Source organism: Caballeronia sp. dw_276, assembly GCF_018449635.1.
In the GTDB taxonomy this organism is placed as follows: Bacteria; Pseudomonadota; Gammaproteobacteria; order Burkholderiales; family Burkholderiaceae; genus Caballeronia.
In genome coordinates this window covers 1-57,671 of sequence record NZ_JAAVUV010000017.1, presented here as the reverse complement: position 1 = coordinate 57,671, position 57,671 = coordinate 1, and the positions used below count along the sequence as shown (strand labels likewise).

The following is a 57,671-nucleotide window of genomic DNA, read 5'->3' as shown; positions in this document are numbered from 1 at the left end:
GGAAGATTGCGATCGCGAATGCTGACGTAGAGCTGAGCCAGTTGATGCGCAATGCCGATGGCGATCAGCACCGCGCCCACTTCGGCCAGCAGCAGCCACGGATGCCATTGCGGATTGTCATAGTGATTGAGGCGTCGCGTCATGCCCATGAAACCGAGCACGTAAAGCGGCAGGAACGCCACGTAGAAACCGACGAGCCAGAACCAGAACGCGCGCTTGCCGAGCTTCTCGTTGAGCTTGAAACCGAAGGCCTTCGGGAACCAGTAATTGAAACCCGCGAGATACCCGAACAACACCCCGCCGATGATCACGTTATGAAAATGCGCAATTAAAAAGAGGCTGTTGTGCAGCACGAAGTCAGCGCCCGGAATCGCCATCATCACGCCGGTCATGCCGCCTATGGTGAACGTGATCATGAAGCCGATGGTCCACAACACCGCCGGTTTGTATTCCAGCCGGCCCTTGTAGATGGTGAAGAGCCAGTTGAATACCTTCACGCCCGTCGGGATCGCGATGATCATGGTCATGATGCCGAAAAACGAATTGACGTTGGCGCCTGAACCCATCGTGAAGAAGTGGTGCAGCCAGACCACGAACGAAAGAAACATGATCGAGCAGGTCGCATAGACCATTGTCTTGTAGCCGAACAATGCTTTCTTCGCGTGCGTCGCGATGACTTCGGAGAAGATGCCGAACGCGGGCAGGATCAGGATGTATACCTCCGGATGTCCCCACGCCCAGATCAGGTTCAGGTACAGCATGGGATTGCCGCCGGCCGTGTTGGTGAAGAAGTGCATGCCGAGATAACGGTCGAGGCCCAGCAGCGCGAGCGTCACGGTCAAAATCGGGAACGACGCCATGATCAGCACGTTCGTGCAGAGCGCGGTCCAGGTGAAGACCGGAATCTTCATCCAGCTCATGCCCGGCGCGCGCATCTTCACAATGGTCACGAAGAAGTTGACGCCGGTAAGCAGGGTGCCGACGCCCGAAAGCTGCAGGCTCCACAGGTAATAATCGACACCAACCCCCGGGCTGAACTGCAATTCAGACAACGGCGGATAAGCGAGCCAGCCGGTCTGCGCGAATTCGCCGATCACGAGCGACATATTGATGAGCACCACGCTCACTGCGGTCATCCAGAAACTCAGTGAATTGATGAAAGGAAAAGCGACGTCGCGCGCGCCGATCTGCAGCGGCACCACGATATTCATCAGGCCGACCATGAAAGTCATCGCCATGAAGAAAATCATGATCACGCCGTGCGCGGTGAAAATCTGGTCGTAATGATGAGGCGGCAAATAACCGGGCGAGTGATAAGCGAGCGCGAGTTGGGTACGCATCATGATGGCGTCGGCGAAACCGCGCAAAAGCATGATGAACGCAATGACGATATACATCACGCCGATTTTCTTGTGATCGACGCTCGTCAGCCACTCGTTCCACAGATAACCCCATTTTTTGTAATAGGTCACGGGGACCAGCACGGCCAGCGCCGCGATAACCATCATGGCGCCTGCGCCCATGATGATGGGCTGGTCGAACGGAATCGCCGCCCATGTGAGTTTGCCGAACAGGATTCCCACGTCTTACCCCTTCGTGTCGCAACGCGGGTCGCTCATGCTGCGAACGTTCCCGTTGTTGTACTTTGCGATGATGTTGTTGAACAAGGCCGGACCGACATGCGAGTAGTAGGCGACCGGATTCTTTTCGCTTGGCGCGGCGAGGGCGCCATAAACGTCGGCATCGAGTTGCGCCGGTGCTGCCTTTACTTTCCGCACCCATGCTTCGAAATCGGCATTTGATGTCGCAATAGCGCGGAATTTCATATCTGAAAATCCCTTCCCGCTGAAGTTCGCAGATTCCCCTGCATAATCGCCAGCCTCATTCGCCAATAGATGTAATTGAGTCTGCATTCCGGCCATGGCATAAATCTGACCGCCTAATTGCGGAATGAAAAATGAATTCATCACCGAATCAGACGTGATCCGAAAATTAACCGGCGTTCCGGCTGGAAATTCGAGTTGATTGACTGAGGCAATGCCCAGATCTGGATAAATGAATAACCATTTCCAATCGAGCGCGACAACTTCTACGTTGATCGGCTTGATTTCCGATTGGAGAGGCTTATACGGGTCGAGCGCGTGCGTACTATTCCAGGTCAATATCGCGAGGTACGCAATGATCAGGCTCGGCACGGTCCAGACCACTATTTCGATCTTGGTGGAGTGCGCCCATTTCGGCAGATAGGCCGCCGCTTTGTTCGAAGCCCGATACCGCCACGCAAACCATGCCGTCAACGCTATTACCGGCACTACGACAACGAGCATTGCGATGGTCGAGTCCACGATCAGCGACTTCTCGGCCACGCCAACGCTCCCTTTCGGGTTCAGGACATCAAGATTGCAGCCTGAAACCAAAGACGAAGCGAACACCGGAAAATAATTACAATACCTTTTTAATCGCTTTACATTCATCTGTATAAATCCTGAAGGTCGGTTCTCCAGTCTCCGCCGTTATTTTTTTGGTTGCGGGCCGAAGGGTAACGTTTCAGAACGAATGTGATTAGTGGCGATTTACGCAAAAATTAATTGACTTTGGGACGCCGCGGCGTGGTGTCGCAGCATTGCTGACAGCGGAATTTTTATGAATTATTCCCTGATTTTTATTTACTAATTATTACCCGAGCGAAAATACGCATGTTGCGATGCGACATAGTGTCGCAATAAATAAAAAGACCGCCCGGACGGTTATCGAGTTGGTTTCAATTTCATTACTGATTCACTAGTGTAGCTATTTAGGGTTTTTACCTAGTACATCAAAGATTTAGTTGTAGAGCTTCAGGGGAAACGGGTGTCCGAGACTGCAGGATCAAGAGCAAATCAGAAGGTCTTTTGAAAGACTTTGCACTGATGCGCGCGATTTTTATGGTCTCTATGATTGCGCCGCCGATTGCAGCCCGTGCATGCCACGTGCGCAGCGGTTCTGCAATGTGTCCAGTTACCGCAGTTTCCCAAGGTCGATCAAGAAGATGCACTTCATACCGCTGCTCAGTCTCGCAATTTGGATTCCCATGGCCTTTGGCGTGGCGATCCTGGCGATCGGCTCAGACGCCAATCCCATGCCGGCCCGCTGGCTTGCACTTGCCGGCGCGGCGCTGAGCTTTGCCATTACCTTGCCGTTGATCGCCGCGTTCGATGCCCATTCATCGTCCATGCAATTCGTCGAGCGAATCAATTGGCTGCCTGATTTCGATATCTCCTACCACCTGGGCGTGGACGGAATCTCCATGTGGTTGACGGTGCTCACTGCATTCACGACGCTGATCGTGGTACTGGCATCGTGGTCCGCCATCAAGACGCGATGCAGCCAGTACCTCGCGTCGTTCATGTTCTTGTCTGGCCTGATGGTCGGTGTGTTCACGTCGCTCGATGGCATGCTGTTCTTCATCTTCTTCGAAGCCACGCTGATCCCCATGTACCTGTTGATTGGTTCGTGGGGCGGCAAAGATCGCGTGATGGCGGCGTTCCGCTTTTTCTTCTTTTCGCTCGGCGGCTCGCTCATGTTGCTAGTGGCGATGCTGTACCTGTTCCATCGTTCCCATACGTTCGACCTAGCTGCATGGCAGGCCTTGCACCTCGGCTTTACGGCGCAGGTGCTGCTGTTCATTGCGTTCTTTGCCGCGTTCGCCGTCAAGGTACCGATGTGGCCCATCCATACCTGGCTCCCACAAGTGCATCTGGAAGCGCCCACGGGTGCGTCCGTGGTGCTCGGCATGCTCAAGCTCGGCGCTTACGGGTTCATTCGATTTTCGTTGCCCGTTACGCCCGACGCCGCGCATTTCTTCGCGCCGACGATCATCGTGTTGTCGTTGATTGCCGTGATCTATGCAAGCCTCGTCGCGCTGGCGCAGACCGACATGAGCCGTTTGCTTGCCTATTCCGCGATCGCGCATATGGGCCTCGTCACGCTCGGCATTTTCCTGTTCAACCAGATTGGCATTGACGGCGCGATCGTGCAGATGATCTCGTACGGTTTCGTTTCGGGCGCGATGTTCCTGGGTATCGGCATGTTGTGGGAGCGCATGCATACGCGTTCCATTCATGCTTACGGGGGCATCGCGAATGTGATGCCGCGCTTCGCTGTATTCATGATGCTGTTTTCGATGGCGAATGTCGGTTTGCCAGGCACGTCCGGGTTTGTCGGCGAGTTCATGGTGATCATGGGCGCGATCAAGTTCAACTTCTGGATCGGGGCGCTGGCCTGCACTACGCTCGTGCTGAGCGCTTCCTACACGCTGTGGATGTACAAGCGGACAATTTACGGCCCGCTCGGGAATGATCGCGTTGCGAAGTTGCCGGATCTTGGTACGCGGGAGTTCGTCACGCTGGGCGCATTGGCGATACTTGTGCTTGCAGTTGGCGTATTTCCAAAACCGCTCACAGATGTGATCGAGCCGGCGGCAAATAACCTGCTGAAACAGGCGTCGGAGTCGAAGCAGCCGGTGGATGAGCAGGTACTGCCGGAGGCGCGGGTGGTCGCGGATAAGGGGCGGCAGCCAGGGTGAGAGAGGTTTGTGCGGTTCCAGTGGCCACGTTGCCGCGAGCGCACCAAGTCAACTCACCGCCTCGGCGATTCGCTTCCTCATTAGTTCATCCGGATAACTGCCGAAGCCGGCGCGTACGTTGTCGCGCATGTATTCGGGCCGGCCGGTCCCGGGAATGACGCATGTCACCGCCGGATTCGCAAGCACGAACTTGAGCAGCAGTTGCGCCCACGTCGTGCATTCAATCTCCTTGCTCCATTCAGGCACGGGCTTGTCCTTCAGCCGCCCAAGCAAGCCGCCGCCGCCAAACGGCTGGTTCACGATCACGCCAATACCCCGGTCCTTCGCCAACGGCAGCAGGGTCTCTTCGGCGGCGCGGTCGTCGGCGGCGTAGTTGATCTGCACGAAATCGATTTTCTCCGAACGCATCACGGCTTCCACTTCGCCAAATGCACTCGACGTGTAATGCGTCACGCCGATATACCGGACCCGTCCGCGCGCCTTCCAGTCGCGCAAGGTGGCAAGTTGCGTCTGCCAGTCCAGCAGATTGTGGATCTGCATCAGGTCGATGCGCGGCTGCTGCCAGAGACGCAGCGAATTTTCCATCTGCACAATGCCGGCATTGCGTCCATCGGTCCAGACCTTGGTTGCGACAAACGCGCGCTTGTGTGCGCCCATGCGCGTCAGCACCGAACCGGCGACCGCTTCCGAGGATCCATACATGGGCGATGAATCGATGACCGAGCCGCCGTTATCGAAGAGAATCTGCAGCACGTCGGCAAGACGTGCCTGCGCGGCGGGGTCGTTGCCAACGTCGAAGGTTCGCCATGTGCCGCAGCCGACGACAGGCAGCATTTCTCCCGTCGATGGAATCGCGCGCGTGTTCATAGAGCCTGTCTGCGCGAAGGCCGGGCGGGTAAAGAAGGGCAGCAATGTGCCGCTCGCGGCGAGCAACAATAGCTGTCGGCGAAGAGCATCGACTTGCATGCGCTCAAGGCTCCTGCGCCAGCACTTGCAGACGGGGCAGAAGCGTGGTGAGCAAGAGTTCTTCCAATGGCATGGGGCGGGCGAAGTAATAACCCTGCGCCTGCGCCGCGCCCATTTCGCACAACACGGCAAGCGTCGCGGCATCTTCCACGCCTTCGGCCACCACCGTCAGGTCGAGCGATTCCGCCATCCGCACGATAGCTCGCACGATCGCGCGGCTGCGCGGGCTCGTGGTCAGCTCGAAGATGAACGAGCGGTCGATCTTCAAGCCGCTAAACCGGTATTGATGCACATAACTCAGCGATGAAAATCCCGCGCCGAAGTCATCGAGCACGACCGACATGCCGTGATCGGCAAGACGCTGCATGGTTCGTCTTGCAAGATCGGGTTCGGCGACGAGCGCGCCTTCCGTGAGTTCCAGGCAGATGCGCGAGGGCGAGACGGCGTATCGCGAGAGCAGAGCGAGGACATCATCGGCGAATTCAGCGCGCGTCATGCTGTAGCTCGAACAGTTCACGTGGACTGGCGGCCAGTCTGCATGTTCGGGCTGCGCGAGGATGACCGCCACGCGCGTAAGCATGTAGAGGTCGAGCCGCCCGATCAGACGCAGTCCTTCGACTGCCGGCAGGAACTCGCCGGGCGGGATCACGCTGCCGTCGGGCTGGCGCCATCGGATCAATGCTTCGAGCGCGACCAGTTGCCCCGAGTTCGCGCAGACGATGGGCTGGAAATACGGCACGAGTTCGTCGTCGCGTTTGAGTGCATTGCGCAGCGCGCCTTCGCGTTCAACCTGATCCGATACCTCGCGCCGAAGCTCATGGTTGAACACCACGAAGCTGTCACGTCCGCCATTTTTCACGCGATACATGGCCGTATCGGCGTCGCGAAGAAGGTCGGCGGGCTCCTTATGAAACTGCTGGTCCGGACTCACAATGCCAATGCTGCACGATGAAAACACCACATGTTCATCGATATGGAACGGCAGGTCGAATGCGGCCAGGATCCTCTCGGCGATATCCACGGCGGTTTCAAGGGACGCACCCGGCGAGAGCACCGCGAACTCGTCGCCGCCCAGACGTGCAAGCAGGTCGGTGTCCCGCAGGCATCCGCGCAAACGACTCGCGGCCTGTACCAGCAGCATGTCGCCGAAATGATGGCCAAGGCTGTCGTTCACGACCTTGAACCGGTCCAGGTCGATGAACATCACCGCCAGTTGTTCGCCGTCGCAATGATGATCACGCCACGCTTGCTGCAGCCGATGCAACATGTGGCTGCGATTCGGGAGGCCGGTCAGCGCGTCGTGCGAATTTTCGTGTTGCAGGCGGGCGTTTGCGTCGTCGAGTTCGCGCGTGCGGTTCTGCACGCGTTCCTCGAGTTCGAGGTTCGCCGCGTGCAGCGCCTCGGCGGCGCTGCGCCGTGACAGCGCGGTATCGATATGACGCGATACGAAGGTCAGCAATTCCTGGTCGCGCTTCGAGTAACGCACGCGCGACGAATAGCTTTGCACGGCGAGCACGCCGCGCACTTCGTCGCCGTCGAACAGCGGAATCCCGAGCCAGGATCGCAACTTGATGCTCTCGCCTGCGCCTTCTATTTCGCCCGTTTCCACCAGCCGCGTTGCTTCAGCGAGATCGATCAGGCACGGACGGCGTTCACGAATCACATACTCGGTGAGGCCGCGCCGGCCGCGTCGTGGAACCGGGCACGTGTTCACCAGTTCGTCGACGTAATAGGGGAACGACACGTTCTCCGAAGCAATATCGACCAGCGCAACGTAGAAGTTTCGCGCGTACAGCAACTCGCCGACAATGCCGTGCAAGCTGCGGAAAAATTCCAGCATGTCGCCATGCCGGCTCGACAGTTCGGCGATCTGGAACAGCGCACCCTGCAAATGCTCGGCACGTTTTCGTTCCGCGATTTCAAGCCGCAGCGCGCGATTGACTTCCGATAACTCGGCAGTCCGGCGCGACACCGTTTCCTCGAGATCCGCCCGATGCAAGATGCGGTCGAGCGCCATCGCCACGTGCCGCGCGACCACCAGAAAGAGCGCGCGATCCTCCACGCTGTAGACCCGCGCAACGTCGTAGACCTGCATGGCGATCATGCCGAACACTTCGTCGGACGCGTTCTTGAGCGGCGCGCCCATCCAGAATTCGGGGCGGTCGCCCACGCAAAAGAAACGGCCTTCGGTTTCGGCGGCGGCGATTCCGGCGGCATCGATCAAAAGCGGCTGGCCGGTGGTCAGCACCTGGCCAGTAAGCGACAGACACGATAAATCCAGCGTGTCGTAAGCGGCCGGATCGAGCGCGCAGGTATCGATGACATCGACGTAATACGGATAGGTGATTTCGTTGTTCGAAGGATCGTAGAGCGCGAGATAGAAATTCTCTGCGTCGATGAGCGTGGCAAGTTGCCGATGCACGCCGAGCAGGAATTCGGAACGATCACGCACGGAACTCGCAAGATAAGCGATCTCGTAGAGCACGCGTTGCGTGGTCTGGGCGCGCGCGAGGGCATCTGTTTGCAGCGCTTCGCCGAGGCTTCGCGCGAAGTCGGCGAGCGAGCGGTTCGCAGCTTCGGCCGCCGGCGCGAGCAGCCAGCCGAGGATATTTTCGCCGCTGCCGGTCGGCCAGAGGCACAGCCGATGCGTCGTGCAGTAGGCGTGGAAATCGTCGACGGAGAGAACGGCGGGCCAGGCATCGTCAAGCGAACCCTGCGCCGCGAGATGCATGCCGGCGCCGGGCTGATACCACGCCCAACAGGTGGTATCGGCGAGGGTGGCGGCATTGCGCAACAGCGAATCGATGCACGTGTCCGCATTCGCATGCCTCGGCGCATCGGGCGCCGGGCGTGCGAAAGCCACGACGGATTCATCGTGGCTTTGATCCGCCACGAGCGTGGCCGGCTTTTCGGAATGGACGTTCATCGGCGCTCCGAGCCGACGGCGAATGCGGCTCTTGACTCACTTTTGTTCGATGTCGGCGTTCACAACAGGCGCGGCGGGTGTCTATCTCACGACCCTCTTGTTGGCCAGCCCTGATTGTAATAACGGCAAATGCGGCTTCCGGCTTGAGGGACTCCGTAAGGAATCGCCACCGATTATTTATTTGGCCAGCGTCAGAAGCCGCATTATGCGACGTGCAAAAGGAGTTGGATACGGCCCCGAGTTATTCGGCGTATGCGCCGGCCGTGCGTGGGCCGGGCAACAACGAGCGTCGCTCGACTGCAACGGAAACGCCGAGCAGCACAATGCCGCCACAGGCGAGGATGGCGCCCGTCCAGCCCGTTGCTTCGAGCCCGAAGCCGAGCGCGACCACCACGCCGCCAGCCCACGCACCCAGGGCGTTCGCAATATTGAAGGCCGAATGGTTGAGCGCGGCGGCCACGGTCTGGGCGTCGCCGGCCACGTCCATCAGGCGCGTCTGCACGGCAGGGACAACCGCGATGCCGAGTCCCATCGCGAAGAGATTGAGCGTCGCTGTCCATTCATTAGCCGATGAATACGCGAACGCCGCCAGCGCCGCCGCGTTCCAGATCAGCATGCCGAAGATGGTCCAGAGGCGGGATTTGTCGGCGAGAACACCGCCGATCAAGCTGCCCGCCGTCATGCCGACGCCCAGCGCGCCGAGCAGCAACGGCACTCGCCACGGCGCGACGTGGGTCACGTTCAGCAGCGTGGGTGTGATGTAGGTGTAGACCGCAAACAAGCCGCCAAAACCCACCGCAATCACCGAAAGCGTCAGCCAGACCTGCGCGCGGCGGAACACGCCGAGTTCACGCCGGGGCGTGGCGCCGCCCGCGTGAATAGGCGGCAGGAAGACGCGCACGCCGATCATGGTGAGGATGCCGAGCGTGCCGACGAGCAGGAAATCCGCGCGCCAGCCGAGCCATTGGCCGAGCCACGTTGCGAGCGGCACGCCAAAGATATTCGCGATGGTCAATCCCAGCATCACGCGTCCGACGGCCCGCGCACGCCGGTCGGGCGGTACCAGCGATGCCGCCGTCAACGCGGCCACACCAAAATACGCGCCGTGCGGCACACCTGAAATAAAGCGCGCGATCAGCAGCAGCGTGTAATTGGGTGCGAGCGCGCTCAGCAGGTTGCCGAACGCGAACATCAGCATCAGGCCGATCAGCATGGCGCGGCGCGGGATCTTGGCGAAGAAGATGGTGATCAGCGGCGCACCGATCACAACACCGAGCGCGTACGCGCTGATGATGTGGCCCATGGTGGGCAGCGACGTGTCCAGACCGTGCGCGATGATCGGCAGGATGGTCATGGAAGCAAATTCGCCTGTGCCGATCGCCAGTCCGCCTACGGCAAGCGCGACCTCTGCCGGACCAGCGCCATAGGGGGCGACGACGCGCCCGAGCGGATCATTGGGGATATCGATAATGGACATGGGGCGGGAAATGTGGACTGTGGCGTGCGCAATGCAGCATTATCCCGAAATTCCACGTTTTTGACATGGCGTAAGGCCTGAAATCTGAGGGCGGCCCGTTTGCTGCGCCGCCGCGTTGCGTCACGACCGCGTCCCCATATCCGAATCGCCGCCCAGCGCCGAAAATCGTTCGCGATACGCTTGCGGCGAGACGCCCGTCGAGCGCAAAAAGCTGCGCCGCATGGTTTCCTCCGATCCAAACCCGCAGCGCGCCGCGACGCGCTTGATCGGGAACGCGGTGTCGCCGAGAAGGCGCCTTGCCGCCTCCACCCGCAACCTGTCGATGGCGCGTGCGGGCGTGACGCCGGTCTGCGCGCGATAGTGCCGCACGAAACTGCGCTCGCTCATGCCGGCGCGTTCGGCGAGCATCGCGATGGATAAATCCGCTGCCATGTTCTCCGCGATCCACGCGTGCAATTCCGCAAACCGGTCGCCTGCTTTTTGCAGCGATAACGTCGCGCTGAATTGCGCTTGGCCGCCTGGCCGTTTCAGGAAAACCACGAGTTCGCGCGCGACATCGAGTGCGAGCTCGCGGCCCAGATCGTCCTCCACGAGCGCGAGCGCGAGGTCGATACCCGCCGTTACGCCCGCCGACGTCCACACCGCGCCATCGCGGATAAAGATCGGCGCGGGGTCCACCCGCACGTCCGGAAAGCGCTTGCCCAGCAGGTCGCAATGCGCCCAGTGCGTGACGGCGCGGCGTTTGTCGAGAAGGCCGGCGGCGGCTAGCAGAAAGGCGCCGGTACATACCGATGCCACCCGCCGCGCCCGCGGCGCGCGTTCCCGGACCCATGCGACCTGCGCCGCATCCTTCGATACCGCGTGCACACCCCGGCCTCCCGCGATGATCAGCGTATCGGTGGTTTCGCTCGCGGACGGCAAGGGATGCGCGAACAACCCGAGTCCGGCGGTGCTGTGGACTTCGCCGGAAGTCGCCGCAACGACGCGCGGCACGTAAGGCGCGTCGAGCCCCGCCGCAATCGACAATTCGTTAGCCGATGCAAACACCTGCAGCGGACCGGAAACATCGAGCAGTTGGACATCGGGAAACGCGAAAATATCGATACGGCGTGGCGTGCGGTTCATCTCAACTCGAAATAAGTTTGGCGTGAAACGAGGGTCAATTGACAATCTCGCCAAAGATTAACGAGGTATCTTCAAGCCGTCCAGTTCGGTTGTTCACTCTTCGTGAGGCGATTCACCATGACCCTGCATATCGGCTTTCTTGTTTTCTCCGGCGTCCAGCAACTGGATCTAACCGGTCCCCATGATGTCTTCGCGTCCGTCCCCGGCGCAAAAGTTCATCTTGTGAACAAGACGCTTGAACCCGTGAAGTCGAGCAGCGGGCTGTCGCTGATACCCTCCATCATCTATGGCGAGTGCCCACAGCTCGATGTGTTGTGCATTCCCGGCGGCGTGGGCGTCGGTGAATTGATGGAAGACGTTCTCGCGCTCGATTTCATCCGGAAGCAGGCGGCGAACGCGCGTTTCGTGACGTCGGTTTGCACGGGCGCGCTGGTGCTGGGGGCAGCAGGATTGCTGCGCGGCCGGCGGGCGACAACGCATTGGGCGGCTCATCATTGGCTGGATCAGTTCGGCGCGATTCCCGTCAAGGCGCGCGTGGTGCAGGACGGCAACCTCATGACCGGAGGGGGCGTGACGGCGGGCATCGATTTTGCGCTGACGCTGTTGACTGATTTGATTGGCGAAACCGAAGGGCAAGCCATCCAGCTTCAACTGGAATACGCACCCGCGCCGCCCTTCAATTCAGGCACGCCGGATACCGCGCCCAAGGCCGTAGTCGACCTCGTGTGGAATCGTGGCGAAGCAGGGCGCGCAGTTCGCACTGAGATCGTCAGACGCGCGGCTGCGCGACTGAATCCATAACGGTCAGTTGGGCCAGTAGGCCGGGCATGCGCGATGCGTTGCGATATTCATCGTGATAACTAAAGCCCGGAGGCCGCCATGTCGAAACTTCATCTTGTACGTACTGGTTTTGTAGCGATGACGATGGCAATTTCGTTTGCCGCGTCCGCTCAGGCTCAAACCGCGCAGCCGAATAATTCGCCGCCGACGCGGGCATCGGAGAAGGCGGATCTGAAGAATCTCGAAGCCCATGGTTATCAGCCGACGGCCAATGATCCCACTTACCCGAACGACATTCAGCGCGCCGAAAAGGCCACGTATGGCTCTGGCGCAACGGGCGCGACAACTCCGAAGAAGACGATGACGCCGTCAACGCCGCAATAGGGCGCAGAAGGTTTCTACAGAGGAAATAGACGTCGGGGAACGGAAGTTGCAACGGCAGCGGTTCGCCGGGCGGCATTGTGCTGCCCGCATTACCGTGGTCCAGCTGAATGCGAAGAAAAGCCCTTCTGTCCGCCATGTTGTGTGTCTGCATCACCGCCGGGGGCTGTTCCGCCATCGGTCCAAAACGGCTCAAGGCCGACCAGGTCGATTACGCGAGAGCGCTCGGTGAAGCCAAAAAGCGCGAAATACTCGCAGCGCTCGTCGGCATCCGCTTCGCCGATTCGCCTGCGTTCCTCAGCGTCAGCCAGATCATCGCGGCTTATACCTTCGATGCCACCGCCGGTTCCACCTTCAGCGCCGGCGACACCACGCAGAACTTCGCCGCCGCAACCGGCAGCGTGTCCTATTCGAACCATCCCACGTTCACCTTTACGCCAACGACGGGCCAGGCCTTTGCGACCGCCTACATCCGTCCGCTCGCGCCCGGGCTGGTGCTGCCGCTTGCCGAAAGCGCGATTCCAATCGACCTGTTGTTGCGCATCACCGCGCAATCGGTCGGCGGCTTACAAAATGCGAACGCAATGGGCGGACCGAATGCGAACGGCAGCGTGGGTTTCTTCGAATTGATCCAGGCGTTCCGCCGGCTTCAGCTTGCGGGCCAGCTGAACGTGGAAACACGCGATGAAGACCATGTGAGCCGGGTGTACATCACGCTCGGCGCGACCACCAGCGGGGAGAATGCAGAGACGTCGAAGGATCTGATGCTCGTGCGGCGTCTGTTGAAGCTGTCGCCGAAGACGAAAACCTACGAGGTCGTCTATGGGCAATCCGCCCAGCGCGGCGAACGCATCCCTATGGTCACGCGCTCCGTGCTCGGCATTCTCACCGACCTCGGCGCTCAGGTCGACGTGCCGGAAGAACTCGTGGCGCACGGGTCGACGAAACCGACCATCGGCTTGATCGGGGTGGAGACGCGGCCGACGATCGTGGTCCACGTCGGCCAGAAACCGCCGGAAGATGCGTATATCGATATCCAGTACGGGCCGTCGCAGTACTGGATCGACCGGCGTGATTTCGATTCGAAATATGCGTTCACCGTCGTGCAGATGCTGATGGCGCTTGCGGAGTCCAATCAGGACGCCAAGACGCCGATCGTGACGATTCCGGCGAATTAGCGTGCTTTTAAAGGCTCAATGTGCGTCGCCGCGGCCCGGTGGACGGATCGGTACGCCGCCGCCAAAGACGCGTGATTGCGACTCTTCCGGCTCGGGAGCCTTCACAGGCGGCGCAACGGTAATCGGTTCGCGCGTTTCGACGATAGGGCGTGTTTCCCGTGCGTCATGAATCACGTGTGATTCGTGCGTCGTACGCACGGGCGGCGTTGCGAACAAATGTGGCGCGCTGTTGCTGTTCGACGACGCCGGTGGCGCGGCGTACGTGTTCTGTTGCGGCGCGCCCGGCGTCACGGAACGCGAAACCGCGGACACCGCGACCGATTCGCGGATCGGCGCCGAATGCACTGGCGCATGCGCTGCATTGTTCGCAGCGCCGGCCTGGAGCGCGGCGGCATCGGCGGCTTTCTTCGCCTGCGCTGCCTTGAAATTCACCCGTTTGAGCAGGACGCGCGAGTCTGGATAGCTGGCGTCGATCGTTATCGCTTCTTTTGCGTAACGGCGTGCGCAGCGCCAGGACGAAGCGGCGTCGCAGGCGCGGGCGCGTTGCATGGCGGTATCGCGTGCGCTTTCACGTTGGGCAAGTTCTTCTCGGATGCGCTTTGCTTCGACATCGTCGACAAGCGACGACGGAACCTCTGCGAGATTTTTGCGCGCGGCGCTCAGGTCGTTCGTGAGCAGCGCCAGACGCGCGATATACAGCGTCTCGCCGGGACTGCCGGCAGGCGGACGCTCGGCGGTCATGGCAGGCGAGATGGGCGCCATAGACATGCGCGGCAGGCCGTTTTCAGTCAGCGCGGAGGGTTCCGGCGCGTGACTCGCGATCGGGACATCGGCGGTAGCGGTCGGGTTGGGCGCGGGCGGAGCCGGGCGGGGCGCGGCTGCCGCAGCTGTCGTCATAACCTGCACGGGCGGCGCGATAGCCGGCGCTGCTTGGGTTGTGACGGCGGTCTCTACCCGAGGCTTGGCTTCCTCGACGGCTGGTGCATGCACGATTGCCGTCGGGGTATTTGCGGTAATCGTACGCGCGGGAGCCGCCGCCTTCGCAATGGTAGCGGGTTTGCCTGCTGGAGGTGCCGAACTCGAGACGGCGGGCGGCGCCTCGGCCTGAGCAGAAACTTCCGCCGGCGCCGGATGGATCGTCGATACAGCCAATGCCAGCAGCGCGTTGTACGTGTTCGCAACGTTCTGGTTGAATGCGTGGGCCTGCGCTTCCGTCGCCGCGAGCGCGTTGCTTGCCATGGCGGAGACAGACGCGTAAGCCTCAGCGGTCTTTTCAGAACTGGTGCTCGTTTCCGGTGATGCAACCGCTACAACAGGCGGTGCAACGGGTTTTACCGCCACGACAGCAGGCGGAGTGACAGCCGCTGGTTTGTCAACGGCGGCTTGCTTCACGACATGCGAAGCAACCGGCTGGCTCGGCTGGTTTGACGCCACACTCGCGGGCGGGATCGTCTTTACAACCGCTCGAGGCGCAGGCACCACATCGCGCACGTTCGTCGAACTGGCAGCTGCAAGCACAGTCGCGCTTGACGCAATGGCAACGTCCGCGTTGTCCTCGGGCGCCACGGGAACGACCGGCGCGATTACCGCCCGGCGCATTGCGGGCTCGGGCAATGCCGCCAGCCGCTGCACCGCCGGCGAGCGCAGCGCCGGTGCATAGGCCAGCCCCAGCGCCATCGCGAGCATTCCGGCACTTGCCAGGTAGAACGCGGCGCGTTTCAGCACGCGTTTTCTTTCGCGCGCGATGTTCATCGCGGTATCGATTTCTTCCGGCACGCTTGGGTAAGGCACGAGCATGCGGCCGGGCATCAGCACGACATTGTTGCCGTAGTCGACCGTATTGGATGCGCCCATCACGCGCAGGGCGCGCGACTGGTTCGTGCCGCAATGCGGGCATTCGTCTTCGCCGTGGGTCAGCGCATTGCCGCAGCGATGACACGCCGCGTACAGGACGGGCGCGCGAAAAGATAACAGGCTCATGCCGAAGCCCCCTGGGCAGATGTCTTGCCAGCTCGGTAACGATCATGCGAGCCGGATTGTTCATATAAGAATAGTGCAATTAGTTCAGAAGTTAGTACCTCGGTATGTTTTCCAGGCCGCATTGATGCGCATCGGCGACACTTTCATGGGGCGGCATCACGGGCTATGTGGGCTGGCGCACATAACGTGGCCGATAGTGACGCCTCGCTGTCCGATAACAACGATGTACTTCGGCATCCGAATGTTTTGATTCAGGGACGTTGGAAATGCCAGCGTGCAAACGCGCTGTCCGGGACACGAAAGACTTCCGTGCCCCGGACAGATCCGGCTGTGATGCCAACCAAGGTTTAAAGCAATTTACTTGAACCGGTACGTCGCGCCGATCTGGAAGAAGCGGCCGACATCCGTGTACAGCGACTGGTCGTAACCCGTCAAATCTGCACCCGAGGTCCATTCGGCATCGAACGGCGGTTTTTTATCGAACAGGTTGTTGATGCCCGCATAGATGGTCCAGTTCTTGAAGCCGTGATAGCTCGTGAACAGGTTGAACTGGCTATACGACGCCACCGACAACGGCGTGTCCCCGTTGATATCCGCAATCGCGTTCGTGTACGGACCCGTGTATTGCCAGGTCAGCGTGGTCGTGAACTTGCGGTAATCCCAGGTCAGGTCCGTGTTGCCCTTCCAGCGCGGATTCGATGCACCGAACGGCTGGTTCAACGCCAGGTTGTTACCGGCGAAGTCCGCCGTCGCAGCGCCCGGGCTATGCAGCTTGAAGTGCCACACATAGGCCCAGTCACCCGACAGCGTGAACGAACCGACCGGCGTGCCGACCGTCTTGCGCCAGTTGAAGTCGAAGCCATCGGTATCGAGCGAGCCCAAGTTGATGAACTGCGAGTTGATGTAGCGCAGCGTGCCGTCCGGGTTGCGGATGACCTGGGTCGGATCGTTTGCGGCGAGTACTGCCACCGGATCCGGCGTGCCGATCACACCGTCAATGCGAACCTTGTAGAAGCCTGCGCCAATGTCGGTCGTTGCATCCGGCGACAACTGGAAGCCGATGTTGTAGTTCTTCGTGTGCTCAGGCTGAAGGTTCGGGTTGCCGTTCGTGAACTCGGTCGTGAAGGCCTTGGTCGGCCCACGGGGATCGAACGGGTCGGTCAGGTTCTGGTGACCCGTGTACGAAGCCTGCGAGTTTTCGACCAGCGTCGGTGCACGGAAACCGCGGCTGAACGATGCGTAGGTCGTGAACGCCTGCACCGGCTGATAGCGCAACGCGAAGCTCGGCGAGAACGCGCCGCCGAAGTCGCTGTAATGGTCATAGCGGCCCGACTGCGTAAACGTCAATGCACGGATGATCGGGATCTCGACCTGGTAGAACACGGCCGCCACGTTGCGCGAGCCGTCCACCGTCTGGATCTGCGCCGGCGACACGATACCCTGCGACGAATACGTGCGCGGGTTGATGATCGAGCTCTCATGACGGAACTCGGTACCGAGGCCGAGGCCCACGTTGCCTGTAGGCAGCGTGAACAAATTCGATGTCGAGGTCTTCGCGCTGACCGTATCGAGCTTCGTGATGGCTTGCTGGAAGTCGTCACGGAACACGCCGTCGAGACCGTTCGGCGTAGAGCCTGGATTCAGGAAGTTGTACGTGCCGTTTTGCAGCACGTTCTGCCAGCCGGCCACATCCAGCGAGTTGTAGAAGTGGCTGTCCACCGTGCTTTGCGAATGGCCTGCATCGACAGACCAGTCCCAGTCGCCCAGCTTCGGCGTGGTGAACGATCCCTTGATCCCCGTCGATGCCTTCCAGAACGTCGAGACGGTATCCACGCCTACGCCCGCTGTCGGGAAGGTGTAGTTGATCGGTGTATCGACGCCGAACGGGTTGAACGGATTGGTGCCCGGCACCGTACGGTTGAGCGGCGAAATGCTGTTGGTCTGCGGGTTGTACACGTTCGACAAGCTGCTCGCCGACTGCAGGCCGCCGTACTGCACGGTCTCGTCGCGGCTGCCCCAGAACTCGGCGTAAGCCTGCATGTCGTCGTTGATCTGGAACGTGCCGCGCACCTTGGCGTTCAGGCGTGTGGTCGACGGAACCAGCGAATAGTCATGCGCCGTGTTGTAGGTACACGTGCTGCCGCCGGTGCGTCCCGTCGTGGTGTTCGGCGGGCAGGGGTTGAGCGGGACGTTGGTGCCGTCCGGCTGGGTCCAGAAGGTCTGCTGGTTGTTGCCGGCCGGCAGGTTGTTGCCGCCAAAGCGCGTGAAGTCCTGGCTGCTGGTCATGTCGCGATCAGCGAGGGTCGAGCCCGAATCGCGGTACCAGCTTGCCGAACCCGTGACGTTGAAGCGGTCAGTCGCCAGGTTGCCGAAGCCGCCGAGCACGCTGAAGCTGCCTTGTGCGTCGCCCGGGTGTTGTGCCTTGCCGAGCTGGCTGTCGATCTGGAAGCCCTGGAAGTTCTTCTTCGTGATGATGTTCACCACGCCGGCAATGGCGTCCGAACCGTATTGTGATACGGCGCCCGTTTTCACGATTTCGATCCGGTCGATGGTGTTCAGCGGGATCGTGTTGATGTCGAAGAAGGTATCGGTGAAGTTCACCGCTTGCGCGTAGTTCGCGACGCGCTGGCCGTCGACGAGCACCAGCGTGTACTTCTCGGAGAGGCCGCGCAACGCAATGCCGGCGCCGCCCGGGGCGGTGCTGTTCATTGTCGATTGCGACCAGCTGCTGGCCGAGTTCGCCGATACGCCGCGCAGGAAATCGGCGACCGTGGTGTAGCCGCTTTGTTCGATCTCCTTGGCTGTCACAGTCTGGACTTCTGTGTTGCCTACCTTGTCCGAAGTGCGGATCAGCGAGCCCGTGACTTCCACTTTTTCAAGTTTGGTCGGAGCCGCGGACGTCGACGCGGCGGGTGTCGTGGCCGTTGTGGAAGTCGTGCCCGAAGCGCCGCCTGTGCCGCTCTGGTCTGCGGTTTGTGCATGCGCCATCGGAATGAATGCAGCGCTCAGCACGAGTTCGGCGCCAATGATGCCCTTGATCGCCGTTACCAATCTCTTCTGTTTCACGTGCTCTCCCTCTTGTCAGTGAGCATATTTGATCGAACCAACCGGCCGGCTCGTGCGAGTTGCACGGACCGGTCATGCGATGTTTGTCGACGCTTTTTATTGCGGGGCGCGCTAAACGCTGGTTGCGTCGTTTGAACATCGTCAGTCAAGGCGCAATCTCAATCGTGTTGAAAGGCGCCGTTGATAAGCGGCTGCACCAAGAGCACGAGTTATGCCAATTTGCGAAAAGGAATTAACAGAAAAGCCGAATACGGCTATTTATTTCTGCAGTAAGAATTTGAAATGAATGCGTTTTTATTTTTATTGGAAATTACTGTTTAGGAATTAACGTTAAACAGTATTCCAGAGTCGCAATAACACCCTTTATTTTGACGCGCTGTTGTTTGTAAGGGGAGTTAGAGGATTTAGTCTAATTAATATGGTGCAACCCCTGCACCTTGAAAGGGAGCGGGCTGCATCACAATGTGCATTACGGTTTGAAAGCCGCGATTGATAGTTATCACGACGTGTGTGCACAGTATAAACATAAGCAATGCGTTTATGTAATACCCCGTGCAAACTCTTTGCTATAGCGGTGTTGAGGCCGATCGGGAAGCTCAGGGTTTCGGAGCATGCGAAATCCTCGATAATCGAAAACATGACTGAGGCATATATATTACGTACAGCTTTCATAAGCACCATGATAATTATCTGGTGCACAAAGAATGGGTTTATTCCGCGAAGAAGATCGACATGCCGTAATTAAGCTTATTCCAGGCGAACGATATAGGCGCTACGGCGCCCGACAGAATCAGGGACAACAAACGATGTATTGGGTCAAAACCGGAAATTCGCCGTAATATCAACGGGTCGAACGCGTTTCAAGCGTAGTGGGCGGAACACGAGCGTATTGCTTGGCATAGCCGTTGCTTAGAGAGTCGCGCTTTTACGAGCGGCGTCGAAAACGAAGCCGCCCGCATAAAGAAATACCGTCATCCACAAAATGATTAGCGTCGTTTGTCCTAACCGGAGTCCGCAGTGCTGAATACCCTCATTAATTATTCGGTCCAGTCGATGGGCCTTATTCCCCTTCTCGGCGTCATCTTCCTGCTGGGCATGGCCGTGATCATCGAGCGTCTGGTGTTCTTTGCGAGAGCGGTGCGCGCTGGCAAGACCATCGAGCACGATCTGAAGCTCCTGAAGGCCAACCACCCCGAAGATGCCGCGAAGCTCGTCAAGCATTACGACTCGACCGTGCAGGCCGAACTCGTGAAGACCGCCATGAAGGTCAATGGCCGCGACGAAGCCGTTGTCGAGCGCGAAGTGGAAGAGGCGATCATGTTCCAGATGCCGCGCCTCGACCGTAACCTGTGGGTGCTCGATACCGCCGTCACGCTCGGGCCGCTGCTCGGCCTGCTCGGCACGATCATCGGCATGGTGGAGTCGTTCAATGTATTGGGCGCAAGCGGCACGGCGAATCCCAACGGCGTGACGGGCGGCATTGGACATGCGCTGACGGCCACGGCTTGCGGTCTTGTCATCGCCATCATCTGCGTGATCTTTCTCAACTACTTCAACAAACGCATCCGCATGACGGTCAATCAGTTCGACCTGATCAAGTCGCTGCTGGTCTCGCGCTTCTCCGCGCCGGTTCGCCGCAACGCCGAAGTGCGCCCTGAAATTGCTGCATGAGCTGCTGCATAAAAGGGCTCTCGAGCCGTATGCCGCGCATGCATCAATGCCGTTTGGAAACAGAAGAGGTAAGAGATGAGTAGAAATCACCGCAGTCATTATCTGGGCGCGGAAGAGAAGGCACGCATCGAGATCATCCCGATGATCGACATCATGATGTTCCTGCTGGTTTTCTTCATGCTCGCCACGCTCAAGATGATTCAGGGCGCGGGCATCAAGCTGGACTTGCCGCAATCGAGCACCGCTGAGGCGTTGCAGCAGACCATCAAGGTATCGATCGGCGTGACTAAGACCGACGAGCTTTACCTCGACGCGAAACCCATCACGCCCGACGAACTCACCACGCGCCTCAAAGGCCTTGTGAGCGATTCGAAGAAGGTCGACGTCGCCATCTCCGGCGACGAGGGCACAAGCTACAAGAACATCATCCACGTAATGGACCTGGTGCGCGCGGCCGGCATCAGCTCCGTGGCATTGGCGACGAATCCGACGACATGAACGCTCCTGTACATCTGGTCAGCACGCCTCGCGTGCCTCTGGACGGGGCGCTGTGGGCGTCGAAGGGAGCATCGAAGGACGGCAAGGTATCGATGAAAGTCGCGGTCGGCGCCGCGCTGCTGGTCGAGTTGTTGCTGATTGCCGGTCTCTCGCACGTGAACTTCACGCCCGATGCGCCGCCGCCTCCAAAGGAACTGCGGGTGCGAATGGCGCCTCCGCCGCCTCCGCCACCGCCGCCGCCCGAGGTGAAGAAGCTCGAGCCGCCGCCGGCGCCCACGCCGCAAAAGCCGGTGCCGAAGAAGGTCGAGCCCAAGCCGTTGCCTACGCCCAAACCGCCGCCGGCCAAACCATCGGCGGCGCCCAAGGAAGCGCAGATTCCGGCTGCGGCGAATCCGTCCGCCAATGCGCCGGCCGTGGCGACGACGCCGTCCGATTCGCCGCCGGGTCCGCCGGTCGCAGCCACGGGCGCAGCGCCTGTCGCACCGCCTGCATTGCATGGCGTGGTCGACGGCCGTGGACATTGTCAGTCCGTGCAGCCGCAGATTCCGCGCAAGGCGCTGCAGGACGGCATCTCGGCCGACGTGATCGCGCATCTGACGATCAACCCGGACGGCAGCGTGGGCGCGGTGAAAATCGTCAGGACAACACCACCGACTTCGGTTTTCAATGAAGCCGTCACGACCGCCGCGAAGGCCTACAAGTGCGAGAAGAACGCCGAACCGTATGTTGGCGAGGTGACCTTCTCGTTCAAGACGGCGCCGAGCAGCGACGACGAATGACGCGCCTCGAACGCGTTCGCCAGAGCTGATCGATCACAACCATGAACCAAACCTTCGGCGTGTGGCGCTCAACGCGTAACGCATGTCGAAGGCCGCTGTAACCGCGAACGGCCGTTGGCCATTTGCGGCAAGTAATGAATTCCGGGAGTTTCCTTGATGTATTTCGCTTCGTTCGCTTCCCCATCTGTTCGTTCATCGCGCCGGTCCTCCGCTTTATTGGCCGCGTGTCTCGTAAGCGCCGCAATCCTGCCTGATCTCGCCCGCGCAGCCATCATCCCGCCCGGAACGCAACTCGCCGCGAAGCAGGAACTGGTGCGCAACAACGGCAGCGAAGTCGAGACGCTCGATCCGAACGTCGCCGAGTCCGTGCCGGCGAACAACGTCACGCGTGATCTCTTCGAAGGCCTGACCGCCGTTCGCTCCGATGGCGAAACGGTACCCGGCGTCGCCGAAAAGTGGGAAATGAAAGACCCGACAACGTGGATCTTTCATCTGCGGAAGAACGCGAAGTGGTCCAACGGCGAACCGGTCACGGCAGCGGATTTTGTCTTCAGTTGCCAGCGGCTCGTCGATCCAAAAACGGCATCGCCGTACGCGAACACCTACGGCATGTTCCTCCTGAACGGCACGGAAATCGTCGCGGGCAAGAAGCCGGTTGCATCGCTTGGCGTGACGGCCATTGACGCTAATACCCTGCAAATAAAGACCCCGTATCCGGTGCCGTTCCTGCCCGACCTGATGACAAACACGAACTTCGGCCCTATCAATAAAGCTGCGATGGAGAAGAACGGCAAGGACTGGACCAAGCCCGGCAAGCTGGTCAGCAACGGCGCGTTCATGCTGAAAGACTGGCAAGTGAACAATCGGCTCGTGCTCGCGAAGAACCCAAATTATTGGAACGCGGGTTACGTGCAACTCAACCAGGTGACGTACCTGCCTATCGAAGATGAGAACACCGACGTAAAGCAGTACGAGTCGGGTGGCAACGACTGGGTTTATCAATTGCCGTCGGGCACGTTCGCGCGTTACAAGCAGGAGTATCCGAACGAGATGCGCGCCGCGCCCATGCTCGGCTTGCGCTATTACTCCTTCAACAACAAAGACCCGTTGCTGAAGGATGTACGCGTGCGCAAGGCTTTGTCGATGGCCATAGACCGCGACATTCTCGCCCAGCGCGTCACGGCAGATGGCCAGATTGCGGCGTATGGCGTGATCGTGAAAGGCGTGAAGGGCGCGGACGTGAACGCATATGACTGGGCCTCATGGCCCATGGCGAAGCGCGTGGAAGAGGCAAAGAAGCTGCTGGCGGAAGCGGGCGTGAAGCCGGGCACCAAGCTGCAATTCGCGATGAACACCAGCGAGTATCACAAGAAAATGGCGATCTTCGCGGCATCGGAATGGAAGAGCAAGCTCGGGCTCGACACCGACATTCAGGCGATGGAATTCAAGGTCTTGCTGAAAAAGCGCCATGACGGGGACTACCAGATTGCGCGCAACGGCTGGGTCGCCGACTACAACGACGCCAGTACGTTCCTCACGCTGGTTCAGTGCGGCTCGGAGCAGAACGACAACCAGGCCTGCAATCCGAAAGCCGATGCACTGATGCATGAAGCCTCGAATTCCACAGATCCGGCCACGCGCCTGAAGCTGCAAACAGAAGCCGGCAAGGTTGCAATGGAAGATTATCCAATGCTGCCGCTCCTGCAATACACGCTCGTGCGTCTCGTGAAAAGCTACGTGGGCGGTTATTCCACGAAGAATCCGATGGACCACTACCGCAGCGAAGACCTGTACATCATCAAGCACTGAGCCCAATCCCGTCATGAACGATTCGCATGAACCATTGAAGGGCGCACTATGGGCATCCGCGCACGCGCAACATCGGCATCAGCCGATGGGCGTGTTCGTCGCGGCGGCGGTCGTCGTGACGGTGCTGATGATTTACGGCCTCACGCACGTGAACTTTGCGCCGGTGCAAACGCCGCCCAAGGAGATGCGCGTGACCATGGCGCCGCCGCCCCCTCCGCCACCGCCGCCGCCCGAAGTGAAGAAGATCGAACCGCCGCCCGCACCCACGCCGGTGGAAAAACCGAAGCCGACACCGGTCAAGCCCAAGCCATTGCCGACCCCGAAACCGCCGCCCGCGAAACCTGCACCCGCGCCGAAGGAAGCGAACATTCCCGCCGCGGCCAATCCGACGCCGAACGCGCCCGCGCTCGCAACAGCGCCGGCGAACACGACGCCTGCTGCACCGGTTGCCGCGGCGGCCGCACCCACTCCCGCGCCGGCGCCGGGCTTGCATGGCGTGGTGGATGGCCGTGGTCATTGCCAGTCCGTGCAACCGCAGATCCCGCGCAAGGCGCTGCAGGACGGTATCTCGGCGACCGTGACAGCGCGCTTGTCGATCGGCACCGATGGCCAGGTCAGCGACGTCAAGATCATGCGCGTCTCGCCGCCGACATCCGTCTTCAACGAAGCGGTGATCGCAGCAGGCAAGGGTTATAAATGCGAGAAGAATCCGGAGCCATACGTTGGTGAAGTGCAGTTCTCGTTCAAGACAACCGCGAGCGACGATGAGTAATGCAGTAAAGCTGATGACGCTCGCGCTCGGCGTGGTGTTCGTGGCACAGGGGACGCTTGCCCGTCCATCGATTGCGCAATACGACGAGCCAAAATATCCGGCGAACTTCACGCATTTCGACTACGCGGACCCCGACGCGCCGAACGACGGCGACATGAACTTCCAGAACTACGACGAGCTGCAAAGCTACGATTCGATGAATCCGTTCCTGGTTCGCGGCGCGCCTGCGCCCGACCTGAAGAATCTCATGTTCGACACGCTGATGCAGCGCAGCTGGGACGAGTTGGCATCGGAGTATCCGTTGATAGCCGACGACGTAAAGGTCGCGTCCGACGGCAAGTCCGCGACTTTTCACATCAATCCGAAAGCGCGATTCTCGAATGGCGATCCGATCACCGCAGCCGATGTGAAGTATTCGTACGACACGCTTTCGAGCAATCAGGTCTCGCCCATCTACAACTCGCAGTTCGCCAACATCACAAAGGCGACGGTGATCGATCGCCTGACGGTGCGTTTCGATTTCAAGGAAGCGCGCCGCGATGCGCCGTTGACCGCCGGAGACCTGTGGGTGTTCTCCCCGAAGTGGGGCATGAAGCCGGACGGCACGCGTCCTTCATTCGACAAGATCGCCAGCGATCCGCCGCTTGCAAGCGGCGCTTATTTGATCGAACAGCGCAAGAACGACAAGCAGATCACCTACGTGCGCAATCCGGATTACTGGGCTGCTGATTTGCCTTCGCGGCGCGGCATGTACCGGTTCAAGCGCATCACGTTCCGTCTCTTCACCGATCACTACACATCGCTCGAGGACTTCAAGGCGGGGCATACGGACATGCGCGTGGAATATTCATCGGGTACGTGGGCGCGTAAGTACGTCGGCAAGAACATCGCGAACGGGTCGCTGAAAAAAGGTCTTTTCCCCGATGGCCCCGCGCAGATGCAGGGCATCTTCATGAATACGCGCAGGCCCCAATTCACCGATCCTCGCGTACGCCACGCGCTAACGCTTGCGTTCGATTACGAGTGGCTGAACCGGCTGACGTTCTACGGCCAGTACCGGCGTACGGGAAGTTATTTCCAGGACAGTCCGTTTGGTGCGACCGGCGTGCCGGACGCAAAGGCATTGGCGTTGCTGGAGCCGTATCGGTCAGAGCTTCCAGCGTCCGTATTCGGCCCCATGCTCAAGCAACCCGATACCACGCCGCCGCATTCCATACGCGCGAACTTGCGCGAAGCCCAGGCGCTGCTCAACGAGGCGGGATGGACCTATCGCGATGGTGCGTTGCGCGATGCAAACGGCACGGCCATGTCGATTGAAATCATGGACGATCAACCCGGCATGGATGGCGTGGTCATGCCGTTCGTGCAGCAGTTGCAAACGCTCGGCATCCAGGCGCATATGCGCGAACTCGACAGTGCGCTCTACGGCAAACGCATGGACGCATTCGATTTCGATATGACCACGTACATCTATTCGCCGGTGACCATTCCGGGCGGCGAGCTGACGCGGCGGTTCGGCAGCGCCGCCGCGTCGCAACCGGGGTCGGAAAACTTTCCTGGCGTGAGATCGAAAGCCGCTGACGCCATGATCGACGCCGCGCTCAAAGCCAATACGCTCGCCGATCTGCAGACCGCAACGCATGCGCTCGACCGCATTCTGATCAACGGCTTTTACATCGTGCCCGAGTACTATGCGCCGAATGTGCGCGTGGGGTACAAAGCGCGAATGGCCTATCCGAAGGTCCTGCCGAACTCTTATTACGCCGAGGACTGGCTGATCGATTACTGGTTCGTGAAGCCCACGTCCGCAGCAATCGCACCTACACATTGAGACCGCCGTGGCTGCTTATATACTGAGACGTCTGTTGCTGATGATTCCCACCCTGATCGGCGTGGTCACGCTCACTTTCGTGGTCACCCAATTCGTGCCGGGTGGCCCGGTCGAACAAATCATGAGCCAGTTGCGTCACGGTGTGAACCATGGCGGCGAGGCGGGCGGAGGCGGTGGTTATCACGGCGGGCAGGGCGTGGACCCGCAACAAGTCGAGCAACTGAAAAAACAATTCGGCTTCGACAAACCGCCGATCGAGCGTTACTTCATCATGTTGAAGCACTACGCGACGTTCGACCTCGGTCAGTCTTATTACCAGCATCAAAGTGTGTGGGCAGTGATTCGATCCAAACTGCCTGTCTCCATCACGCTTGGACTGTGGACTGTCTTGCTGACCTACCTGATCGCTGTGCCGCTCGGAATCTCGAAGGCCATACGCAACGGATCACGCTTCGATACCGCCACCAGCATCGTGGTGCTGGCCGGCTACGCGATCCCTGGCTTCGTGCTTGGCGTGTTGCTGCTGATGCTGTTCGGCGGCGGCTCCATGTGGCAGGTGTTCCCCATGCGCGGGCTGACATCGGATGATTTCGAGCAGCTCAGCGTCGCCGGGAAAGTGCTCGATTATCTGTGGCATATCGCTTTGCCGGTTACCGCGTCGGTCGTCGGCAATTTTGCGATCGTCACCATCCTCACGAAGAACACCTTCCTCGAGGAAATCGGGCGGCAATACGTGCTGACCGCGCGCGCGAAGGGCGCGCCGCAACGCGACGTGCTCTGGAAACACGTCTTGCGCAACGCGATGATCCCGCTCCTGACCGGTTTGCCTGCTGCCTTCGTGGGCGCGTTCCTCAACGGCAATCTGTTGATCGAAACGCTTTTCTCTCTCGATGGCATGGGCCAGCTTTCCTACGATTCAGTGATCCGCCGCGATTATCCGGTCGTGCTTGGATCATTGTTCCTGTTCACCCTGATTGGTCTTGTGACCAAGCTCATTGCAGACGTCTGTTATGTCCTCGTCGACCCCCGTATCCAGTTCGACCGGCTGGACCGGTGAGAGCGTGACCGCGCTGCCGGAACCCGTGCGTTCAGTCGCTCCCGGGCGGCGCGTATGGCTGCGTTTCAAATCCCAGCGGCTGGGCTACTGGAGCACCATCGTGTTCGTGATGTTGTTCGCAATCAGCTTGCTCGGCGAAGTGCTCGCAAACGACAGGCCGCTGATCGTGCGTTACGAAGGCCACTACTATTTTCCGGTGGTGAAGGATTATTCGGAGAAGATCTTCGGCGGCGATTTCCCCGCGCGTACGAATTACCTCGACCCGTATATCCGCGACCGGCTGGAATCGAAGGGTAACTTCGCAATCTATCCGCCGATTCATTTTCACTACGATACTGTCGACTACTTCGCAACACGACCCAATCCCGCGCCGCCGTCGGTGAAAAACTGGATCGGCACTGACCAGTTCGGGCGCGATGTGTTCTCGCGCCTGCTGTACGGTTTCCGGCTCTCCGTCCTCATGGCAATCGCGCTGACGATATCCGGCGTCGTGCTGGGCGTTCTGGCGGGCGCCGTGCAGGGTTTCTACGGCGGGCGAACCGATTTGATCGGCCAGCGCCTGATCGAAATCTGGAGTTCGATGCCGGACCTGTATCTCCTGATCATCTTTGCATCGATATTCGAGCCGACGCTGTGGCTGCTTTTTATTTTATTGTCGGCGTTCGGGTGGCTGACGTTGTCGGACTATGTGCGCGCCGAATTCCTCCGCAACCGTTCACTCGATTACGTACGCGCGGCTCGCACGATGGGCCTTTCCAATTGGCAGATCATGTGGCGCCATGTGCTGCCCAACAGCCTCACGCCCGTGATCACCTTCCTGCCATTCCGCATGAGCGCGGCCATTCTTGCGCTGACGAGTCTCGATTTTCTCGGGCTCGGCGTGCCCGCGCCCACACCGAGCCTTGGCGAACTGCTTGCCGAAGGCAAGAACAACCTCGATGCATGGTGGATCTCGGGCGCGGCTTTCGGCGCGCTGGTGATCACGTTGCTGCTCCTGACCTTCATGGGCGACGCATTGCGTAATGCTCTCGATACGCGCACGCGCGGCTCGGCTTTCGGAGGCGCGCAGAAATGAGCACGCCCTTGTTGCAACTCGATCATCTGTCCATTGGTTTCGGAGATAAAACCGTGGTCCAGGACCTGAGTCTTTCGATCGCACGCGGTGAACGTGTCGCGCTCGTTGGCGAGTCGGGGTCGGGCAAAAGCGTGACGGCGCTGTCGATACTCGGGCTCGTTGAAAACGCGCGTCAGACCGGACGTATCCTGCTGGACGGCGACGACCTCCTGCAAAAGACCGAGCAGCAGATGCGCGGCATTCGCGGCCGCGATGTCGCCATGGTTTTCCAGGAACCGATGACCGCGCTCAATCCGCTTTTCACCATCGGCAAGCAGATCGCGGAGAGCTTGCGTCTCCACGAGGGCTTGCGGCCGAATGCAGCGCGCGAACGCGGCATAGAATTGTTGAGGCGAACCGGAATTCCGGAGCCGGAACGCCGGATAGATAGTTATCCGCATCAATTATCCGGTGGTCAGCGGCAACGCGCGATGATAGCAATGGCGCTCGCATGCCGCCCAAGGCTCCTTCTCGCCGATGAACCCACCACGGCGCTCGACGTCACCGTGCGCCAGCAAATAGTGGATCTGCTCATCGATTTGCAGGAACAGGAAGCGGCCGATCGCGGCATGGCGGTGTTGCTCATCACGCATGACCTGAATCTGGTGAAGCGCTTCGCGCAGAGGGTCGCAGTGATGGAGAAAGGCGTGCTGGTCGAGACAAACACGACCGCCGCGCTGTTCGCGAATCCGCAGCACCCGTACACGCGCCGTTTGCTTGACAGCGAGCCGCAGCGCGCCATTGAACCGATTGCGCCGAATGCCAGGAGACTGCTCGAAGTGCAGGGTCTCGCAGTTGATTACCGCGCGCCGGCGAAGGGTTGGCGCTCGGCGTTCACGCAGTCATCGTTCAGGGCATTGCATGATATCGACATCACCTTGCGCCGCGGTGAAACGCTTGGCGTGGTCGGCGAATCGGGCTCGGGCAAGTCGACGTTGGCGGCGACCATCCTGGGTTTGCAGCGGCCGACGCTCGGCGGAATCCATATAGACGGACAGCCCATGTCCACGCTCAAGAGCGCGAACTCGCGACGAATGATTTCATCGCGGCTGCAAGTTGTGTTTCAGGACCCGTACGGTTCGCTCTCTCCGCGCATGACGATCGAGCAAATTGTGGGCGAGGGTATCGCGTTGCATCGGCCCGAGGTGGATGCGGCTGCGCGGCGTCGGCGGGTTGCGCAATTGCTGGAAGAGGTGGGCTTGCCGGCCGAGGTGCTGCCGCGCTATCCGCAGGAATTTTCCGGCGGACAGCGGCAACGTATTGCTATTGCAAGGGCGCTTGCGGTCGAGCCGGAACTCCTCGTGCTTGACGAGCCTACGAGCGCGCTTGACGTCTCGATACAGCAGCAAGTGCTCAGCCTTCTCACTCGCCTGCAGAAAAAGTACACGCTGAGTTATCTGTTCATCACGCACGATCTGGCCGTGATGCGCGCAATGGCGCACCGTGTCGTCGTGATGAAAGCGGGGAAGATCGTGGAGATAGGAGAAACGATGCAGGTTTTGCAAGCGCCCGTGCATCCATACACGCAGGCCTTGCTTGCGGCCTCGTTGGTGGCGAGCGCGGCGGCCTGAACAGGGCCGCCGCATTTGTGCGCCTGTCAGCCTTTCACTTTATGCAGCGCGCTGCCTTTGTGCACCGCGCGCTTGCCGCTTTTCTCGCTTTCGACTTCATAACTCGGGTCATCCGCCGAGCCGTTGACAACGTGTCCGTCCACTTTCGTATGTTCCTTGATCACGCGCGTGACATGTCCACTGGTTTCGCCTTGCGGGCTATTCCAGCTCACGTGATCCTTCACCTTGAATGTCTGACTCATCGGTATCTCCTCGCGTTGTTTGCTGCATCACATGTGCAACTCGTGTACCGCGCCTCGAAAATATTCAATGAATCAGTATGAAGTTTGACGTGGACCTAGACAATCACGAGACCGGCTCCTTGCTGCTTTCCTCTTCGCGCTGGGGAACGGCACGGGGCGTGAAGACGTCGACGGACGGTGCTGCAACATCCCCGGTGATGGGTGGCTGCTTGCTGCGGCTGATCATCTTGCGCAGCCGGGGCGCCACGGACGTTGCCTGAAAACAGAGCTTGATGCCAAAACGCGCGCGGTTCAACAAATGCGCCGTCGAAACGGCTCGCCAGAATCGGTCCGGGTTGAAATCCGCATGTCGCGACTCGCGCTCGATCAAAGACTTGCCGTCGGGCAAATGCACGAAGGCGCAATGCTGGAACCATCGAAGGTCGCGATGTGTATTGCCGGTCCAGTGCCTGCCTATGGCCTGATACGCGCCAAGTTCAACGATCTGCTGGCCTTCATCGGCGAGAGTATTGAGCGCCGCCGATACGAAGGATTCGTCGCCATGATGCTGGAGGCGCGCCATGTTATCGACGTATCGTTCGCAATGCGCGCGGGCGCGCGGTACCAGCGTCTTGAGAAACGCCGGCGTGCCGATCAGGAACTCGCCGCCGAACCAGCGTGGATTGAGCAAATGCCTGCCCGCGACGATCTCCAGATCCTTGATCACGCAGTCGCTGCCGTACGCGGGAAAAACTTGATCGGATATGTCGAACGCACCGACGCCTACGTCCGCGCAACGCTGAAGTAACTCCTGATCGAGCGGCCGCATTGCGACGATGTCCGAATCCAGCAACATGAGCAGCGTGTCCGGCCGAAGCATGTCTGCGACTTGTTCGAGAAGATCAAGCTTGAAGTGCGCGCCGTAAAACTCCGTGTTCCTCGGGACATTGAGGCTCGTGATCAGTTCGACCACATGTGGGCGCTGCGCTGCCGGCTCGGAAGAACAAAACGATTCAACGAGATCACGCGCGTTGGTGAACAGGGTGAGGCGGGGCATGCCCGCGCGCAGCAGACTCTTGTTCAGGCACAACGCCTGACGTGCATAGGAGAGTGGATCTTTACTTGTGCTATTGGGACTGGCCGTCGCTTCGACATCGACGAACACCAGCGTACAAGGAAAAATTTCCATTGTCTTGTCATCCAAATCGATAATCCGGGAATTTGTTGCTGATTTGAATTGAGCCGCATTATCTGGCCCGCGTTATAAGCATCGTGGGAGATACAAATACTATGTGTCCGCCAAAATGTCCGACAAGAGAGCCATCTGTCGATAAATTTGTAAGGTTTGTTTATTGCCGTGTGGCGGTTACGCATAATCGGCCACGCACGGCGAAAAAAGCGACGGGATTGCCGCAAGAGATACTGATCGGGCCGCGTACATCGTAAAGCTGACTGATTAATGCACTGGTATTGATCGTCGACGCATCTGCGTAATAAGGGTTGAACCACCGGCCTTACGGAACGGGCTTCGAACGCGTATTTAAATGCCTCTGCGGAACGTGGACTATTTGTGTTCGCCGTAACAGCCAGAAAACGCTACGTAACATCGCCAATCTTATAAAGGCCCGATTATTGGTGAGATAGACACCGAATCCTGTGAATAGCGAGGGCCGCGGGTTTAATGCGCGGGTTTTGGCGGTTTAAACGCCAGTTATCCGCACTAGATAATGCGTTGGCACGGCATGTGCATAGATGGCCGCGTCTGCGGATTTTGCTGCCTTTGGAGTCACTCTCAAGGCAGACCAGACATGGCGTGCAGGACGCCGCTGCTTATTGCGCAGCTGACGGGAGACCACCATGAAAACTATAGAAAAAGACCAGTTGTGTCAGCGAGTTCGAAGAGGGTTGCGTGCCGGAGAATTCGCTCTGGCATTTCAGGGCGTTTATAACGTCAAGACAGGTGCGTTATCGAGCGCCGAAGCGCTGATTCGATGGCTTCATCCGGAATACGGCACCTTGCTGCCCGATGCGTTTATCTGCACGATCGAGGATCCTGCGGTCGCGCGCGACATGACGTATTTCGTCATCAAGAGCGTGAGCCGCCAGCTCGGGCAGTGGCAGCACGAGGGGCGGCCCGTTTTCCCGATTGCGGTCAACGTGCCACCGTCGGTCGCCATGAGCGAGCACTTCACTCAGCACGTAGAGCGTATTGCGCGTTCCAACGGAATTACGCCGGGATTGCTGCAGATCGAGTTGTCCGAAGCGGAAGACGCCACGCGCGTGCTGGCGTCGAAGGGATTGATGGCCGGTTTGCGTGAGCTCGGCGTGCAGATCGCTATAGACGATTTCGGCACCGGCTACTCGTCGCTCGCCATGTTGAGCGCGATGAACATAGACATCGTGAAACTCGCAAAGGAATTGCTTGTGGAGGTGCCGGTGTGTCCGCGTGCGTGCGCGGTGGTATCTGCAACGCTGAATCTGCTTCAGACCTTGCGCCTTACGGTCGTGGTCGAAGGCGTTGAAACCGAGTCGCAGGCGAAGTGGCTCGCGCAATGGCCGCATGTGCTGACGCAAGGTTTTTATTTCGGCCGTCCAACGTTCGGGCTTGCGAATCTGCCCGGTTGCAAGCGCGCACCCGTGCGGCATCTGGAACTCGTCAGCGCCTGAATCATGCCGCAGGGCGGCAACGTGCCCCCCGCGTGTATTTTTATCTTCCACTCAGCGCCCGGCACGTTCGGGCCGCTTGTGCTGCAATCGCGCATCGCGAGTAAGCTTTAGCCGGGCGTCCATTCCTGGGCACGGTTCTGGCGGCGCGACCGGTGCAACGAGCGCATTCACGCAGACACCTTTGCTTCGCCAGGCGGCTTGCCGTACGGTTCGCGGCGAAGCTCCCTTGCGAAATTCCCCGCATTGATTCAACCCACTTTCTGAAACATATACAGGAGCTTTCCATGATGAATCGCGACAACCCCGTATGGCTGATCACCGGCTGCTCGACAGGTTTTGGCCGTGAACTCGCGAAGCTCGTGCTCGAACGCGGCTGGCGCGCCGTGGTCACCGCGCGTGATCCGTCGACACTCAAGGAGCTGACAGAAGGCTATCCGGAACACGCGCTCGCGCTGCAACTCGACGTCACCAACCGCAAGCAGATCGCGGACGTCGTCGCTCAATCCAAGCAGAAGTTCGGCCGGATCGACGCGCTCGTGAACAACGCCGGCTACGGTTATCTCGCGGCGATCGAAGAGGGCGAAGACGATGCCGTGCGCGCAATGTTCGAGACCAACGTGTTCGGTCTGGTCGATATCACCAAGGCCGTGCTGCCCATCATGCGCGAACAGAAGAGCGGTCTTGTCGTGAACATTTCGTCGATCGGCGGAATCACCAGCTTCGCGGCCACCGGTTATTACCACGGCACCAAGTACGCGGTGGAGGGTATCTCCGAGTCGCTGGCGCTCGAAGTGAAACCGCTGGGTATCGACGTGCTGATTGTCGAGCCGGGACCGTTCCGCACCAACTGGGCGGGTCCGTCGATCAAACAATCGGCGACACGTATTGACGCATATGAGCAAACCGCCGGCGAGCGCCGCAAGCAGACCGAGGCGCGCAGCGGCAATCAGGCGGGCGATCCGGTTCGCGCGGCGCAGGCGATCATCGACGCCGCCTTGTCCGACACGCCGCCGTTGCGTTTGCTGCTCGGCAAGGCGGCGCTGGAACTTGCGCGCAAGAAAGTCGATTTGCTCAAGCATGACTTCGACACGTGGGAGAAGACAACCATCGGCGCCGATTTCCCGGAAAGCTCGAAGTAATCCGGACCGCCACGGCACACCCGGCCGTGGCGCCTTATCTCCCTTCACATGGAAAGGAATCAACGGAAATGGAATATCGCTTGTTAGGTGAATCAGGATTCAAGGTACCCGTACTAAGCCTCGGCACGGGTACGTTCGGCGGCAGCAACGATTTTTTCAAGGCATGGGGCAGCACGGATGCCGATGGTGCGCGACGTCTTGTCGACATTGCATTGGATGCCGGCGTTTCGATGTTCGACAGCGCCGACATCTATTCCGATGGCATGGCTGAAGAGATCCTCGGCAAGGCGATCGCGGGCCGTCGCTCCGAGGTGATCGTATCCACCAAGGGCACGTTCCGTTTCGGCGCAGGCGTAAACGACGTGGGCTCGACGCGGCATCATCTGACCGAGGCCATCAACGGCAGTTTGAAGCGACTGAACACCGATTACATCGACGTCTATCAGCTGCACGGTTTCGACGCGATGACGCGCGTGGAAGAAACGCTGCGCACGCTCGACGACTTCGTGCGCGCGGGCAAGATCCGCGTGATCGGCTGCTCGAATTTTTCGGGCTGGCATTTGATGAAATCGCTGTCGGCATCAGACCGCGAAGGACTCGCGCGGCATTCGGCGCATCAGGCTTACTACTCGCTGATTGGCCGCGATTTCGAGCAGGAGTTGATGCCGCTCGGAATCGATCAGAAGGTTTCCACGATCGTTTGGAGTCCGTTGGGATGGGGACGCCTGACCGGCAAGATCCGTCGCGGCACGCCGTTACATGCGAACAGCCGTCTGCACGTGACAGCGGACAAGGCGCCGCCGGTTGCAGACGAATACCTGTACAACGTAGTCGATGCAATCGATGCCATTGCAAAGGAAACCGGCAAGAGCGTGCCGCAGATTGCGCTGAACTGGCTGCTTCAGCGTCCGACCGTGGCCAACGTGATTGTGGGCGCGCGAGATGAAGCGCAGTTCCGCGAAAATCTGGGGAGTATTGGATGGTCGTTGAGCGCAGAACAAATCGCCGCCCTCGATAAAGCCAGCGCAACGACGCTGCCTTATCCGTACTGGCACCAAAGCGGGTTCGCCGAACGCAATCCGGCGCCGGTTTAACGCAGAGCGGTCAGACAGCTAGTCCTCGACCGCTTCGCCACGCTCGGCAACCATCCGCCCGAGTTCCCGCGTCGACAGCACACGTCGACGCGGATTCGTCGAACCGAGTTCATCTTCGGCCAGGTTTTCGATCACGGCGAGCAACACCTTGCGCGCCGTTTTAATATCGCGTTCGCTCATACCCGCTACGCTGATCTCGTTGACTTCCTCGGCGAGCGGCACAAGCTTGTCCTTCAGCGCGCGCCCTTGATCGGTCAGGAAGACATGCACATTCTTCTTGTTATCGGGCATCTGCTGGCGCTCGACAAACCCCATTGCCTCCATTGCCCGCACGGCAGCGAACGTGGTCGGTTCCATCACGCCCGCCTGCGCGCTCAGTTCGCGCTGTGTCAGGCCGTCGGTTTCCCAGAGTATTCGCAAGAAGGTCCAGTGTCCGTACGACACGGCATGTTCGGCCAGACGCAGTTGCATTGCCCGCACCATTGCGCGCGTTGCGTCCTTGACGAGATGAGCCAGGCGGTCGTTCGGCACGGTGTCGTGCCAATGGCGCAGCATCGCCGCGGTCTCACGCGGCGCCGCGTCTGGTGATTTCTTGTCTGTCATGAAAGTGTCCAAATGCTGGAGGTGTCGCCTGGATCGACATGATAGCCGGTAAAACGCCGGGCATTCCGTCAGGCCTTGGTGCCCGACTCCGGCATCATGCGTGCAAACGATACCGCCATCGACGCCAGTTCCTGCGCAACCGGCGTGAGCGGAACACCGGCTCGCCTCAGGAGGCAAACGCGCGTGCTCGGCACACGTTCCCTGATCGGCACCACGGATACATGCTCGCGAAAGAACGGATGTTGCGCGAGACGCACCGGTTCAAGCGATAAATAATCGCTGTTAGCAACGCAATGCAGCGTATCGAATACGGCTTCGGTCGTGGCTGCAATGCGCGGCGGGTCGAACCCCGCATCCTCGAACAAGGTGGACAGGCGATTGGCCACGTCGCTTGCATGGCGCGGCCGCGTGCTCACCCAGTCGCAATGCCGCAACGCCCGCAAGGACTTCGATTTCACCAGCGGATGATCACGCCGCGCGATCACCGCGACCGTTGATTCGAACAGCGTGCTTGCATCGAGATCGTGGATGTCGGCTTCTTCCGAGACCAGCGCGAGCGCGAAGTCCAGGCTGCCGTCGCGCACCCACGCGGTCAGCACGCGTGACGTCGCGCTAGTCAGATGCACATCGATGCGCGGACATCGTTCGCGAAAACTCGCGAGCAGCGCGGGGAAGAGACGCATCATGGCTTCGGCCGCGACGCCGAGCGAGACCTGTCCGGTCAGTTCGCCGCGCAACTGGCGCATCTCTTCTTCAGTCCTCGCACACTCGCCCAGAATGACGTCGGCGCGAATCCTGAGCCGCTCTCCGGTCGATGTCAGCCGCGCCCCGCGATGACCGCGCTCGAACAATGGGCCGCCCGCGGTAATTTCGAGTTTCCTCAGTTGCTGCGTCACGCCGCTTTGTGCAATGCCAAGGCGGCGGGCGGCGGCACGCAGACTACCGGCCTGAGCGACCGCGACAAATACGCGGAGTTGAGTCAATGTCAGTTCCACACGCGCCGCCCGGGTGATATGTAAAAGTGATCATGATAAGTAAATCGGCCCTGTTTGAGGGCATTTTGCACTCTTACTATTCGAAAGAGCCCGTACAAACTGACAACCACTTTGAGTGAGCGCCGATGAAACCCTTCCTTTCCGCACGTGCAGCCGCCGCGATCGCCATCGCCGCCGCAATGATTTTCGCTGCGCCGGCCATGGCGAAAGATGCAAACGTGTTACGGCTCGGCATCGACCCGACTTATCCGCCAATGGACGTGAAATTGCCCGACGGCAAGGTTGCTGGTTTCGACGTCGATCTCGCCGATGAAATCTGCCGCCGGATCGCGATGCATTGCGAATGGGTCGAGATGGAATTCTCCGGCATGATTCCGGCGCTGCAGGCACGCAAGATCGACGCGATCATTTCGTCGATGGCCATCACCGAAAAGCGCATGCAGCAGATCGCGTTCTCGACCAAGCTGTTCCAGTTCAAGTCGCGCCTGATCGCGAAGTCCGGCGCGCCCATGACGGTCAGCGCCGACGGTTTGCGCGGCAAGCGCATTGGCGTGCAGACCGGCACGCAGTTCGAGACGTACGCGCAGAAAAACTGGCAGCCGGGCGGCGCGGAGATCGTCGCGTACCAGAGTCAGGAGGGCGTGTTCAACGACCTGACATCAGGTCGTCTCGATGCTGCGCTGCTGGGATCGGTTGAAGCCGAGCATGGTTTTCTGAAGACGCCGCGCGGCAAGGGCTTTGATTTCGTCGGCGGGCCGCTGGAGATGGGCGATCACGGTACGGGTATCGGCATGCGCAAGGACGACGCGGCGCTCAAGACGAAGATCGATCAGGCAATCACCAGCATGCGTGCGGACGGCACGTATCAGAAGATCTCGCGCAAGTATTTCGATTTCGACGTGTACGGAAATTAAGCCGTATTTCACCGATTCTGCAGGAGCATTCAATGCACATTCAACACACGCCGCTGGTTTCGACTTCCATCGGCACTCATCGCGAGTTCGTCAGCTTTCACTTCGGCACGCCCGGTGCGGGAGAGAAGGTCTATATGCAAGCGTCGCTGCATGCCGACGAAACGCCCGCCATGCTCACCGCGTGGCGTCTGAAGCATCGTTTGAAAGAACTGGAGAGTGCAGGGCGCATCAAGGGAGAAGTGATCCTCGTGCCGGTCGCGAATCCAATCGGACTCTCGCAACACGTGCTCGGACAATTCCTCGGACGTTTCGAGCTGAACAGCGGCCACAATTTCAATCGCAGTTTTCCGCTGCCGTCCGCGGCTGCGTTGATGGAGCGTATCGGCACGCAATGGACGCAGGACGCCGAGAGCAACACGCGTTTGCTGCGCCGCGCCGTATGCGAAATGCTCGCCGAAGTGAAGCCGAAAAACGAATTCGAATCGCTGCGCCGCGAGATGATGATCTTGGCCGCCGACGCGGATCTCATCATCGACCTGCATTGTTCGCTCGAAGCCACCATGCACTTGTACACGAGTCCGGCGAGCTGGCCATCGGTCGAACCGCTCGCGCGTTATCTCGGCGCAAGTGGCGTGTTGCTGGCGGCAGATTCAGGCGGGCAGTCATTCGATGAAGTCCACACGCAGTTGTGGAACGAGGTACGTGATCTTCTTGGCGATACCGCGCCGCTCGCCGCGCCCAACGTGGCGTTGACGGTCGAGCATCGTGGACAGCGCGACGTGACATATGAATTCGCGGAGCAGGACGCGGAGGGGATCATCGATTACCTAACGCATCGCGGCGTGATAGAAGGCGAGGCGCGCGCGCTGCCACCGCTCAATCATCCCGCCACACCGCTTGCCGGCAGCGAGCAATTCATCGCGCCGGTGAGCGGCGTGCTGGTGCATCGTGCGGCGGTTGGCGCGTATCTGAAAGCGGGCGATCCGGTCTTCGATATCGTCGATCCGATCACCGACGAAGTCACCACGCTCTGCACGAAGAACGACGGCATCTTCTATATGCGCCGTGCGATTCGCTTCGTGATTGCCGGCGCGCCGCTCGGACGCGTGACCGGGGCGATTCCGTTCAGGACAGGCGTGCTGATCGGCGCATGATGAGTTGCGTTATTTCATCTCTGCCGCTGCGCCGCGTCCACGTCCGCGCGCAGCAGAGATGCCTTCGCCTGCTTCGGGCGGCATGCGTGCGAACATCGGATAAGAAGCGAGCACCACCATCGCCGTCACGATGAACGCCGCCGCCAGTTGCCAGCGTTGCGCGTGAGCTCCCGGCGACAGGATCAGCGTGACCTGGATGGTCCCGGCGGCAACCGTCACGCCCACCGCTTTCATCAACTGCTGCGCGGTTCCTTGAAACGATGTCGCCGATGCAAGCTTGCTTTTGGGGACATCGGCGAAAGCCAGCGCGCCCATGGTTGCGAAGCCAAGCGAGCGTGAGAGGCCGCCAAAAAGCAGCAACATGAATATGGCGGCCGCGGGCCAGCTTTGCGACATGAAAGAGCACGCAACGAGCATCGCGGCAAACGAAACGCTGCCCGCGCACAAGACCGTGCGCACAGAAAAATGCCGCAATGCGGTCGATGTCATCGGCCGCATGCAAAACGACCCCAACGCACTCGCGAACGTGACGAGTCCGCTAGCGGACGCGCTATAACCGAATCCGGTTTGCAACGTCAGCGGCACGAGAAACGGCAAGGCTCCGGCGCCGGCGCGGAAAAGACTTCCCGCCACCGTGGCGGCATGAAACGTCGGAATGGCGAGCAGCGAAAAATCGACAGCGGGATCGGGTACACGACGGCAATGTTTCACGGCCAGCCAGAAAACCAGCACGCCCGCAACAATGCAGGCAGGCGCCACGAAGGGCGGAAGCACGTTGCGTCCCGCGCATTCAATGCCGATCATGAAGAGCGTCAGCGAGCCGCCGATCATGGTCATGCCGCGCAAGTCCGGCGGCACCGGACGTTCCGCAGGCGACGCCGGCAGCAACTTCCACGTCAGCAAGATTCCCACGATCCCAACCGGCACGTTGACCCAGAAGATGCTGCGCCACGACAGCGCATCGGTGAGAAATCCGCCTAGCGGAGGCCCCATCAATGGTCCGATGAGCGCGGGCATGGTGAGCCATGTGGTCGCTTGCAAAAGCTCCTCGCGCTTGACGCCACGAAACAGGATCAGCCGGCCGACCGGGACCATCATTGCGCCGCCGAGCCCTTGCACGATGCGCGCGCCGATCAGTTCCGGCAGGTTCGCCGCCGCCGCGCACGCGACGGAAGAAATAGTGAACAACGCGATTGCCCACATGAATACGCGTTTTGCGCCAAAGCGGTCAGCGACCCATCCGCTCGCGGGAATGAAGACGGTCAGCGCAACGAGATAGGCCGTGATCGCGCTGCTCAAATGGACCGGATCGACGCCCAGGTCGCGCGCCATGGAAGGCAACGCCGTGGCAACGATGGTGCCATCCATGTTCTGCATAAAGAGCGCGCTCGCGACGATTGCGGCGGTGAGGCGGAAGTTGACAGGTTTCACAAGGGCAGAGCGTCTTGGGTTCAATCGAATACGTGGGACCAAAGTCTACTTGAAGCGCGCCCTTGTCCGCTTCATTACAAATGGCGTACGACTTCGTAGAAATAAGTCCTAAGGGTAATCACTATCGACATGAGCGTCGCGCCGTTTGCATGAAAGGGACTACGATGGCGTATGAAACTCAATTTCCCCAATCCCAGCCGTTCCTACGATACCTCCCGGCACTGTGTGTGCTTCTGGGGGTATGACGGCTCGCGCGAGATCTCGTTCCAGATTGGCGACGCCGCGCTCTCCAGCTTCAATCCGCAAATGGGATCGGACGAGACCGCCGTGCTTGCGGCATTCGATCTTTATCGTGAACGCATTCTGCTGAAAGCCGAAAGCCTCTACGTTCGCGGTGCGCAAAACATCTTCAAGATTTCCTGATCGCGCTTTAATTCTTCGCCTGCAGCGCATTCTTGCCGCGTATAAAATCGTGGCATGTCGAAGCCTATTTCCTCCCAGAGCCAGCACGCGGTCGAGCACGAATTGCCGTTGCATACGCCCAGCACGGCGTCCCTGCTTCTGGCAGCCTCGATTGCGACCATCGCGTGGCTCGCGCTCGCGGCGCAAACCGATATCACCGTTCACCGCATGCTTGCGCGTGGCTTGAGCGTATTCGATGGCATCGAACGTTTGAGCAGTTATCTGACCAACCTGACAATCTTCGCGGTTGCCATCTGCTTTTCGTGTGTGGCGGCGCGCGCGGGTTCGCCCGTCGGACGATTTTTCCGCAAGCCGCCGGTGGTTACCGCGGTCGTGGTTTATATCGTGTTCGTGGGACTCGCGTACAACCTGTTGCTGCGATATCTATGGACACCTTCAGGATATCGGGCAGTGCTCAACGAATGTTTGCATACCTTGGTACCGGTCTTGTCGGCGGTTTACTGGGTGCTGTTCGTACCGCGCTTTCACCTGACCGTGCACAAGACGCTGCTCTGGCTGATCTATCCGCTAGGTTACTTGTGCATCACGTTATGGCGCGGCAGCACATCGGACTTTTATCCGTACCCGTTTATTGATGTGGGCGAGCTTGGTTATCCGCATGTGCTGCTCAACGCCAGCCTGCTGGTGGTTGCGTTTCTAATACTGATGGCGGTGTTCATCGCGCTGAATCACCGGCGTCCGCATTAAAGCGCGCCATAACGCTACGGTCCCGACGTCTTAGCGTCACCAAGCTTGATCATCTGTCCGTGATGCAACACCACGAACGCATCTTCCGGCAAGCCCGCTTCTTTCACGGCTTGTTTCAACAGACGCGGCGGTTCGTCGAGCGGGTCATCTGCGAGTTCGAACGTGCCCCAGTGAATGCCTATCGATTTCTTCGAACGAACGTCTTCGTGAATTTGCACGGCTTCGAACGGGTTCACGTGTTGCGGGCGCATGAACCACTCGGGCGCATAAGCGCCAATTGGAATCAGCGATAAATCAAAGCTGCCAAAACGTTCGCCGATATCTTTGAAGTCAGGCGAATAGCCGGTGTCGCCGGCAAAATAAAACGAAAACGGATGCGCGTTACCTTGAGGCGTCTTTACGACCCAGCCGCCCCAAAGCGTTTTTTGCCGATCGCCGATACCGCGCGCCGACCAGTGCCGGCTAGGGACGAAATACATGTCGAGGCCGGAAGCGTGCGTCTCGTTCCACCAGTCGAGTTCCTGCACGTTGTCGATGCCCTTGTCATGCATCCACGCCTTGATACCCATAGGAACCAAGAAAAGCGGTGGCCCGCCGGGCTGCTTGTTCAACTGCTCGACGCTGGCGGTATCGAGGTGATCGTAATGATTGTGCGAGATCAGGACGATATCGATATGCGGCAGATCAGCGAGCGCCAGCCCGGGCGGAACCTTGCGTTCCGGACCAATGAACTGGAACGGCGATGCGCGCCGCGAGAACATGGGATCGGTAATGATGTTGACGCCGTTCGTCTGCAACAGCGCGGTCGCGTGGCCGACCCATGTAAGCGTTGTCTCGGTCCGGTTGGCTTTGATCCACGCAACATCCGGATGATCGATCGGGAAGTGATAGCCGTTCGCCGGCGGTTTTGGCAAGCCATTGACCAGGCGTTCCCATTGCCATTTCAGAAGCGATGCACGCGGCAGCGGCGAATAGTTGTTTTCGTAACCGTCAGCCGTGTGATGAGTCATGCTAGAGCCTTGAGGTTCGGCGGACTGGGTCTTCGTCGCGCAGCCCGCGACTGACAAAACTGCCAAGAACGTAAGTAATGCCCGTCTTGAGCGGGCAGACGTGGGCCATGTGAAGGCGGTCGGCATGAGGCGGGTGATGGCTTAAGGTTTGACGAAACGCAGCGTCATGCGATCCGATTCGCCGATAGCCGCAAAGCGCGCGCGATCCACATCGCCGCCGCGGTAAGTGGGTGGCAACGACCAGACGCCGTTCGGATAATCCTTTGTATCGCGGGGATTGTCATTGATCGCGCTGCTCGCAACGAGCTTGAAACCGGCGGCTTGCGCATGCTGGATCACGTAGGCTTCGGTGAGGTAACCCGTATCTATCATCTGTTGCAGCGGCGTTCCCGGCTTGGCGCGATGTTCTTCAACGCCCAGTACGCCACCGCGTTTCAGCACGGAATAGAACGCGCGCAAGTTGGCATCGATCTGGCCGTCTTCAATCCAGTTGTGGATATTGCGGAAGGTCAGCACACGATCGACCTGGAGCCCCGCAGGCAAGCCGACGAACTGTCCCGACTGCAACGTGCCGAACGGAACCTTGCCGTATATGGACGGATTCGATGCGAGTTTTTGTTCGAAAGCGGCGTTGCTCCGGGCTTCGGCTGCCGGCAGCGAACCTGCCACGCCGACGTATTCGGCCTCGTACAAGGTGCCGCGATCCTTCAGGTAAGGCCCGAGGATGTCCGTGTACCAGCCGCCGCCCGGAGCGATCTCCAGCACGCTCTGCGTGGGCGCGACGCCGAAGAATTCCAGTGTTTCCTTAGGGTGCCGGTAGACATCGCGGGCCTGCGCTTTCTGCCCGCGGTAAGGCGCGGCGATGGCGGCATCGAGCGAAGTCGATTCCGGTGCGGCAGGCATTGCGCAGGACGCTAGCAGCAACGCTGCGGGCAGCGCGAGCAACAGGCGCCGGACGGTGGAGGGCGGTGGGAGTGTTTTCATGCGGGTCATTATCGGGGAAAGTCGGGCAACGCGCTGCGCGTGCTGGAACCGCAAGTTGCCGCACGATAAACCGAAGAGCCGCTAGAGCAAGGTCCTAACGTGCCAAAGCTCGGGAAACAGCACAACGTCGAGCATCTTTCGTAAATATGGCGCACCGCTCGTACCGCCGGTGCCCTGTTTGAATCCGATGATCCGCTCGACTGTAGTCACATGCCGGAAGCGCCATTGCCGGAATGAATCTTCGAGATCGACCAGTTCTTCCGCCATCTCGTACAGTTCCCAATGCTCGCCCGGATTCCGATAAATCTCGAGCCACGCGGCTTCCACGCTTGCATCGTGCGTAGTCGGCTGGGTCCAGTCGCGTTCAAGTCTTTCCGGCGCAATCGGAAAGCCGCGCCGCGCGAGCAAGCGGATGACTTCATCGTAGAAAGAGGGTGCCTCCAGCGTCGCCTTTACTTCAGAAAAAATCTCCGGCCTGTGAGCATGGGCTTTGAGCATTTGCGCATTCTTGTTGCCCAACGTGAACTCGATCTGCCGGTATTGATGCGACTGGAATCCGGACGATGCACCCAGATAAGGCCGCATTGCAGTGTATTCCGATGGCGTCATGGTCGCGAGCACGCTCCACGCCTGCACAAGCTGATCGAGGATTCGCGAAACCCGCGCGAGCATCTTGAAGGCGGGCGGAAGTTCATCGCGGCGAACAGCGGCGAGTGCCGCGTGCAATTCGTAAAGCGCGAGTTTCATCCACAACTCGCTCGTCTGATGCTGCACGATGAACAACATCTCGTTGTGATCCGGCGACAACGGATGCTGCGCCGAGAGCAACGTGCCGAGCGACAGATAATCGCCGTAGCTCATTGAATCCGTAAAGTCGAGCTGCGCGTCGTGCCAGCCTTCCGCCTTTTCGGCAGACGCGCCATAACCCATTGGGCAAGTGCCGGCGCTTTCATTCTGGTCTTGTCGTGTCATCGCGCGTTCTCCTTGCAAATCAGGTTACAGCGCCACGTTCGGCGTATTCGGGCTCGCGCCATGCTTGCGTGTCGAGCACGTCGCGCAAGGTTTCTACCGCGTCCCACACATCGACGTACCGCGTATAGAGCGGCGTGAAGCCAAAACGCAGGATGCGCGGCTCGCGGTAATCGCCAATCACGTTTCGCGCGATCAGCGCCTGCATGACTTCATAACCGTGCGGATGCTCGAAGCTCGCCTGCGACCCGCGCTCGGCGTGCGTTCGAGGCGTCACGAGTTGCAAAGGGAATTCGGCGCATCGCGTCTCGACCAGTTCGATAAAAAGATCGCTCAGAGCGAGCGACTTGCGCCGCAGCGCCGCCATGTCGGTTTGCGCGAAGACGTCGAGGCCGCATTCAACGAGGCCCATCGAGATGATGGGTTGCGTACCGCACAAGAAACGGCCAATGCCGTCATCCGGACGATATTCCGGAACCATATCGAAGGGTTTCTTGTGACCCCACCAGCCGGACAGGGGTTGCGAGAACGCATCCTGAAGACGCTTGGGCACCCAAATGAAACCAGGCGAGCCGGGACCGCCATTGAGATATTTATACGTGCAGCCCACGGCATAATCCGCGTTCGCGCCGTGCAAGTCGACTGGAACGGCGCCGGCTGAATGCGCGAGATCCCAGACGGCGAGCGCGCCTTTATCGTGAATGATGCGCGTCAGCGGGGACATGTCGTGCATCGCGCCCGTGCGATAGTTCACGTGCGTGATCATGGCGAGCGCCGTGTTTTCATCGATAGCGCCGGGCAGGTCCGACGCATGATCGACCAGGCGCAATTCATACCCGCGATCCAGTTGTTCGATCAAACCCTGCGCTATGTAGAGGTCCGTTGGGAAATTCGAGCGTTCCGAAACGATCACGCGACGCCTGGGATCGCGCTCGTTTGCAACGCGCAACGCAGCGGATAGCACTTTGAACAGATTGCTGGAAATGGTGTCGGTAACGACCACTTCGTCTTGCGCAGCGCCTATCAACGGCGCAAGTTTATTGCCCAGGCGCTTGGGCAAAGCGAACCATCCTGCGGTATTCCACGAGCGGATGAGGCCGTCGCCCCATTCATTCGCAATGATTTGCGCCGCGCGCAAAGCTGCGGCTTTGGGTGGCACGCCGAGCGAATTGCCGTCGAGGTAAATCACGTCGTCGTGCAGCGCGAACTGTTCGCGCAAAGGGCGCAGCGGGTCGTTGCGGTCGAGGGTTGCGGCGTCGTCTCGGTTGTTCATTGAAGTGCTCATTGAATCTTGGTGAAGGTGCATAAAGCTTAGCTGAGAACCGTCGTCAAATGATTGCAAAAGTAACGCGGCCTTGGCCACCCTTAGCAACAATGTTCGATCAAATCATCGCCGAATGGATAGATATTTAACGCGATCCGTTATGCACGGAATTCGGCTGCGCTTAGCAAGCCGGGTCTCGCGTCCGCTAAGCTGGCGGTTATCTGCCGTGAGTTCGCTTAACTCAGGCGTTCGCCGTTACCATGCCCTCGTATCGACCTTAGACCCACGCCCATGACCCAGCCCGCCCTTGCCGCAACCTTGATGGCCCGAGTCGACAGCCAGTTCGACGATGAACTCGCGTTCCTTTCCGCGCTTGTACAAAAGCCATCGGACAATCCGCCGGGCGATTGCGCGGACCATGCCGAGATGGCCGCGAAATGGCTTGAACAAGCAGGCTTCAAGGTCGAGCGCCACGCAGTTCCTGCCGACGATGTCCGCCGCGCCGGCATGATCAGCGCGACAAATCTGGTGATTCGTCATCGCTTCGGGGCCGGGCCGGTCATTGCGCTGAACGCGCATGGCGACGTGGTCCCACCGGGCGATGGCTGGACTGCCGACCCCTACGGCGCCGAAATCCGCGATGGTTTCATGTACGGGCGTGGTGCGGCGGTGTCGAAGTCGGATTTTGCGACCTATGCGTTTGCGTTGAAAGCCCTGATCGGCAGTGGTGCGGCGCTGGCCGGAACCGTCGAGTTGCATCTCACCTATGACGAGGAAACCGGCGGGTTGATCGGACCGGGCTGGTTGCTTAAGGAGGGCATTGTGAAGCCGGATTACGCTATCTGCGCCGGCTTTTCTTACGCAGTCACGACCGCGCACAACGGTGCGATTCACCTCGAAGTCACAGTGCGCGGCAAGTCCGCGCATGCCGCACGTCCCGATACCGGACATGATGCGCTGGAAGCCGCGACGGCGGTGCTCAACGCGTTGTATGCGCATCGGGCGGCATTGCGTGATATTCGATCGAATACACCGGGCATCGAACATCCGACGCTGGTCGTCGGCTTGATCAAGGGCGGCATCAATACCAATGTCGTGCCCGACAAGGTCACTTTGCGGCTCGACCGGCGGGTCGTGCCTGAAGAAAATCCTGAGGACGTGTTGCGTACGCTCAAAGCGCTGATCGTGGGCGCGGTCAGGGATTTGCAGGGTATTGATGTCGATATCGAGGAGATCCTTGTCACTTCTCCACTGCGTTCGCTCGACGGTGCCGAGCGCCTGTCGCAGGCGTTGCAACGCGCGGCCACGATTACGTTGCATCGCGACATTCCAACCGAAGGCGTTCCTCTCTACACCGACGCCCGGCTGTACTGCGAAGCTGGCGTTCCGACTGTCATTTATGGCGCCGGCCCGCGTACCTTGCTTGAGGCGAACGGACATCGCGCGGATGAACGGGTGGCGCTCGAAGACCTGAAAGTCGCAACGAAAACCATTGCGATTGCGCTCGCCGATCTGCTAAGTCCGGAGTGATTTGCGTTTTCAGCTAGCCACGCTTTCTCTGACCTCTTGATTACATCTTTGTCATCAAGCATTTATCGCCTTCCGGGCGCGCTAACATAAGGCGAAAGGGGTTCATGCGCAGCTTGTGCAGCGAATGAACGTCCCGAAACCCGGAGGCTCATCCATGAATTTCCCGAACCAAAAAACGTTGTACGCCATGCGCTCGCGTGGTGCCGGCTTGCTTAGCGCAATCAGCCTGGGCGCGACTGTCCTGTTCTTGTCGATGCACGTCGCGCATTCTTCCGAAGCAGCGGTCGTGCTGGCGCCGCCCACAGTCGATGAACCCGTGGGCGCCACGCGTCAGGAAACGGCGGTGCTGGCAGGCGGCTGTTTCTGGGGCGTGCAGGGTGTCTTCCAGCACGTCAATGGTGTGACGAAAGTCGTCTCCGGATATGCAGGCGGCCAAGCCGATACTGCGCAATACGAGACCGTGAGCGGCGGTCAAACGGGTCACGCGGAGTCGGTGCAGATCACCTACGATCCGACCAAAGTAACCTACGGCCAACTGCTGCAGATCTACTTCTCGGTCGCCCACGATCCGACCGAACTCAACCGGCAAGGTCCGGATAGCGGCACGCAATATCGTTCGGCAATTTTTCCGGCCAACGACATGCAAAAGCAGGTGGCGCAAAGCTATATTGCGCAGTTGAACAAAGCGCACGTGTTTCCGGCGCCGATCGTGACCAAAACGGACGCGCTGAAGGGTTTCTATCCGGCTGAGTCTTATCACCAGAACTACCTGACGCTGCATCCGGATGCGCCTTACATCGCAATCAACGATTTGCCCAAGGTGGAAAACCTCAAACGGTTATATCCGGCGTTTTATCGGGATCAGCCGGTGTTGTTGAAAGTGGCATCGGAATAAGAAAATGGCGGCGGATTTCAAGTCCGCCGCCATTTTTCATTGCGCTGCTTGTGTCGACTTCCTCAGCTTCGCAACATCACCCGCGGCAACGGCCGGCGCGCCGTTGTTCCAGCCCGCACGAATGAATGTAAGCACGTCGGCGATTTGCTGGTCGCTTAGCACCGGTGCGTATTTCGGCATCGGGTACGCGGCCGGAATGCCCTGGATCACGAGATCCTGCGTGCCGTTCAGCGTCACGTTGATCAGCGACGAAGCATCCTTCTCCAGCAAGTTCGGATTACCCGCAAGCGGTGCAAGCAGCGGGGCGAACGCCTTGCCGTCCACGCCGTGGCAGTGCATGCAGTACGCGGTGTAGACCTTCGCGCCAGCGTCGTTGGCGGGATGCGCGAGCAATGCCGTCGTAGCCTTCGGATCGTATGCATAGGCCGGCGCGTTCGTGCCGCCCGCCGGCTGCAACGACTTCAGGTACGTGGACATGGCAGCCAGATCCTGATCGTTCATGCCCTGCGTGCTGTGGTTGATCACGTCAGTCATGGACCCGAACGCCGTTGCGTGCGCGTTCGCGCCGGTTTTCAGGAACTGCGTCAAATCCGCGTCTGACCAGCGCCCCAGTCCGACGTTCTGCTCGCCGGTCAGGTTCGACGCAAACCAGCCGTCGAGCACGCCGCCCGTGAGCCATGCGCCGCCGCTTTCATCGAGCGCCTTCTCCTGGAACGCGATACCGCGCGGTGTATGGCACGAGCCGCAATGGCCGAGGCCCTGGATCAGGTACGCACCGCGATTCCATGCAACGTCCTTACCGTCCTTGTCGCGATAAACGCCTTTGTCGAGGAACACCATGTTCCAGAATTTAAGCGGCCAGCGCATGTTCAAGGGGAACGGAATATCCGGTGCACGATTTGCCTGGTTGACCGGCGCCACGCCCTTCATGAAGTATGCATAAAGCGCCTTCACGTCGTCGTCGCGAACCTTGGTATAGGAAGGATAGGGCATGGCTGGATAAAGATTGTGCCCATCCTTCGATACCCCCTGACGTAACGCCTTTTCGAAATCCTCCTCGGTCCATTTGCCGATGCCCGTCTCCGGGTCCGGCGTGATATTGGTCGTGTAGATCTTCCCCATGGGCGTATTCATCGGCAGGCCGCCGGCAAACGGTTTGCCCTTGGGTGCGGAATGGCAGGCCACGCAATCGCCGGCTTTCGCGAGATATGCGCCACGGGTCACGAGCGGGTCGTCGGCCGGAACGGCAGCTTGTGAAAGCATCGGCAGGCTGAACGTGAGGGCGATTGCGGAAACAAGTTGTTTGATCATTGTGTGTTCCCTCACGCGCTCAGCAGTTGACGGCCCACGGGCAACTGCCGCAGACGCTTGCCGGTAGCGGCGTAGATCGCGTTGGTCAGTGCGGGCGCAAGCGCCGCCGTACCGGGTTCGCCGATCCCTCCAGGCGCTTCGCTGCTCTTGACTATGTGCACCTCGATGGGCGGTGTCTGGTCGATCCGCAACATGCGGTAGTCGGTGAAATTCGCTTGTTCTACGCGGCCGTCCTTGATCGTGATCTCGCTATAAAGCGCGGCTGTGATGCCAAAGATAATGCCGCCCTGAATCTGCGCCTCGACGGTATTCGGATTCACGACCATGCCGCAATCGACCGCGCATACCACGCGGTTGACCGCAACTTCACCGTCGCTGTTCACGGTCACGTCGACGACCATGCCAAAGAAGCTGCCGAACGCGTGCATGACCGATACACCGCGCCCCTGACCCTTCGGTGGCGTACCACCCCAGCCGGCTTTCTGGGCGGCGACGTCGAGCACGTTTTGCGCGCGCGGCGTTTTGCCGAGCAGGTCGTGGCGGTACTTCACCGGATCGATCTTGGCCTGCGCCGCCAGTTCATCCATGAAACTTTCGACCACGAAAGTGCCGCGCGTCGGACCTACGCCGCGCCAGAATGCGGTAGGAATGTCCATCGGTTCCTGACGTACGTAGTCGATGAACTGATTCGGCAAGTCGTATGGCAAATCGGCGGAGACTTCAACCGCGTCGGGATCGAGTCCGTTCTTGAAGGCCGGCGGCGCGAAGCGCGCCATGACCGAGGACCCGACAATCCTGTGCTGCCATGCAATCGGTTTGCCGTTGGCATCGAGGCCGGCCGAAATCACGTCGTAGTAATACGGGCGATACATGTCGTGCTGGACGTCCTCCTCGCGCGTGTACGTGACCTTTACGGGCGTGCCGACCTGCTTGCCGATCTTCAATGCCTGCTCGATGAAATCCGTCTCCAGTCGCCGGCCAAAACCACCGCCGAGCAAATGGTTATGGACGGAGATCTTGTCGGCGGGAAGGCCGGTGATCTTCATGGCTGTATCGACGGCGCGCGTCGGGACTTGCGTGCCGACCCAGATGTCGCAGCCGTCGGCACGTACCGACACTGTGCAGTTCACCGGCTCCATGGTCGCGTGCGCAAGGAAGGGTTGCTGGTACACGGCATCGACGCGCGTCTTGGCGTCGTCGAAACCCTTTTTCGTGTCGCCGTCCTTGCGGGCGACGGCTCCATCTTTCTTCGACGCATCCGCGAGTTGCTGCACGACTTTCGCCGTCGAAAAGTCCGCGCCGCGGCCTTCGTTCCATTTGAGATCGAGCGCCGCCGCGCCGCGTTTGGCGGCCCACGTATGGTCGCCGATCACCGCCACGCCGTTGTCGAAACGAATCACCTGGCGTACGCCGGGGATCTTTTTCGCGTTGGTGTCGTCGACTGAAACCAGCTTGCCGCCGAACACCGGACTGTTCACGATTGCCGCGTACACCATGCCGGGCAAGCGCACGTCCAGACCGAACACAGCTGTCCCGTCAACTTTCTCCGGTGAATCCAGGCGCTTATGCGCGGTGCCGATCAGTTTGAAATCCTTAGGATCCTTGAGCGTCACGTTTTGCGGTGCGGGAAGTTTCGATGCGGCATCCACCAGTTGTCCGTAACCGATACGCCGGCTCGTCGCCATATGCACCACTTCGCCGCGTTCGGCGTGACACGTTGCCGGTTCAACCTGCCATTGCTGTGCCGCAGCAGAGATCAACAGCGTGCGTGCAGTTGCGCCCGCCTTACGCATGGGCTCCCATGCATAGCGAATGGACGTCGAGCCGCCCGTGAGCTGACCGCCAAGCAAAGGATCCTTGAAGAGTTTTTCGTTTGGCGGCGCGTGATCGATCACAACGCTATCAAGCGGCACTTCAAGTTCTTCAGCGATCAACATGGGGATGGACGTGTAGATGCCCTGGCCCATCTCGACCTTGGGGATCACCAGCGTCACCTTGCCGGTTGCATCGATCTGGATAAATGCGTTCGGTTCGAATACGCCGCTTTGCGGCGTTTCGTTGGCGTCGCCGCCGATCACCGATTTGCCCTTGGGCGCCTCGCCCTGGCTTGCAGCCGGGAGGCTGAAACCAAGCATCAGGCCGCCGCCCACGGCCGCGCCAACCGATACTCCAACCTTCAAAAACGTGCGCCGGTTCACGCCGGTGGGCGCGCGGCGATTTTGTGCTTCCAGCAGTCCTCGCGACATGTCACGCCCCCTTGGCGGCGTGCTTGACCGCGGCGCGAATGCGGTTGTAGGTGCCGCAGCGGCAGATGTTGCCGGCCATGGCGGCGTCTATCTCGGCGTCAGATGGATCGGGGTTGGCGGCGATGAGCGACGCCGCCGACATCACTTGACCCGATTGACAGTAGCCGCACTGCACAACGTCCAGCGCCACCCACGCGTCCTGCACTTTCTTGCCGGCGGGCGTGGCACTGACCGCTTCGATAGTCGTCACCTTGCGACTGCCGACTGCTGCAATCGGAAGTACGCAGGAGCGAACGGCAACGCCGTCCAGGTGCACGGTGCAAGCACCGCATTGGGCGATGCCGCAGCCGAATTTTGTACCTGTGAGACCTACGAGATCGCGGAGCACCCAGAGCAGGGGCATGTCAGGTGGGGCATCGACCGTGTGAGATTCGCCGTTTATGGAAAGGGTCGTCATCTGCAACTCCAGTTGTCGTGAGGATATTTTTGGTCTGTCTTACCGCAAGTCCTTATACAAGATTACGACGATTCGTGCTGAATTCACATAAGTCCATAAATCGCATTCGCGCGCGAGTAACTCCAAATCGGAATAAACCACCCGATGGCATAGCTTCCAATTGCCTTACCGATTTCGCATGAGGCGGCCGGCTCCGGATGAAGAACACGCGTATTCCGAGCGTCTTCGAACACAACAATGCAGCGCAAATAAATTATGGATATCGCAGGAATAAAAGCGGCGATTGATGGGTTAGCCCTTGTACCAACCGCAACACGTTGCGTTGGTTACCCTCAATCTACCGGAGTTGAAAATGAAAAAGCTTGCCCTGCTTACCTTGTCCGTTGCTGCCATTGTTTCGGCCAGCGCTTTCGCGCCGAGTGCATTCGCAGAAGGACTTACCCGTGCGGAAGTTCGCCAGCAACTGGTGGAAGCACAACAAAATGGTTCGGAGTACGTGACTGATGCATCGTATCCGGATATCAGCCCGGCATTTCAAAGCCGGTTTGCTAATCGTCAGGAAAGTTCTGCGTCGTATGGCGGGGTTGCCTCGGGTTCCAGCGTGAGCGCACCGCGCATGGCAATGCCGGGTACGCAAGGTCATGACACTTGTGTAGGTCCCGTCAGCTTCTGCAATATCTATGCAGGTTCGTAATTACCAAAGTTCTTCAAGGCCGGGGCAATAAAGCAGGGCACTCCGCTTAAGCGAATGCAGATACGCCAAACAATCAATCGCATTCGCCTAAGCGGGAGTCTACGAGCATTAAGTTGCTAATGAACGCAAGACATCTTTGCTGCATGCAAGCATCTTTATTCAAGCGCAGCTGCCGGACCAAAAAATTCATGGCGAGTTTGCGCTTCAGGCACGCCAAGCGTCTTCAGGGTCCGCTTCATCGCTTTCATGAACGGTAGCGGTCCAAGAAAATAAGCGTCTACATCGCGTGTTTCGGGCAGCCACTTTGCAAGCCGTGCCTCATCGAGGTAACCGGTGCCATGAGCCGGCGCATCGCCTGGTCGCGATTCAGAATAGCAGTAGAAGCGTTTCAGGCGCGGATGCTTTTCAGCTTGTGCATCGACGAAGTCGCGGAATGCATGAACACCGCTGTTTCGGGCGGCATGAATGAAATACACCGGACGTTCGCTTCGCAGCGCTGTTTCGAGCATGGCGAGCGCCGGCGTGATGCCGACACCGCCCGTAATCAGCACGAGTGGTTTGTCGCTATGTTCGAGTTTGAAGTTGCCCGCGGGCGCCAACAGTTCGATGGTGTCATTCTCCTTGAGATTCGCATGCAGATGCTTTGATACCCGGCCGTCAGGCTCGCGCTTCACGCTGATGCGATACTCGCGGCCGTTCGCCGCCGCCGATAACGAATAGTTGCGGCGGACTTCCTCGCCATCCAGAACCAGCCGCACGCCAATGTATTGCCCCGGTTGAAAGGAGAGGAGTTCACCGCCATCATCCGGTCGCAGATAGAACGACGTTATTTCATCGCTTTCCACGACCCGGCGCGCAACGCGGAACAAGCGCGTGCCGCGCCAGCCGCCCGGCGCGTTTTCACGTTCGGCGTACATTGTTTCCTCGAGACCGATCAGCAAATCCGCGAGTTGCCCGTACGCGGCAGCCCATGCTTCGATCACGGCATCGGTCGCGATCTCTGCGCCCAGCACTTCACGAATGGACCGAAGCAGGCATGAGCCGACGAGCGGATAGTGCTCGGGCAGGATGTCGAGCGCCACATGCTTGTTCACGATCTGCGAAACCAGGTCTCCGAGTTGTTCGAGCTGATCTATGTGCTTTGCGTACATCAACACGCCATTTGCGAGTGCGCGCGGTTGTGCGCCGCTCGCCTGGTGCGCCTGGTTGAAATACGGACGCACCTCCGGGTGTTCACTCATCAACAGCCCGTAAAAGTGCGTGGTCAGCGCCTCGCCGCCGCTTTCAAGAAGTGGGACGGTCGCTTTGACGATGGCACGGTGTTCTGCGGATAGCATGGTGGAATTCCTTATGTTCGATGTTGAGCGGAGCGGAAACAAGCAGTCGCTGAACCATTTAATCCAAGTTTCGTGCCACACTTGCATCCTATTGAAATCAATGGTTTGCGAATTTAGATGGTTAAAAAGACTCTGGTCGAAAAGACTCACAATGAAGTCAAAATGACCTCACGATTTTTGCTCGATGCGCTTGTGCCACTCATGCAGGATCTGTCGCGCGACCTCGCCGATTCCGAGCGTTACCGGCGGCTGTTACACACCATGCGCACGCTGTTTCCCGCCGACGCCGCCGCGTTATTACGGCTGGAAGGCGATACGCTGGTGCCGCTGGCTATCGAGGGTTTGAGCATGGACACGCTCGGGCGGCGTTTTCGCGTGGCTGACCATCCGCGTTTCGAGCGACTGCTTGCCAACTCGGGGCCGACGCGGTTTGCTTCGGATTCCGATCTTCCTGATCCATACGATGGCCTCGTGCAGGCGGTGTCCGGCGACCTCGAGGTGCACGATTGTCTCGGATCACCGCTCGTCATCAACGGCCGGCCTTGGGGTTTGCTTACGCTGGACGCGCTCGACCCGGCGCGTTTCGACAGTATCGATATGTCGTCGCTCAGCGCTTTCCTGAGCCTTGCCGCCGCGACCGTCAGCGTGGTGGAACGCATCGATACGCTGGCTCGAACGGGCGAGGAAGAACGGCGCCGTGCCGACGCATACCGGCAAGCGCACGGCCAAGGTCATCGCACGATGATCGGCAACAGCAAGGCCCACAAGCGCATGATTCAGGAGATCGGGATCGTTGCTGGCAGCGACCTGACCGTGCTGATCACCGGCGAGACAGGCGTTGGCAAGGAGCTCGTTGCAAATGCAATTCATGCGGCGTCGCCGCGCGCAAACAAGCCGCTGATCAGCCTGAATTGCGCGGCGCTACCCGACACGCTGGTCGAGAGCGAATTGTTCGGTCATGTACGTGGCGCGTTTTCCGGCGCGTCTTCGGACCGGCGTGGCAAGTTCGAACTCGCCGACGGCGGCACGCTGTTTCTCGATGAAGTCGGCGAACTTTCTCTCGGCGTGCAGGCAAAGCTGTTGCGCGTCCTGCAGAACGGCCAGCTGCAACGCATAGGTTCGGACCGCGACCATACCGTCGATGTCCGCGTGATCGCCGCAACCAATCGCGACCTGGTGGAAGAGGTAAGGGCGGGGCGGCTAAGGGCGGATTTTTATCATCGGCTGAGCGTTTATCCGCTACGGGTTCCGCCGTTGCGCGAGCGTGGCCGTGACGTATTGATGCTGGCAGGGAGCTTCCTTGAGGAAAACCGCTCGCGGCTGGGCTTGGCGAGCTTGCGTCTTTCCAGCGATGCCCAAGCCGCGCTGCTCGACTACGCATGGCCCGGCAATGTGCGCGAACTCGAACACCTGATTGGCCGCAGTGCTTTAAAAGCGCTCGCGTCTCAAGCTGAGCATCCGCGCATTCTGAGCCTGACCGCCGCGCATCTTGGACTGGACGATACACAGCAGGAAAGCGTGAACCTGGATGCTTCCACACCGGAAACGGCGGCCCAGGATTTTCGCACCGCTGTCACATCGTTTGAGCGAACGGTCCTGCAGAATGCTTTGGCGCGCAATAACGAGAACTGGGCATCGACAGCGCGTGAGTTGCAAATCGACCGCGCCAACCTCAACCGGCTCGCCAAGCGCCTGGGCCTTAAGTAACGCTTTGGTCATACACGAAGGTCGCTTGAGCAGCTAAGCTCAAGCGATCGCTTCAATTTCGCCTTAGCGTTATTTCGCTAAGGAATTACTTTAGGAAATTATCTGCGCCGAGCGAAATTCCGCGCCTTTATTGATCTTGATCATTGAACGTCGAAGCTCTTTATTTCGCGCTTTTGAATCATCACTTAAATGATTAATAATCCACGAGGTCGTGTGAATCTTGGCTCTCGGCAAAATCCTTTAAGTGCTTTAAGCTTCGCTCATGCCGCACTCAATGCATTTTCCAAAGTCCAAAGCCAACACAATAGCGTCGTATAACAATTCGCTGTAGCGCACGACTACAGATACAAAAACCCGATCGAGGACACAACGGTGGGCATTCGCAGCGTCGTCATTTCATTAGTGCTCCTCGCGCTATCGAGCGCGGGCGCATTCGCCGCCGGCGCTGCGCCCGCTGAAAAGGCGCCCGACACCATGCAGGCGCGCGTTCTGGCATGTGCCGCATGTCACGGTGCGCAAGGCGAAGGTACGAGCAACGATTATTATCCGCGGCTCTCCGGCAAGCCCGCGGGTTATCTCTACAACCAGTTGCTTGCTTTTAGGGACGGGCGTCGGCAATACCCGCCAATGAATTATTTATTGGCTTATCTCCCGGACGCTTATCTGCAGCAGATTGCGGAACATTTCGCTGGCGAGCGGCCGCCGTTTCCGGTGCTTGCACCGGTTACCGCTGATGCAACAACACTCGCGCTCGGCAAATCGCTCGTAAATAACGGCGCGCCCTCACGCAAGATCCCCGCATGTGCCGCCTGTCACGGTGCGGCGCTTACCGGTATGGAGCCTGCCATCCCGGGCCTGCTGGGTTTGCATGCCGACTACATCAGCGCGCAGTTGGGCGCGTGGCGTTACGGCACGCGCAAGACGCTCGCGCCCGATTGCATGCATGAAATAAGCACCAGGCTGGCCGAGCGCGACATCACGGCTATAGCGGCTTATCTGGCGTCGTTGCCCGCTCCAGCCGATCCCGTTCCGGTCGCTGCCGGCTCTCTCAAGATGCCGCTTGCTTGCGGCACCGTACCTAACCCTTAAGGCGAGGAAATCGACGTGTTCAGTTTCCGGACCCTGATGCTTCTTTGCATGTTTGTTGTGATGTCGAATGCGCAAGCAGCCGATCCGTCGGTCGTTTCCCGTGGCGAGTATCTCGCGCGTGCCGGCGATTGCATCGCATGTCATACCGTTCCCGCCGGCAAGCTCTTTGGAGGTGGCCGGCCCATGGAAACGCCATTTGGCACGCTCTATACGCCGAACATTTCGTCGGATAAGGAAAACGGTATCGGCAAATGGACCGCAGCAGAATTCTACAACATGATGCATACGGGCAAATCGCGAACCGGCGAGCTGCTTTATCCCGCCATGCCGTTTGCGTCGTACACCAAAGTCACGCGCGCCGACTCCGATGCGATCTTTGCGTATCTGTTGTCGACGCCGCCTATCCCGCAGCCCAACCGTGCTCACGAACTGCGCTTTCCGTTCAACCAGCGCTCACTGTTGTATGGCTGGCGCGCTTTGTACTTCCGCGCGGGCGAATACCAGCCTGATCCCACGCAGTCGGTCGAATGGAACCGCGGCGCCTATCTGGTCGAAGGGCTCGGCCATTGCACGATGTGTCATACCGCAATCAATGCGCTGGGCGGCAACTCTGCGTCCAAGCGTTTCGAGGGCGGTTTGATCCCGATCCAGAACTGGTACGCACCGTCGCTGACATCGAACAAGGAAGCGGGGCTCGGCGACTGGAGTATCGAAGACATTGCCGATCTGTTGCAAGCGGGGGTATCGAATCGTGGCGCTGTTTACGGCCCGATGGCGGAAGTCGTGTACGACAGCTTCCAGTATCTCTCCGATGAAGACATCCGTTCCGTAGCTGTATATCTGAAGACGCTGCCTTCGCGCGCTGGCGAGAAAATCACCCCGCCTACGCCAGCGCTTGCTGAAGAAAAGAACACTATGTCGCCGCTCGGCAAGAAGATCTACGACGCGCAGTGCGCCGTCTGTCACGCCGCGCAGGGTCAGGGCAAGCTGCCGCATTTCCCGCCGCTTGCCGCAAACCAGTCCATTCAGATGACGTCGTCGGTGAACCCGATCCGCATGGTGCTCAACGGTGGTTATGCGCCGGGCACGAAGAAAAACCCCATGCCTTACGGTATGCCGCCTTTCGCGCAATCGCTTTCGGATGTCGAGGTCGCGGCCGTGGTCACGTATATCCGTACCGCGTGGGGTAATCACGGCACGCCGGTGAGTGCGAAAGATGTCAACGTGTTGCGCTCCGCGCCACTT

General features: G+C 59.6%; 47 protein-coding genes (1 of these 47 running past the window's edge). 26 read left to right on the top strand and 21 right to left on the bottom strand.

Annotation, left to right across the window (positions count from 1 at the left end):
- Together cyoB and cyoA are read right to left on the bottom strand one after the other, a co-directional pair.
- On the bottom strand, window positions 1-1,574 hold the 5' portion of the coding sequence (cyoB, locus tag HB633_RS28120; RefSeq protein ID WP_213781487.1) for a cytochrome o ubiquinol oxidase subunit I. The gene continues 409 nt to the left of window position 1, outside the view; 1,574 of the gene's 1,983 nt are visible here — the first part of the coding sequence; its start codon is at window positions 1,572-1,574; its stop codon lies beyond the left edge, outside the window.
- Window positions 1,575-1,586: 12 nt separating this feature from the next.
- Window positions 1,587-2,474: a ubiquinol oxidase subunit II gene (gene cyoA, locus HB633_RS28115; RefSeq protein ID WP_213781448.1), complete on the bottom strand. Its 888-nt coding sequence runs from the start codon at window positions 2,472-2,474 to the stop codon at window positions 1,587-1,589.
- 554 nt (window positions 2,475-3,028) lie between these two features.
- Here cyoA and HB633_RS28110 point away from each other — a divergent pair.
- On the top strand, window positions 3,029-4,564 hold the full coding sequence (locus HB633_RS28110; RefSeq protein WP_213781447.1) for an NADH-quinone oxidoreductase subunit M: 1,536 nt from the start codon (window positions 3,029-3,031) through the stop codon (window positions 4,562-4,564).
- Between the two features lie 48 nt (window positions 4,565-4,612).
- Here HB633_RS28110 and HB633_RS28105 read toward each other — a convergent pair whose 3' ends face one another.
- The 4 genes from HB633_RS28105 to HB633_RS28090 form a co-directional block, all read right to left on the bottom strand.
- Window positions 4,613-5,530 carry an aldo/keto reductase gene (locus HB633_RS28105; protein WP_255581234.1) on the bottom strand — a complete coding sequence of 306 codons (918 nt, stop codon included), beginning with the start codon at window positions 5,528-5,530 and terminating at the stop codon, window positions 4,613-4,615.
- Window positions 5,531-5,534: 4 nt separating this feature from the next.
- Window positions 5,535-8,456, bottom strand: coding sequence for an EAL domain-containing protein (locus tag HB633_RS28100; protein ID WP_213781446.1), 2,922 nt, complete (start codon window positions 8,454-8,456; stop codon window positions 5,535-5,537).
- A gap of 241 nt (window positions 8,457-8,697) precedes the next feature.
- A complete protein-coding gene (locus HB633_RS28095) occupies window positions 8,698-9,933 on the bottom strand; it encodes an MFS transporter (protein WP_213781445.1) in 1,236 nt (411 codons plus the stop codon).
- Between the two features lie 120 nt (window positions 9,934-10,053).
- On the bottom strand, window positions 10,054-11,058 hold the full coding sequence (locus HB633_RS28090; protein ID WP_213781444.1) for a helix-turn-helix domain-containing protein: 1,005 nt from the start codon (window positions 11,056-11,058) through the stop codon (window positions 10,054-10,056).
- Window positions 11,059-11,175: 117 nt separating this feature from the next.
- On the opposite strand from HB633_RS28090, the gene HB633_RS28085 reads away from it, so the two are divergent.
- The 3 genes from HB633_RS28085 to HB633_RS28075 all read left to right on the top strand — a co-directional run bounded on the left by HB633_RS28085 (window position 11,176) and on the right by HB633_RS28075 (window position 13,397).
- Complete coding sequence (locus tag HB633_RS28085; protein WP_213781443.1) at window positions 11,176-11,859, top strand: DJ-1/PfpI family protein; 684 nt, start codon at window positions 11,176-11,178, stop codon at window positions 11,857-11,859.
- A gap of 78 nt (window positions 11,860-11,937) precedes the next feature.
- A complete protein-coding gene (locus HB633_RS28080) occupies window positions 11,938-12,222 on the top strand; it encodes a DUF4148 domain-containing protein (RefSeq protein ID WP_213781442.1) in 285 nt (94 codons plus the stop codon).
- 107 nt (window positions 12,223-12,329) lie between these two features.
- On the top strand, window positions 12,330-13,397 hold the full coding sequence (locus tag HB633_RS28075; RefSeq protein WP_213781441.1) for a hypothetical protein: 1,068 nt from the start codon (window positions 12,330-12,332) through the stop codon (window positions 13,395-13,397).
- 15 nt (window positions 13,398-13,412) lie between these two features.
- Here the strand turns inward: HB633_RS28075 and HB633_RS28070 are convergent, their stop codons facing one another.
- Complete coding sequence (locus HB633_RS28070; protein ID WP_213781440.1) at window positions 13,413-15,377, bottom strand: hypothetical protein; 1,965 nt, start codon at window positions 15,375-15,377, stop codon at window positions 13,413-13,415.
- Window positions 15,378-15,734: 357 nt separating this feature from the next.
- Complete coding sequence (locus HB633_RS28065; protein WP_213781439.1) at window positions 15,735-18,443, bottom strand: TonB-dependent receptor; 2,709 nt, start codon at window positions 18,441-18,443, stop codon at window positions 15,735-15,737.
- A gap of 1,017 nt (window positions 18,444-19,460) precedes the next feature.
- Between HB633_RS28065 and HB633_RS28060 the strand changes: the two genes are divergently transcribed.
- The 9 genes from HB633_RS28060 (at window position 19,461) to HB633_RS28020 (ending at window position 29,545) form a co-directional block, all read left to right on the top strand.
- Window positions 19,461-20,114 carry a MotA/TolQ/ExbB proton channel family protein gene (locus HB633_RS28060; RefSeq protein WP_056365575.1) on the top strand — a complete coding sequence of 218 codons (654 nt, stop codon included), beginning with the start codon at window positions 19,461-19,463 and terminating at the stop codon, window positions 20,112-20,114.
- 75 nt (window positions 20,115-20,189) lie between these two features.
- Window positions 20,190-20,612 carry a biopolymer transporter ExbD gene (locus tag HB633_RS28055; RefSeq protein ID WP_062002821.1) on the top strand — a complete coding sequence of 141 codons (423 nt, stop codon included), beginning with the start codon at window positions 20,190-20,192 and terminating at the stop codon, window positions 20,610-20,612.
- Complete coding sequence (locus HB633_RS28050; RefSeq protein WP_213781438.1) at window positions 20,609-21,391, top strand: energy transducer TonB; 783 nt, start codon at window positions 20,609-20,611, stop codon at window positions 21,389-21,391. The genes HB633_RS28055 and HB633_RS28050 overlap by 4 nt, the downstream gene beginning before the upstream one ends.
- Window positions 21,392-21,547: 156 nt before the next feature.
- Window positions 21,548-23,200 carry a peptide ABC transporter substrate-binding protein gene (locus tag HB633_RS28045; protein ID WP_213781437.1) on the top strand — a complete coding sequence of 551 codons (1,653 nt, stop codon included), beginning with the start codon at window positions 21,548-21,550 and terminating at the stop codon, window positions 23,198-23,200.
- A 13-nt stretch (window positions 23,201-23,213) separates the two neighbouring features.
- Window positions 23,214-23,972, top strand: coding sequence for a TonB family protein (locus HB633_RS28040; protein WP_213781436.1), 759 nt, complete (start codon window positions 23,214-23,216; stop codon window positions 23,970-23,972).
- Between the two features lie 13 nt (window positions 23,973-23,985).
- A complete protein-coding gene (locus HB633_RS28035) occupies window positions 23,986-25,803 on the top strand; it encodes an extracellular solute-binding protein (protein WP_255581251.1) in 1,818 nt (605 codons plus the stop codon).
- Between the two features lie 7 nt (window positions 25,804-25,810).
- The gene (locus HB633_RS28030) at window positions 25,811-26,860 is read left to right on the top strand and encodes an ABC transporter permease subunit (protein ID WP_213781434.1); all 1,050 of its coding nucleotides are present in this window, start codon (window positions 25,811-25,813) and stop codon (window positions 26,858-26,860) included.
- On the top strand, window positions 26,814-27,935 hold the full coding sequence (locus HB633_RS28025) for an ABC transporter permease (RefSeq protein ID WP_213781433.1): 1,122 nt from the start codon (window positions 26,814-26,816) through the stop codon (window positions 27,933-27,935). The genes HB633_RS28030 and HB633_RS28025 overlap by 47 nt, the downstream gene beginning before the upstream one ends.
- Window positions 27,932-29,545 (top strand): dipeptide ABC transporter ATP-binding protein, encoded by a 1,614-nt coding sequence (locus HB633_RS28020; protein ID WP_213781432.1) that lies wholly within the window; start codon window positions 27,932-27,934, stop codon window positions 29,543-29,545. The genes HB633_RS28025 and HB633_RS28020 overlap by 4 nt, the downstream gene beginning before the upstream one ends.
- Window positions 29,546-29,571: 26 nt before the next feature.
- On the opposite strand, the gene HB633_RS28015 is transcribed toward HB633_RS28020, so the two are convergent.
- Together HB633_RS28015 and HB633_RS28010 are read right to left on the bottom strand one after the other, a co-directional pair.
- The gene (locus HB633_RS28015) at window positions 29,572-29,787 is read right to left on the bottom strand and encodes a DUF2945 domain-containing protein (protein WP_056365551.1); all 216 of its coding nucleotides are present in this window, start codon (window positions 29,785-29,787) and stop codon (window positions 29,572-29,574) included.
- 103 nt (window positions 29,788-29,890) lie between these two features.
- Complete coding sequence (locus tag HB633_RS28010) at window positions 29,891-30,955, bottom strand: hypothetical protein (RefSeq protein WP_213781431.1); 1,065 nt, start codon at window positions 30,953-30,955, stop codon at window positions 29,891-29,893.
- 668 nt (window positions 30,956-31,623) lie between these two features.
- On the opposite strand from HB633_RS28010, the gene HB633_RS28005 reads away from it, so the two are divergent.
- The 3 genes from HB633_RS28005 to HB633_RS27995 all read left to right on the top strand — a co-directional run bounded on the left by HB633_RS28005 (window position 31,624) and on the right by HB633_RS27995 (window position 34,666).
- Window positions 31,624-32,433, top strand: a complete 810-nt coding sequence (locus HB633_RS28005; RefSeq protein WP_213781430.1) for an EAL domain-containing protein — start codon at window positions 31,624-31,626, stop codon at window positions 32,431-32,433.
- Window positions 32,434-32,717: 284 nt separating this feature from the next.
- Entirely contained in the window at window positions 32,718-33,572 is an 855-nt protein-coding gene (locus HB633_RS28000) for an oxidoreductase (protein ID WP_213781429.1), read from the top strand.
- Window positions 33,573-33,640: 68 nt separating this feature from the next.
- Window positions 33,641-34,666 carry an aldo/keto reductase gene (locus tag HB633_RS27995; RefSeq protein ID WP_213781428.1) on the top strand — a complete coding sequence of 342 codons (1,026 nt, stop codon included), beginning with the start codon at window positions 33,641-33,643 and terminating at the stop codon, window positions 34,664-34,666.
- An 18-nt stretch (window positions 34,667-34,684) separates the two neighbouring features.
- Here the strand turns inward: HB633_RS27995 and HB633_RS27990 are convergent, their stop codons facing one another.
- Entirely contained in the window at window positions 34,685-35,269 is a 585-nt protein-coding gene (locus HB633_RS27990) for a MarR family transcriptional regulator (RefSeq protein WP_213781427.1), read from the bottom strand.
- Window positions 35,270-35,337: 68 nt separating this feature from the next.
- A complete protein-coding gene (locus HB633_RS27985) occupies window positions 35,338-36,252 on the bottom strand; it encodes a LysR substrate-binding domain-containing protein (protein ID WP_255581227.1) in 915 nt (304 codons plus the stop codon).
- A gap of 137 nt (window positions 36,253-36,389) precedes the next feature.
- Between HB633_RS27985 and HB633_RS27980 the strand changes: the two genes are divergently transcribed.
- Together HB633_RS27980 and HB633_RS27975 are read left to right on the top strand one after the other, a co-directional pair.
- Entirely contained in the window at window positions 36,390-37,178 is a 789-nt protein-coding gene (locus HB633_RS27980) for a transporter substrate-binding domain-containing protein (RefSeq protein ID WP_213781425.1), read from the top strand.
- 32 nt (window positions 37,179-37,210) lie between these two features.
- Entirely contained in the window at window positions 37,211-38,332 is a 1,122-nt protein-coding gene (locus HB633_RS27975) for a succinylglutamate desuccinylase/aspartoacylase family protein (protein ID WP_213781424.1), read from the top strand.
- A gap of 9 nt (window positions 38,333-38,341) precedes the next feature.
- On the opposite strand, the gene HB633_RS27970 is transcribed toward HB633_RS27975, so the two are convergent.
- Window positions 38,342-39,763, bottom strand: coding sequence for an MFS transporter (locus HB633_RS27970; protein WP_213781423.1), 1,422 nt, complete (start codon window positions 39,761-39,763; stop codon window positions 38,342-38,344).
- Window positions 39,764-39,934: 171 nt separating this feature from the next.
- On the opposite strand from HB633_RS27970, the gene HB633_RS27965 reads away from it, so the two are divergent.
- Entirely contained in the window at window positions 39,935-40,186 is a 252-nt protein-coding gene (locus HB633_RS27965; protein ID WP_213781422.1) for a DUF1488 domain-containing protein, read from the top strand.
- Between the two features lie 54 nt (window positions 40,187-40,240).
- Complete coding sequence (locus HB633_RS27960; protein ID WP_213781421.1) at window positions 40,241-40,933, top strand: Pr6Pr family membrane protein; 693 nt, start codon at window positions 40,241-40,243, stop codon at window positions 40,931-40,933.
- A 14-nt stretch (window positions 40,934-40,947) separates the two neighbouring features.
- On the opposite strand, the gene HB633_RS27955 is transcribed toward HB633_RS27960, so the two are convergent.
- From HB633_RS27955 to kynU, 4 genes are all read right to left on the bottom strand, one after another.
- A complete protein-coding gene (locus tag HB633_RS27955; protein WP_255581225.1) occupies window positions 40,948-41,943 on the bottom strand; it encodes an MBL fold metallo-hydrolase in 996 nt (331 codons plus the stop codon).
- Between the two features lie 141 nt (window positions 41,944-42,084).
- Window positions 42,085-42,846 (bottom strand): methyltransferase, encoded by a 762-nt coding sequence (locus HB633_RS27950; RefSeq protein WP_255581250.1) that lies wholly within the window; start codon window positions 42,844-42,846, stop codon window positions 42,085-42,087.
- A gap of 162 nt (window positions 42,847-43,008) precedes the next feature.
- Window positions 43,009-43,857 carry a tryptophan 2,3-dioxygenase gene (gene kynA / locus HB633_RS27945; protein WP_255581249.1) on the bottom strand — a complete coding sequence of 283 codons (849 nt, stop codon included), beginning with the start codon at window positions 43,855-43,857 and terminating at the stop codon, window positions 43,009-43,011.
- A gap of 61 nt (window positions 43,858-43,918) precedes the next feature.
- Window positions 43,919-45,169, bottom strand: coding sequence for a kynureninase (gene kynU / locus HB633_RS27940; RefSeq protein ID WP_213781417.1), 1,251 nt, complete (start codon window positions 45,167-45,169; stop codon window positions 43,919-43,921).
- A gap of 282 nt (window positions 45,170-45,451) precedes the next feature.
- Here kynU and HB633_RS27935 point away from each other — a divergent pair, with 282 nt between their 5' ends.
- Entirely contained in the window at window positions 45,452-46,690 is a 1,239-nt protein-coding gene (locus HB633_RS27935; protein ID WP_213781416.1) for an ArgE/DapE family deacylase, read from the top strand.
- A gap of 187 nt (window positions 46,691-46,877) precedes the next feature.
- The gene (msrA, locus tag HB633_RS27930; protein ID WP_255581248.1) at window positions 46,878-47,585 is read left to right on the top strand and encodes a peptide-methionine (S)-S-oxide reductase MsrA; all 708 of its coding nucleotides are present in this window, start codon (window positions 46,878-46,880) and stop codon (window positions 47,583-47,585) included.
- 36 nt (window positions 47,586-47,621) lie between these two features.
- Here the strand turns inward: msrA and HB633_RS27925 are convergent, their stop codons facing one another.
- From HB633_RS27925 to HB633_RS27915, 3 genes are read right to left on the bottom strand one after another with little or no spacing between them, the layout of a single operon-like run.
- Window positions 47,622-48,848: a cytochrome c gene (locus HB633_RS27925; protein ID WP_255581247.1), complete on the bottom strand. Its 1,227-nt coding sequence runs from the start codon at window positions 48,846-48,848 to the stop codon at window positions 47,622-47,624.
- Window positions 48,849-48,907: 59 nt separating this feature from the next.
- Window positions 48,908-51,142: a xanthine dehydrogenase family protein molybdopterin-binding subunit gene (locus HB633_RS27920; RefSeq protein WP_213781413.1), complete on the bottom strand. Its 2,235-nt coding sequence runs from the start codon at window positions 51,140-51,142 to the stop codon at window positions 48,908-48,910.
- 1 nt (window position 51,143) lies between these two features.
- Entirely contained in the window at window positions 51,144-51,599 is a 456-nt protein-coding gene (locus tag HB633_RS27915) for a (2Fe-2S)-binding protein (protein WP_213781412.1), read from the bottom strand.
- A gap of 352 nt (window positions 51,600-51,951) precedes the next feature.
- Here HB633_RS27915 and HB633_RS27910 point away from each other — a divergent pair, with 352 nt between their 5' ends.
- On the top strand, window positions 51,952-52,293 hold the full coding sequence (locus HB633_RS27910) for a DUF4148 domain-containing protein (RefSeq protein ID WP_213781411.1): 342 nt from the start codon (window positions 51,952-51,954) through the stop codon (window positions 52,291-52,293).
- A gap of 155 nt (window positions 52,294-52,448) precedes the next feature.
- On the opposite strand, the gene hmpA is transcribed toward HB633_RS27910, so the two are convergent.
- Complete coding sequence (gene hmpA, locus HB633_RS27905) at window positions 52,449-53,630, bottom strand: NO-inducible flavohemoprotein (RefSeq protein ID WP_213781410.1); 1,182 nt, start codon at window positions 53,628-53,630, stop codon at window positions 52,449-52,451.
- Window positions 53,631-53,747: 117 nt separating this feature from the next.
- Here hmpA and norR point away from each other — a divergent pair, with 117 nt between their 5' ends.
- From norR to HB633_RS27890, 3 genes are all read left to right on the top strand, one after another.
- Window positions 53,748-55,337 (top strand): nitric oxide reductase transcriptional regulator NorR, encoded by a 1,590-nt coding sequence (gene norR / locus HB633_RS27900; protein ID WP_213781409.1) that lies wholly within the window; start codon window positions 53,748-53,750, stop codon window positions 55,335-55,337.
- 474 nt (window positions 55,338-55,811) lie between these two features.
- Window positions 55,812-56,426, top strand: coding sequence for a c-type cytochrome (locus HB633_RS27895; RefSeq protein WP_213781485.1), 615 nt, complete (start codon window positions 55,812-55,814; stop codon window positions 56,424-56,426).
- A 48-nt stretch (window positions 56,427-56,474) separates the two neighbouring features.
- On the top strand, window positions 56,475-57,671 hold a 1,197-nt coding region (locus HB633_RS27890; protein ID WP_255581246.1), incomplete at its 3' end, for a cytochrome c.

Excerpts from the sequence above, each read along its gene's own strand:
- HB633_RS28015 (WP_056365551.1), bottom strand. The coding sequence starts at position 29,787 with ATGAGTCAGACATTCAAGGTGAAGGATCACGTGAGCTGGAATAGCCCG.
- HB633_RS27995 (WP_213781428.1), top strand. The coding sequence starts at position 33,641 with ATGGAATATCGCTTGTTAGGTGAATCAGGATTCAAGGTACCCGTACTA.
- HB633_RS27955 (WP_255581225.1), bottom strand. The coding sequence starts at position 41,943 with ATGACTCATCACACGGCTGACGGTTACGAAAACAACTATTCGCCGCTG.
- hmpA (WP_213781410.1), bottom strand. The coding sequence starts at position 53,630 with ATGCTATCCGCAGAACACCGTGCCATCGTCAAAGCGACCGTCCCACTT.
- HB633_RS28100 (WP_213781446.1), bottom strand. The coding sequence starts at position 8,456 with ATGAACGTCCATTCCGAAAAGCCGGCCACGCTCGTGGCGGATCAAAGC.
- HB633_RS28000 (WP_213781429.1), top strand. The coding sequence starts at position 32,718 with ATGATGAATCGCGACAACCCCGTATGGCTGATCACCGGCTGCTCGACA.
- HB633_RS27980 (WP_213781425.1), top strand. The coding sequence starts at position 36,390 with ATGAAACCCTTCCTTTCCGCACGTGCAGCCGCCGCGATCGCCATCGCC.
- HB633_RS28070 (WP_213781440.1), bottom strand. The coding sequence starts at position 15,377 with ATGAGCCTGTTATCTTTTCGCGCGCCCGTCCTGTACGCGGCGTGTCAT.
- cyoA (WP_213781448.1), bottom strand. The coding sequence starts at position 2,474 with ATGAATGTAAAGCGATTAAAAAGGTATTGTAATTATTTTCCGGTGTTC.
- HB633_RS27910 (WP_213781411.1), top strand. The coding sequence starts at position 51,952 with ATGAAAAAGCTTGCCCTGCTTACCTTGTCCGTTGCTGCCATTGTTTCG.
- HB633_RS28075 (WP_213781441.1), top strand. The coding sequence starts at position 12,330 with ATGCGAAGAAAAGCCCTTCTGTCCGCCATGTTGTGTGTCTGCATCACC.
- HB633_RS28080 (WP_213781442.1), top strand. The coding sequence starts at position 11,938 with ATGTCGAAACTTCATCTTGTACGTACTGGTTTTGTAGCGATGACGATG.
- HB633_RS27950 (WP_255581250.1), bottom strand. The coding sequence starts at position 42,846 with ATGCCTGCCGCACCGGAATCGACTTCGCTCGATGCCGCCATCGCCGCG.
- HB633_RS28020 (WP_213781432.1), top strand. The coding sequence starts at position 27,932 with ATGAGCACGCCCTTGTTGCAACTCGATCATCTGTCCATTGGTTTCGGA.
- HB633_RS28110 (WP_213781447.1), top strand. The coding sequence starts at position 3,029 with ATGCACTTCATACCGCTGCTCAGTCTCGCAATTTGGATTCCCATGGCC.
- HB633_RS28090 (WP_213781444.1), bottom strand. The coding sequence starts at position 11,058 with ATGAACCGCACGCCACGCCGTATCGATATTTTCGCGTTTCCCGATGTC.
- HB633_RS27895 (WP_213781485.1), top strand. The coding sequence starts at position 55,812 with ATGCAGGCGCGCGTTCTGGCATGTGCCGCATGTCACGGTGCGCAAGGC.
- kynU (WP_213781417.1), bottom strand. The coding sequence starts at position 45,169 with ATGAACAACCGAGACGACGCCGCAACCCTCGACCGCAACGACCCGCTG.
- HB633_RS27960 (WP_213781421.1), top strand. The coding sequence starts at position 40,241 with ATGTCGAAGCCTATTTCCTCCCAGAGCCAGCACGCGGTCGAGCACGAA.
- kynA (WP_255581249.1), bottom strand. The coding sequence starts at position 43,857 with ATGGGTTATGGCGCGTCTGCCGAAAAGGCGGAAGGCTGGCACGACGCG.
- HB633_RS27935 (WP_213781416.1), top strand. The coding sequence starts at position 45,452 with ATGACCCAGCCCGCCCTTGCCGCAACCTTGATGGCCCGAGTCGACAGC.
- msrA (WP_255581248.1), top strand. The coding sequence starts at position 46,878 with ATGCGCTCGCGTGGTGCCGGCTTGCTTAGCGCAATCAGCCTGGGCGCG.
- HB633_RS28055 (WP_062002821.1), top strand. The coding sequence starts at position 20,190 with ATGAGTAGAAATCACCGCAGTCATTATCTGGGCGCGGAAGAGAAGGCA.
- HB633_RS27920 (WP_213781413.1), bottom strand. The coding sequence starts at position 51,142 with ATGTCGCGAGGACTGCTGGAAGCACAAAATCGCCGCGCGCCCACCGGC.
- norR (WP_213781409.1), top strand. The coding sequence starts at position 53,748 with ATGGTTAAAAAGACTCTGGTCGAAAAGACTCACAATGAAGTCAAAATG.
- HB633_RS28085 (WP_213781443.1), top strand. The coding sequence starts at position 11,176 with ATGACCCTGCATATCGGCTTTCTTGTTTTCTCCGGCGTCCAGCAACTG.
- HB633_RS28040 (WP_213781436.1), top strand. The coding sequence starts at position 23,214 with ATGAACGATTCGCATGAACCATTGAAGGGCGCACTATGGGCATCCGCG.
- HB633_RS27915 (WP_213781412.1), bottom strand. The coding sequence starts at position 51,599 with ATGACGACCCTTTCCATAAACGGCGAATCTCACACGGTCGATGCCCCA.
- HB633_RS28005 (WP_213781430.1), top strand. The coding sequence starts at position 31,624 with ATGAAAACTATAGAAAAAGACCAGTTGTGTCAGCGAGTTCGAAGAGGG.
- HB633_RS28095 (WP_213781445.1), bottom strand. The coding sequence starts at position 9,933 with ATGTCCATTATCGATATCCCCAATGATCCGCTCGGGCGCGTCGTCGCC.
- HB633_RS28035 (WP_255581251.1), top strand. The coding sequence starts at position 23,986 with ATGACGCTCGCGCTCGGCGTGGTGTTCGTGGCACAGGGGACGCTTGCC.
- HB633_RS27925 (WP_255581247.1), bottom strand. The coding sequence starts at position 48,848 with ATGCTTTCACAAGCTGCCGTTCCGGCCGACGACCCGCTCGTGACCCGT.
- HB633_RS27965 (WP_213781422.1), top strand. The coding sequence starts at position 39,935 with ATGAAACTCAATTTCCCCAATCCCAGCCGTTCCTACGATACCTCCCGG.
- HB633_RS27975 (WP_213781424.1), top strand. The coding sequence starts at position 37,211 with ATGCACATTCAACACACGCCGCTGGTTTCGACTTCCATCGGCACTCAT.
- HB633_RS28010 (WP_213781431.1), bottom strand. The coding sequence starts at position 30,955 with ATGGAAATTTTTCCTTGTACGCTGGTGTTCGTCGATGTCGAAGCGACG.
- HB633_RS27990 (WP_213781427.1), bottom strand. The coding sequence starts at position 35,269 with ATGACAGACAAGAAATCACCAGACGCGGCGCCGCGTGAGACCGCGGCG.
- HB633_RS28105 (WP_255581234.1), bottom strand. The coding sequence starts at position 5,530 with ATGCAAGTCGATGCTCTTCGCCGACAGCTATTGTTGCTCGCCGCGAGC.
- HB633_RS28050 (WP_213781438.1), top strand. The coding sequence starts at position 20,609 with ATGAACGCTCCTGTACATCTGGTCAGCACGCCTCGCGTGCCTCTGGAC.
- HB633_RS28045 (WP_213781437.1), top strand. The coding sequence starts at position 21,548 with ATGTATTTCGCTTCGTTCGCTTCCCCATCTGTTCGTTCATCGCGCCGG.
- HB633_RS28025 (WP_213781433.1), top strand. The coding sequence starts at position 26,814 with ATGTCCTCGTCGACCCCCGTATCCAGTTCGACCGGCTGGACCGGTGAG.